This window comes from Stenotrophomonas maltophilia group sp. msm1 (assembly GCF_032025805.1).
In the GTDB taxonomy this organism is placed as follows: Bacteria; Pseudomonadota; Gammaproteobacteria; order Xanthomonadales; family Xanthomonadaceae; genus Stenotrophomonas; species Stenotrophomonas hibiscicola.
On record NZ_JAVSKH010000002.1, the window covers coordinates 1191587 to 1249257 of the forward strand.

Annotated in this window: 42 protein-coding genes and 1 pseudogene (2 of these 43 running past the window's edge); 26 read left to right on the forward strand and 17 right to left on the reverse strand. The window is 66.5% G+C overall.

Annotated elements, in window-relative coordinates:
• Together ROV95_RS13170 and ROV95_RS13175 are read right to left on the reverse strand one after the other, a co-directional pair.
• A protein-coding gene (locus ROV95_RS13170) for a DNA/RNA non-specific endonuclease (RefSeq protein WP_312544783.1) crosses the window boundary here: on the reverse strand, nt 1-729 show its 5' portion. The gene continues 12 nt to the left of window position 1, outside the view; only the first 729 of its 741 coding nucleotides appear in the window; its start codon is at nt 727-729; the stop codon falls past the left edge of the window.
• Nucleotides 730-1021: 292 nt separating this feature from the next.
• On the reverse strand, nt 1022-2293 hold the full coding sequence (locus ROV95_RS13175; protein ID WP_312544785.1) for a hypothetical protein: 1272 nt from the start codon (nt 2291-2293) through the stop codon (nt 1022-1024).
• A 186-nt stretch (nt 2294-2479) separates the two neighbouring features.
• On the opposite strand from ROV95_RS13175, the pseudogene ROV95_RS13180 reads away from it, so the two are divergent.
• Nucleotides 2480-4053, forward strand: a pseudogene (locus ROV95_RS13180) (alpha/beta fold hydrolase).
• A gap of 4 nt (nt 4054-4057) precedes the next feature.
• Here ROV95_RS13180 and ROV95_RS13185 read toward each other — a convergent pair.
• Genes ROV95_RS13185 through ROV95_RS13215 form a run of 7 tightly spaced genes read right to left on the reverse strand, consistent with a single transcriptional unit; the run spans nt 4058 to nt 13045 of the window.
• Nucleotides 4058-5005 (reverse strand): DUF6708 domain-containing protein, encoded by a 948-nt coding sequence (locus ROV95_RS13185; RefSeq protein WP_312544786.1) that lies wholly within the window; start codon nt 5003-5005, stop codon nt 4058-4060.
• Nucleotides 5006-5048: 43 nt separating this feature from the next.
• Nucleotides 5049-6068 (reverse strand): sugar kinase, encoded by a 1020-nt coding sequence (locus tag ROV95_RS13190; protein WP_312544787.1) that lies wholly within the window; start codon nt 6066-6068, stop codon nt 5049-5051.
• 10 nt (nt 6069-6078) lie between these two features.
• Nucleotides 6079-7266: a GDSL-type esterase/lipase family protein gene (locus tag ROV95_RS13195; protein ID WP_312544788.1), complete on the reverse strand. Its 1188-nt coding sequence runs from the start codon at nt 7264-7266 to the stop codon at nt 6079-6081.
• A 14-nt stretch (nt 7267-7280) separates the two neighbouring features.
• Nucleotides 7281-8033 carry a glucose 1-dehydrogenase gene (locus ROV95_RS13200; RefSeq protein ID WP_021202372.1) on the reverse strand — a complete coding sequence of 251 codons (753 nt, stop codon included), beginning with the start codon at nt 8031-8033 and terminating at the stop codon, nt 7281-7283.
• A gap of 46 nt (nt 8034-8079) precedes the next feature.
• Complete coding sequence (locus ROV95_RS13205) at nt 8080-9384, reverse strand: MFS transporter (protein WP_312544789.1); 1305 nt, start codon at nt 9382-9384, stop codon at nt 8080-8082.
• Entirely contained in the window at nt 9381-11609 is a 2229-nt protein-coding gene (locus ROV95_RS13210) for an oligoalginate lyase (RefSeq protein ID WP_312544791.1), read from the reverse strand. Before ROV95_RS13210 ends, ROV95_RS13205 begins: the two co-directional genes overlap by 4 nt.
• The gene (locus ROV95_RS13215) at nt 11606-13045 is read right to left on the reverse strand and encodes a polysaccharide lyase 6 family protein (RefSeq protein WP_312544792.1); all 1440 of its coding nucleotides are present in this window, start codon (nt 13043-13045) and stop codon (nt 11606-11608) included. The genes ROV95_RS13210 and ROV95_RS13215 overlap by 4 nt, the downstream gene beginning before the upstream one ends.
• Nucleotides 13046-13286: 241 nt before the next feature.
• Here ROV95_RS13215 and ROV95_RS13220 point away from each other — a divergent pair, with 241 nt between their 5' ends.
• Both ROV95_RS13220 and ROV95_RS13225 read left to right on the forward strand, forming a co-directional pair.
• Entirely contained in the window at nt 13287-16178 is a 2892-nt protein-coding gene (locus tag ROV95_RS13220; protein ID WP_312544793.1) for a TonB-dependent receptor, read from the forward strand.
• Nucleotides 16179-16285: 107 nt separating this feature from the next.
• Nucleotides 16286-17029, forward strand: coding sequence for a FadR/GntR family transcriptional regulator (locus ROV95_RS13225; protein ID WP_155029575.1), 744 nt, complete (start codon nt 16286-16288; stop codon nt 17027-17029).
• Between the two features lie 740 nt (nt 17030-17769).
• Here the strand turns inward: ROV95_RS13225 and ROV95_RS13230 are convergent.
• From ROV95_RS13230 to msuE, 3 genes are read right to left on the reverse strand one after another with little or no spacing between them, the layout of a single operon-like run.
• The gene (locus tag ROV95_RS13230; RefSeq protein ID WP_019659754.1) at nt 17770-18798 is read right to left on the reverse strand and encodes a methionine synthase; all 1029 of its coding nucleotides are present in this window, start codon (nt 18796-18798) and stop codon (nt 17770-17772) included.
• A gap of 42 nt (nt 18799-18840) precedes the next feature.
• Nucleotides 18841-19818: a DUF1852 domain-containing protein gene (locus ROV95_RS13235; RefSeq protein WP_312544794.1), complete on the reverse strand. Its 978-nt coding sequence runs from the start codon at nt 19816-19818 to the stop codon at nt 18841-18843.
• A gap of 57 nt (nt 19819-19875) precedes the next feature.
• On the reverse strand, nt 19876-20463 hold the full coding sequence (gene msuE / locus ROV95_RS13240; protein ID WP_155029573.1) for an FMN reductase: 588 nt from the start codon (nt 20461-20463) through the stop codon (nt 19876-19878).
• A 75-nt stretch (nt 20464-20538) separates the two neighbouring features.
• Between msuE and ROV95_RS13245 the strand changes: the two genes are divergently transcribed.
• Together ROV95_RS13245 and ROV95_RS13250 are read left to right on the forward strand one after the other, a co-directional pair.
• Nucleotides 20539-21453: a LysR family transcriptional regulator gene (locus ROV95_RS13245; RefSeq protein WP_053443057.1), complete on the forward strand. Its 915-nt coding sequence runs from the start codon at nt 20539-20541 to the stop codon at nt 21451-21453.
• On the forward strand, nt 21453-22325 hold the full coding sequence (locus ROV95_RS13250; RefSeq protein WP_312544795.1) for a methylenetetrahydrofolate reductase: 873 nt from the start codon (nt 21453-21455) through the stop codon (nt 22323-22325). The genes ROV95_RS13245 and ROV95_RS13250 overlap by 1 nt, the downstream gene beginning before the upstream one ends.
• A gap of 6 nt (nt 22326-22331) precedes the next feature.
• Here ROV95_RS13250 and ROV95_RS13255 read toward each other — a convergent pair whose 3' ends face one another.
• Nucleotides 22332-23483, reverse strand: a complete 1152-nt coding sequence (locus ROV95_RS13255) for a serine hydrolase domain-containing protein (protein WP_312544796.1) — start codon at nt 23481-23483, stop codon at nt 22332-22334.
• A gap of 234 nt (nt 23484-23717) precedes the next feature.
• On the opposite strand from ROV95_RS13255, the gene ROV95_RS13260 reads away from it, so the two are divergent.
• A complete protein-coding gene (locus tag ROV95_RS13260; protein WP_155029570.1) occupies nt 23718-24245 on the forward strand; it encodes a DUF6622 family protein in 528 nt (175 codons plus the stop codon).
• 108 nt (nt 24246-24353) lie between these two features.
• Nucleotides 24354-24734, forward strand: coding sequence for a hypothetical protein (locus ROV95_RS13265; protein ID WP_019337724.1), 381 nt, complete (start codon nt 24354-24356; stop codon nt 24732-24734).
• A gap of 61 nt (nt 24735-24795) precedes the next feature.
• Here ROV95_RS13265 and ROV95_RS13270 read toward each other — a convergent pair whose 3' ends face one another.
• Complete coding sequence (locus tag ROV95_RS13270) at nt 24796-25698, reverse strand: LysR family transcriptional regulator (RefSeq protein WP_010485668.1); 903 nt, start codon at nt 25696-25698, stop codon at nt 24796-24798.
• Between the two features lie 109 nt (nt 25699-25807).
• Here ROV95_RS13270 and ROV95_RS13275 point away from each other — a divergent pair, with 109 nt between their 5' ends.
• The 5 genes from ROV95_RS13275 to ROV95_RS13295 all read left to right on the forward strand — a co-directional run bounded on the left by ROV95_RS13275 (nt 25808) and on the right by ROV95_RS13295 (nt 31238).
• Nucleotides 25808-26929, forward strand: coding sequence for a 4-oxalomesaconate tautomerase (locus ROV95_RS13275; protein ID WP_019659747.1), 1122 nt, complete (start codon nt 25808-25810; stop codon nt 26927-26929).
• Between the two features lie 75 nt (nt 26930-27004).
• Nucleotides 27005-28063, forward strand: coding sequence for an ABC transporter substrate-binding protein (locus ROV95_RS13280; protein WP_111098466.1), 1059 nt, complete (start codon nt 27005-27007; stop codon nt 28061-28063).
• Nucleotides 28064-28076: 13 nt separating this feature from the next.
• Entirely contained in the window at nt 28077-28910 is an 834-nt protein-coding gene (locus tag ROV95_RS13285) for an ABC transporter ATP-binding protein (RefSeq protein ID WP_312544798.1), read from the forward strand.
• The gene (locus tag ROV95_RS13290) at nt 28894-29670 is read left to right on the forward strand and encodes an ABC transporter permease (protein ID WP_005409726.1); all 777 of its coding nucleotides are present in this window, start codon (nt 28894-28896) and stop codon (nt 29668-29670) included. Before ROV95_RS13285 ends, ROV95_RS13290 begins: the two co-directional genes overlap by 17 nt.
• A gap of 134 nt (nt 29671-29804) precedes the next feature.
• On the forward strand, nt 29805-31238 hold the full coding sequence (locus ROV95_RS13295; protein WP_312544800.1) for a porin: 1434 nt from the start codon (nt 29805-29807) through the stop codon (nt 31236-31238).
• Nucleotides 31239-31262: 24 nt separating this feature from the next.
• On the opposite strand, the gene ROV95_RS13300 is transcribed toward ROV95_RS13295, so the two are convergent.
• On the reverse strand, nt 31263-32510 hold the full coding sequence (locus ROV95_RS13300; protein WP_312544802.1) for an arsenic transporter: 1248 nt from the start codon (nt 32508-32510) through the stop codon (nt 31263-31265).
• Nucleotides 32511-32805: 295 nt separating this feature from the next.
• On the opposite strand from ROV95_RS13300, the gene ROV95_RS13305 reads away from it, so the two are divergent.
• Together ROV95_RS13305 and ROV95_RS13310 are read left to right on the forward strand one after the other, a co-directional pair.
• Complete coding sequence (locus ROV95_RS13305) at nt 32806-33987, forward strand: serine hydrolase domain-containing protein (RefSeq protein ID WP_312545135.1); 1182 nt, start codon at nt 32806-32808, stop codon at nt 33985-33987.
• 106 nt (nt 33988-34093) lie between these two features.
• The gene (locus tag ROV95_RS13310) at nt 34094-34306 is read left to right on the forward strand and encodes a hypothetical protein (RefSeq protein ID WP_021202391.1); all 213 of its coding nucleotides are present in this window, start codon (nt 34094-34096) and stop codon (nt 34304-34306) included.
• Nucleotides 34307-34405: 99 nt separating this feature from the next.
• Here the strand turns inward: ROV95_RS13310 and ROV95_RS13315 are convergent, their stop codons facing one another.
• The gene (locus tag ROV95_RS13315) at nt 34406-34963 is read right to left on the reverse strand and encodes a fasciclin domain-containing protein (RefSeq protein ID WP_021202392.1); all 558 of its coding nucleotides are present in this window, start codon (nt 34961-34963) and stop codon (nt 34406-34408) included.
• A gap of 421 nt (nt 34964-35384) precedes the next feature.
• Between ROV95_RS13315 and ROV95_RS13320 the strand changes: the two genes are divergently transcribed.
• The 8 genes from ROV95_RS13320 (at nt 35385) to ROV95_RS13355 (ending at nt 49001) form a co-directional block, all read left to right on the forward strand.
• A complete protein-coding gene (locus ROV95_RS13320; RefSeq protein ID WP_134734827.1) occupies nt 35385-38513 on the forward strand; it encodes a TonB-dependent receptor in 3129 nt (1042 codons plus the stop codon).
• A 129-nt stretch (nt 38514-38642) separates the two neighbouring features.
• Nucleotides 38643-39401: a SapC family protein gene (locus tag ROV95_RS13325; RefSeq protein ID WP_155029563.1), complete on the forward strand. Its 759-nt coding sequence runs from the start codon at nt 38643-38645 to the stop codon at nt 39399-39401.
• Between the two features lie 3 nt (nt 39402-39404).
• Nucleotides 39405-40427: a cupin-like domain-containing protein gene (locus tag ROV95_RS13330; RefSeq protein WP_312544805.1), complete on the forward strand. Its 1023-nt coding sequence runs from the start codon at nt 39405-39407 to the stop codon at nt 40425-40427.
• 14 nt (nt 40428-40441) lie between these two features.
• On the forward strand, nt 40442-41971 hold the full coding sequence (locus tag ROV95_RS13335) for a tryptophan halogenase family protein (protein WP_312545136.1): 1530 nt from the start codon (nt 40442-40444) through the stop codon (nt 41969-41971).
• Between the two features lie 165 nt (nt 41972-42136).
• Nucleotides 42137-43630, forward strand: coding sequence for a xylulokinase (gene xylB / locus ROV95_RS13340; RefSeq protein WP_312544806.1), 1494 nt, complete (start codon nt 42137-42139; stop codon nt 43628-43630).
• Nucleotides 43631-43670: 40 nt separating this feature from the next.
• On the forward strand, nt 43671-45005 hold the full coding sequence (gene xylA, locus ROV95_RS13345; protein WP_312544807.1) for a xylose isomerase: 1335 nt from the start codon (nt 43671-43673) through the stop codon (nt 45003-45005).
• Between the two features lie 31 nt (nt 45006-45036).
• Complete coding sequence (locus ROV95_RS13350) at nt 45037-46446, forward strand: sugar porter family MFS transporter (RefSeq protein WP_312544808.1); 1410 nt, start codon at nt 45037-45039, stop codon at nt 46444-46446.
• A complete protein-coding gene (locus ROV95_RS13355; RefSeq protein ID WP_312544809.1) occupies nt 46443-49001 on the forward strand; it encodes an exo 1,3/1,4-beta-D-glucan glucohydrolase in 2559 nt (852 codons plus the stop codon). The genes ROV95_RS13350 and ROV95_RS13355 overlap by 4 nt, the downstream gene beginning before the upstream one ends.
• Before the next feature lie 8 nt (nt 49002-49009).
• Here the strand turns inward: ROV95_RS13355 and ROV95_RS13360 are convergent, their stop codons facing one another.
• Complete coding sequence (locus ROV95_RS13360; protein ID WP_206621460.1) at nt 49010-50068, reverse strand: LacI family DNA-binding transcriptional regulator; 1059 nt, start codon at nt 50066-50068, stop codon at nt 49010-49012.
• Between the two features lie 92 nt (nt 50069-50160).
• Between ROV95_RS13360 and ROV95_RS13365 the strand changes: the two genes are divergently transcribed.
• The 4 genes in view from ROV95_RS13365 to ROV95_RS13380 are tightly spaced (at most 53 nt apart) and all read left to right on the forward strand, a layout consistent with a single transcriptional unit that may run on beyond the window.
• Complete coding sequence (locus tag ROV95_RS13365; protein WP_312544811.1) at nt 50161-52335, forward strand: alpha-glucuronidase family glycosyl hydrolase; 2175 nt, start codon at nt 50161-50163, stop codon at nt 52333-52335.
• A 32-nt stretch (nt 52336-52367) separates the two neighbouring features.
• Nucleotides 52368-54320 carry a sialate O-acetylesterase gene (locus ROV95_RS13370; protein ID WP_312545137.1) on the forward strand — a complete coding sequence of 651 codons (1953 nt, stop codon included), beginning with the start codon at nt 52368-52370 and terminating at the stop codon, nt 54318-54320.
• A 53-nt stretch (nt 54321-54373) separates the two neighbouring features.
• Complete coding sequence (locus ROV95_RS13375) at nt 54374-56068, forward strand: glycoside hydrolase family 43 protein (protein WP_312545138.1); 1695 nt, start codon at nt 54374-54376, stop codon at nt 56066-56068.
• On the forward strand, nt 56065-57671 hold the 5' portion of the coding sequence (locus ROV95_RS13380) for a glycoside hydrolase family 3 C-terminal domain-containing protein (RefSeq protein ID WP_312544813.1). Its footprint extends 1087 nt past the window's final position; only the first 1607 of its 2694 coding nucleotides appear in the window; it begins with the start codon at nt 56065-56067; its stop codon lies off the right edge, out of view. Before ROV95_RS13375 ends, ROV95_RS13380 begins: the two co-directional genes overlap by 4 nt.

Sequence of the window (57671 nt, forward strand, 5' to 3'; positions counted from 1 at the left end):
ACACCCCGCCGGCTGCGGCCAGGTGCTGGCCGGCAGCATGTTCTTCAGCGAGGCCGGTGCGTTGATTGCAACGTAGCTCGCACCCAACAGCTCCTCCAGATCGGCGATGGTCACCAGGTAGCTGTCGAGGCTGCCCAGATTGGCTTCGTTGGGAATGATCCAGCTGATCGCCTTGGCCGTGCCAGTGTTCGGATCACGGGTGATGATCGTCTTCCAGAAGAACTCCGGCGTTGGGATGCCGTGGCTGGAAAGGAAATAGTCGTTGGCGGCGTCGCCGTAGACCACGCCACCATAGACATCCACCGGTGCGATGTCACGGTAGCACTCGGCCACGTTCTCGGCCTTCACCCAGATGCCCTGGTTGAAGCTGGAGACCTGCGGAACGATGTTGGTCATGTAGTTGGCGCGGCGGATGTAGGTCGCGTTGTAGTCCATGTGATTGGACGTCACCAGATGACCCCGGTCATAGCCGGACGTGATGCTGGCGTAGGAGGCGGTGCTGGTCTGGCCGAGGCAGCCTGCCGGCAGGTCCGGATCCTTGTAGAAGCTGGACGGGCGCGCGGCCGAACCGGTGTCTGCGGTCAGGGTGTATTCGTAGCGGGTGGCGCTGTGGATGCTGCAGTCGTAGGTGAGCACGAAGCCGCCCTTGTTGAGAGTGACGACCTGGGCTTGGGCAGCGCTGGCGAAGGCACTGAGGACGAACGCGAAGAAGAAGCTTGCAAGGCGCATTGCGGTTCTCCAGCAGAAGTTCAGGGCGCAGCCGTCCGCCACGACCGTGCCGGAGCGAGGTCATGTGGAGACGTTGCGGAGTCGGGTGCTACGGATTGCGGTAGGACGTGACCGCACGGGTGGGGCCATGCAGGCCTTGCGGTGTCGTAAGCGTCACAAGCTGTCGCGTTTCGGTCAACGACGAAAAGACGAAGCTGTGACCGCCCGCAAGCACTGGAGAGGTGTCAGATCACACGGCGCGTGGGTGACATGCGCGCGTGCTAGGGCGGGGCGGTCCCCTTCGCCACCAGGCTCAGGGCTGTGCCCGCAACACGTAGTCGCCGCGGCGCGCTCCAGGTACCAGCGACCATCCGGGCGCCAGGCTCAGCGTCCATCCATGATCCTGCAGGGGCAGTTCGCCCGATGCAGGCGCCTGCACGAACACGGCCTTCCAGTCGTTCCGCATCAACGCTCCGTCGGTGACCGTCAACGTTCCCCATACGTCGCTCAGCCGCATCGTGGGATACACCGTGCCGCTGCCAGGCAACGGCTGCATGTTGCCTGGGTCGAACTGGATGCGCATGCTGCGAAGATCCAGCCGCAGTACCGGGCCGGTTACAAAGCGGGCCTGGTTGCGTTCAAGCTGCGCAAGGCGCTGCTGTTCCCGCTGCACTTCCGTTTCGCGCAGCGCAGGCCCGTCATAACGCGCTGCTGTGGTGAGCAGTGCAGCTTCGTCGGTGAGTGGAGTGGTGTGCGTGCGCTCTGCCAGAAGTGAACCGAGATCCCGGGCGGGGTGGACAAGATTGCGATGCCATCCGGGCGCAACCTGGTCCAGCAGCAGGCCATAGGCCGGGCCGGTCGCGTAGGCGAACGAACGGACGAAGCTGTGATCACCCACATGGGCGCGAAGGTCATGAAGTGCAGCTTCGATGCGCGCAGCGCGAGTTGGATTGCCGACGAGAACGCCGGTGTACTCGGCCAGGCCTTCATTCAACTCCAGCGCGGCCTCGTCCCGGGAGGCGGCTGGGAAGTGACGGTAACGCTTAGCACGGAACGCGAGCGCATCGTTCATCGCGTAGCGCTGTGCGCCGGGGTCGGTTGCGGACAGTGCGGCGGCAAGTGCACGCCATTCCAGCTGCAGCCAATAGCGACCTTCGAGCGTGTCGAGGTGCTCATTGCCGCCTTCTGCCGGCGTTTCTATCGACAATGCGGGTTGCAGGCGATGGAACATCTCGTGGGCCATCAGCGTGCGTCGCCGGCTTTCGTCCTGTGGCAGCGGCCAGAGCAGCTGCGTCCATCGGGTGCCGGACCATTCGACGGCGGTGTTGGCGATGATCGCGTCCGGCGGAAGCTGGCCGACGAAGACCTTTCCACGTACCTGCAGGCGGCCCTGTGCATCTGCATGGGATGCCGTGACCCGTCGACTGGTCCGGTCTACCAGCATCATCGGCCCACACAGCGACGCTCCCCAGAGTCGACCGTTGTCGGCCTGGCACAGCGCTTCCGCCTCTTCAAAAACTGCGCCGGCGGCGACGTCGGCCAGCGCGGGTCCTTCCGCAGACACGGGGCCGACTGCACCCAGCATCAGGGCGGCAAGTGAGAGTGGCCGGGGCCTCATGGTATCTGTCCATCCTTGGGAAGTACCCCGTCATAGCATCGATCCAAGCCTTCGACAATGCAGCAAACGCCATGCTGCGTCGCAAGGTGCCACCCACCATTCGCACTGGTACGGTCCGATCCGTTGCACCACCATCGACGGGGAGAGACCACGATGCGCAAGGTAGTGCTGCTGTTGATCCTGCTGACCGGGCTGGCGCCCACCGCCTGGGCGGCCACGGTCAAGACCACCCATCGCACCATTCCCAGCTGGGATGGAACGCCTCTCGGGGCTTTCGTCATCGAACCGCAGGACGCGGGCAGCGGGCTGTATCCCTTGCTGGTGATGCCCAGCAGCTGGGCGGTGCCCAGCGTGGAATACGTGGGCGTGGCGCAGTCACTGGCCCGGCGCGGCTATGTGGTCATCAGCTATAGTTCGCGTGGCTTCTGGGAGTCCGGCGGCAGCATCGACATCGCCGGGCCGGCCACGGTCGAGGACGTCAGTGCGCTGATTGACTGGGCGCTGGACAACACCCGCGCCGACCCGTCACGAATCGGCGTATCGGGCATCTCCTATGGGGCCGGCACCAGTCTGCTGGCGGCGGCACGCGATCCGCGCATCAAGGCAGTGGCTGCACTGAGCGGCTGGGCCGACCTGCAGGCCTCGCTGTACAGCAACGACACCCCCAGCGCGCAGGGCATCGCGCTGCTGGTTGCCGCGGGCCTGGCCACCGGTCGCCCGGGACCGGAGCTGTCCACCATCAATCGCAATGTGCTGGTCGGCAACTACCAGGGCGCGGTGGACTCGCTGTTGCCGGTAGCGGCGCAGCGCAGCCCCGGGTCCAGCATCGATGAGATCAACGCCAACCAGCCAGCGGTATTCCTGGCCAACGCCTTCAACGACAGCCTGTTCCCGCCGGGCCAGCTGGTGGACTTCTTCAACCGTTTGAAGGGTCCCAAGCAGCTGCAGCTGCGCCATGGCGACCACGCCCTCAACGAGGCCCTTGGCGCTTTCGGTATTCCCAATGAGGTGTATGCCGCCGCGGGCGACTGGTTCGACCACTACCTGAAGGGGGTGACCAATGGAATCGACCGCCAGGCGACGGTGCAGCTGAAGTCGCAGAAGGGCAGCTGGAGCTACTATCCGGACTGGCAGGCTACCCGGACGGGCGCGGTCAGCTACGGGCTGACCCGCCGAGCGGGCTGTTACAACCCACCGGTGGACTGGTGGCGAACGGTGGCGGCACCGGCTGGAGCTACCGCATCGGCAGCGGCCTGCTGACGGCCGCCAACTCCGGCGTGGTGATGGCGTCCGGCGCGCTGCAGATGATCAACCTGCCACCGGGCGCGTATGTGCCGTTCGTCGGACGCAACGCCGCGGGAGTCTGGCAAGGGCCGATCTACTGGAGTGCGCGCCGTCTGGATGGCGCGCCGGAAGTGCGGATGACGGTCACGACAAGCCGCGCCGACACCACGTTGTATGCCTATCTCTATGCCGAGGACGTGCTGGGCAATGGCCAGCTGATCAGTCACAAGCCCTATACGCTGCGGGGTGCCACGCCGGGGCAGGCGAAGACTATCGACCTGCGGCTGGAGGCCAGCAGCTGGGAGGTGCCGGCCGGCAGTCGCCTGACCCTGGTGGTGGACACGGTGGACCTGCGTTATGCGGGCATCAGCCAGTTGGGTGGCACGGTAACCTTCAGTTCACCTGCGAACGCGCCGTCGGTACTGAAGCTGCCTTTGCACTGATGGGTCATCGCAGGTCCGGTGGATTCATAGAAGCGTCGCGGACACAGGGATCACCGGCGTCCGGTGTCAGGCGCGCCTCGATGTCCGGTGGAAACCGCGGAATCCTGCTGGTCTGCATCACCACCCAGCGCATGATCGTGTGCAGGTAGTTGAGTGGCAGCATCGTGAGCCACATGAAACCCGGGAGCTGCGCGTCTTCGGCGAAGATGCGCTCCTTGCCGGACGCGAAGCTCTCGCGCTTGCCGTCCAGCGGCATGCAGTAGTGCACCGCGTCCACGACGGCTGCCGGTCCTTCTTCCATGTAGCGCCGCAGGAACTCCCAGTGGGCATGCGCGTTCTCGATGCGGGAGGTCGCGATGCAGAACGCGAACGTCTCCCGTACTGTCACGCCATCCGCGTCCAGGGTCAGTCCGCGGACATCCCAGTTGTACCATCCGAAGGTTCCGGTTCCGCGGCCAAGCGTGAAATGGACCCGGTCCCAGGGCACGCTGAGGGTGGTGCCATCCAGCCGGAACACGTGTATCTGCCGGTGCTTGCGATCGAGCGCGATCGGATAGTAGGTCCAGCGGAACAGCTCGAGGCAAGCCACCCAGATGCTCGCTGCAGTGAAGGCGGCCAGCATCGCCATGCCGATGAATATCGCCTCCCACAGGCCGTTTTCGTTGGGTAGCCTGTTCACGATCAGCAACCAGAGCAGCATCAGCATGCCGCCCAGCCCAAAGGCAATGCCGATCGCGCCCAGCAGGGCTGCAAAGCCATGCGCGGCGAACCAGCGATCCACCGAAACCAGGCCGTTCGAATTCATCTTCACCACGCACAGCTGCGCCAACGGCACGACATCCAGCCGCTTCTTCTGCAGCAGGCGGTGCTCGCGTTCAAACGCATTCAGCGGGCGGTTGTTGGGAAACTTGCGCGTGTATCCGGTGTAATCCATGGGCGATCCCTGCGCCATTCCAGCGCCCGTTGGATTCTAGCGGGATTCTCCTGGGGGAAGATCAGCGACGAACGTCGAACGGGTGGCTCTCCATCAGTGCCCCGACTTCAGCTTCGCGAGCAGGGCTGAAGTCGCCGTGAATGGCGTGCTTCAACGCGCCTGCGGCCAGTCCGAAGCGCACGGTGCTTTCTGCGTCCAGCCCGGACAGCAATCCGTGCAGGATGCCGGCGGCAAAGGCATCGCCACCGCCGATGCGATCAACGATGCCGGGCAGCGGCCTCGGAGCGGCCTGCGCGCGGGTTCCATCGCGTCCCAGCAGCAGCGCGCCGAGCACGTGATGGTCGGCGCTGATCACCTCGCGCTGGGTGCAGGCCAGCCACCGCAGGTGCGGGAACGCGGCAAAGGCAGCGGCCGCAGCGGCCCCGGTTCGGGCGACCGCATCGTCCTGCGCGAAGTGCAGCCCCAGCACCAGTTCGATGTCCCGATGATCGGCAAAGACAATGTCGGCCTCGGCGAAGACCTCGCGCAGGATCGCCGCTGCGTCGCCATCCCAGCGTCGCCACAGTGACGGACGATAATTGCCGTCGAAGGACACCTGCACACCGGCCGCGCGAGCCGCACGCACCGCACCCAGCACCGACTCGGCCACGTTGGCGCCCAGCGCCGGACTCACGCCCGAGACATGCAACAGGTGCGCGCCGGACAGCAGGGCGGGCCACGCATGGTCACTGGCATTGCTGTTTGCGAATGCAGAACCGGCCCGGTCATACACCACTTCACTGGCGCGCTGCACCGCACCGGTCGCCAGGAAGTACAGGCCCATGCGGTCACCCGCCACTTCACGCACGGCGGCCACGCCCACGCCATGCCGCCGCAGCTCGGCCACGGCATGCCGGCCCAGCGCGTTGCCGGGTACCGTGCTGACCATCTGCACATCGTGGCCGAGGCATGCCAGCGAGACCGCTACGTTGGCCTCGGCGCCCCCCACGTGAACCTGCAGCTGCGGCGTCTGCAGCAGCAGTTCACGACCGGGTGCGCCCAGGCGCAGCAGCAACTCACCGAAACAAACGACGTGGCTCATCGGTTCTCTCTCACTCGGGGGCAGTGCAGCCCAGCATGCGCAGATCGATGGCATCGGCCATGCGCCGGTAGCCTTCGTCGTTGGGGTGCAGATGGTCGCGGGTGATCTCGTCGGGCAGCGATTCGGCTGCCTTCGGGTCACGCAGCGCGGCATCGAAATCGATGATGCCGTCGAAGCCGCTGTTGCCGCTGCGTGCCCACTGGTTGATCGTGGTGCGGGTGGCGGCGGACACGGGCTCGTAGCGCTCGGAACCGCCGAACGGGGTCAACGTACCCAGCCAAGCGCGGATGCCGTGCGCATGCAGCCGCGCCGCAACCTGTTGATAGCCCAGCAGCATGTCCGCCGCACTGCGTCCAGGCAGCGGCTGCGCGCCACCGCCGTAGCGGATGTCATTGATGCCTTCGAACAGGATCACCTGATCGGCATCGGCCACGGCGATCACATCGCGATCCAATCGAGACAGCGCACTGTGGCTGCGGCCATGGTCAAGCAGTTTGTTGCCGCTGATGCCCTGGTTGAGTACCACGAACCGGTTCGGGCAGGCCTGCTGCAGGCGCTGCGCCAACCGCTCCGGCCACTGGTTGAAGGTGCCGCGACGTGCGGTGGCGCCTTCCGTGATGGAATCGCCCAGCGCCACGATTACCTGGGGACGATCATCACGCTGCACCATCACTGCCGAGAACACGTTCTGCTGGTAGCTCAGCCGCACGCTGTCGGCGACGGCTGTCTGCCTGCCATCTGCGACCCGCAGCTCGGTGCGGCGCACGGCGGGGCGGGTGGGCTGCGGGAAATAGGCACTCACGCTGATCTCCTGCAGCGCCGCCACCGGCATCCGCACCGGGTCGCTCAGCAGCGCGGCTCCGACCGGCACCTCGATGACCGCGCGGCCATCCACCGTTACCGGCAGCGGTGCGGCCTTGCCGTTCTTCACTCCCACGCGCAGGTCCTCGACCCGCAGCGGCGCCGTGCCGAGCTCGTTGCTGATGCGCAGCCGCAGCGCATCGCCACGGCTGCTGACACGCATGTCCTGGCGCACGGTCTGCGCGGCGAACTGAACCGGCGCATCGGACGTTCCGTCCTTGCGGTCGGGCGCGGGCGCGGCCGTCCAGGCAGTGACCCACACGGGTGCGGCCCACGCAGCGGGCGCCGTCATGGCGGAGCAGAGCGTCAATGAAAACAGAAGTGTCCAGCGCTGCATGGGCAGGATTCCAGTCAGGAGAAGTAGGTGCCGCCGTTGACGTCCAGATTCGCACCGGTAATGAACGCCGCCGCATCCGAGGCCAGGAATACAGCGGCGTCAGCGGCTTCGTCCGGTGCTCCCTGGCGGCGCAACGGGGTGGCGCCGGCAACGGCCGTGCGTACTTCCGGCTTGGTGAATTCATCGTGGAAGCGGGTGGCGATCATGCCGCAGCACAGTGCGTTCACCCGGATACCCTTCGGCCCCAGCTCCTTGGCCATGGCGCGGGTGAAGGTCATCACCGCCGCCTTGGCGGTGGCGTAGATCGATGCGCCCGGGCCGCCACCATCACGACCGGCCTGCGAGGCGAAGTTGACGATGGCCGCGCCTTCGCGCATGTGCGGCACCACCGCGTGCGTGGTCAGGTAGGTCGAGGTGAGGTTCAGGTCCATCACGGTGTGGAAGAACGCCGGGTCGATGTCGGCCAGCGGCCGGCGCTGCACCATGCCACCGGCCACGTTCACCAGCAGGTCGATGCGCTCGCCGAACGCGGCCTGTGCCGCAGCGACCAGGCCGGCGACGGCCGTGGCGTCGGTGACGTCGGCACGGTGCACGATGGCCTGGCCACCGGCCGCACGGATCTGTGCCAGCGTTTCCTGGGCACTGGCTTCATCATTGGCGTAGTTGATGCAGACGCGTGCACCGGCGGCAGCCAGCTTGATCGAAACAGCGCGACCGATATCGCGGCCACCGCCGGTGACAATGGCCACCTTGTCCTGGAACGACATGCGGAAAACTCCTTGGTTTGCGGGGGAATTGAAGAGAGATGCAGGCTCAGCCGGCGCGGCGGTCGAGCTTGTGGATCGGGCCGGTCCACCACCACAGCGCGGCCAGCGACAGCGGCACCAGGGCGGCGACGAGGATGAAGATCGGCGCATAGGAGTGGCGGGTCAGCACCGGCACCAGCCAGGTGGTGATCAAGGTGCCGGCCACGGCGGCCAGGCCACCCAGGCCTGCCAGCGTGCCCACCGAGCGGCCGTCGAACAGGTCGCCCGGCAGGGTCTGGATGTTGCCGATGGCCACCTGGAAGCCGAACAGCACCGCAGCGATTGCCAGCACCGCCAGCAGCGGCTGGTTGGCCAGCACGGCACCCAGCAGGGCAGGAGCCATGACCACGCAGCCCAGCGTTATGGACAGCTTGCGGGCGCGGTCCACGCTGTGCCCGGCGCGGATCATCCGCCCGGACAGCCAACCACCGCTGAGGCTGCCCAGCATCGCGCCGACAAACGGCACCCAGGCGAACAGGCCGATCTGCTTGATGTCGAAGCCGAAGGTTTCAGCCAGATAGATCGGCAGCCAGGACACGAACAGCCACCAGATCGGGTCGAGCAGGAAGCGGCAGGCCAGCATGCCCCAGCTCTGCCGATGGGCCAGCAGCGAACGTACGCTGGCCTTCGGCGCCACCACCGCCTGTTGCCCGGCCTGGTCTTCCTGGATCAGCCGGTGCTCGGCATCGCTCACCCATGGGTGTTTGTCCGGCCCGGCGCGGTAGACAAACAGCCAAGGCAGCAGCCACAGGAAGCCGATCGCACCGACCAGCACGAAGGTGCCGCGCCAGCCAAGCCACAGGTACAGGCCGGCGATGGCCGGCGCGGAGACGATCGCGCCGATCGACGCGCCGGCGTTGAACACGCCTTGCGCCAATGCGCGCTCGCGCGCCGGGAACCACTCGGCATTGGCCTTGACCGCGCCCGGCCACGCCCCGGCTTCGCTGATGCCGAGCATCGCCCGCACCAGGCTGAAGGAGAGCATCGAATGGGTGATCGCGTGCAGGGCGATGGAGATCGACCACACGCTGATCGACAGGGCGAAACCCAGGCGCGTGCCGATCATGTCGAACAGGCGCCCGAACAGGAACTGGCCAGCGGCGTAGAACAGCATGAACACCGTCACCAGCAGGGCGTAGTCATCCTTGGTCGCGCCCACTTCCCTGGCGATTTCCGGCCACATTACCGCCAGTGCGTTGCGGTCGATGTAGTTGATCACCGTGGCCACGGCGATCAGGCCCACGATCAGCCAGCGCACGGCCGACCGTACCGGCACCTTGCGCAGGTTGGCCACCACCGCAGGGCCGTTCATTTGCCGTCAACCTTGCTGCGGTCCATGCGTGCATGGCTGCCGCTCCAGCGGTAGGCATGGCCGTCCACGCTCACGCTGTGCTCGCCCTTGGCGCTGCTGTCGTCGGCCACGCCGAGGGCGATTCGTGCACCGCTGGCCAGGCGCAGCTCGATCACCTCGGCATCGTTGCCCCGGCTGCGCACGATGTCCTTGATGCGGCTGTCCGCGCCGTGCACGTATTCGGCGGTGCCGTTGTACTCGCCGTGCGGCTCCAGCACGCTGAAGAAGGTCACGTCCTTCTGTCCGTCCACGCGCTGCAGCAGGGCCGGTTCGCGGCGCAGGTTGAATTCCGGATCGTTTGCGCCGCTTTCCACCAGCAGCGCCTGTGCCGGCGCACTGCTGCCGAAGCGGTAGGTGTAGAAGCGCCCGTCCAGCAGCCATGCCAGCGACCGCGGCTCGCTGCCGGGTTTGCTGCGTGCATCCAGCCAAAGGTGCTGGTAGCCGTTGTCCTTGCCCAGCACCGGGCGCTGGGCGGGGAAGTGTTCGGCTTCGAAGCCGGTGGTGACGATGTGGCCGTTGAAGTGCAGCGGCAGGTCGTAGCGCGCGGCCTTGCCGCCGTGCACCTGCAGCAGGTCCAGCGCGACCGGCAGGCCCAGGTCGGGATGGCGCAGCAGCGCCTGGGTGCGGGTGAACACCACGCCGGGGTAGGCGTCGCGCATCGTTGCCGAGGCAATCTGGGTATCGGCATCGGCCTGGAAGAAGCGCACCTGCGGCGCGTGTTCCTCGCCGCGTTTCCAGTCGCCCTTGAAGTGGCTCTGCTCGTCCACCACCAGGGTGTTGTGCGCCACGGTCTGCTTGGCCCAGCTGCGGTTCTCGGCCAGGTAGATGCCGCCGCGCTTGGCTTCCACGTTGAGGAAGCGGGCCGCGCCGTAGTCGGTCACCACTGGATTGCCGTTGTCGTAGAACAGCCAGTTGAGCTTGTCGAAGTGGCCATGGCCCATGCCCTGCATCGTGTCCTTCTGCACCAGCGCCTGGCCGCGTTCGCCGTTCATGCGCAGGATCGCCAGGCCGCCGCGATCGCCGTCGGGGCCATCGCGCAGCAGCATCGGCCGATAGTCGAAGGGCCTGGTCTTGTTCGCCGCCACCGCCTGCGCCACCTCCAGCCCTTCGGGTGACAACAGCAGGCGCTTCTGCTGCTGGGCCACGGACAGCAGGCGGTCATCACCGGTACGCGCATAGGCGATGCCGATGCCGGCCACCAGCTCTTCGGTGTCGATGCCCTTGTCCAGGATGGCGTCGTTGATCGGGAAGAACAAGCCGTTGTAGCTGGACTGCACCAGCACATCCACGGCCTTCAACAGCACGCCGTCGCGGCGCGCGAAGATCTTCCGCTGCGGTTCGTTGCGTTCGATGGCATTGGCGAACAGCAGGAACGGCGCCAGTGCATAGCGCTGGTAGTAGGGGCCTTCCTCGTAGTAACCATCGGGCGAGAACAGCAGGTCGATCTGCCGAAGAAAGCCGAATTGATCGTCCTTCCGACTGCCGCGCAGGGATTTCTCCACCAGCTCAGGGTCGCGCAGCACGTAGCCGGTCATGCCGGTGGCGGCCACCGCCCAGGTGGCGTGGTTGTGGATCTGGTCATAGTTCTTCGGCTCGCTGACGAGGAACTCGGCCATTGGCCGGAACACCTTCGATTCGATGGTGTCGCGGTCCTCGGCGGACAGCGCGTCGCGGATCGCGTCGTAGCCCTGGATGGCGTTGACCAGCCATACCGAATCGTTGAGCACCTGCCAGAACACGCGCCCGGGGATCTGCCCACGGCCTTCCGGGTGCGGGCCCAGCGTAGGGTAGAGCTGGGCATACTGCAGCAGCATGTCGCGCGCATAGTCCACGTAGGCCCTGTCGCCGGTCAGCCGGTACAGCGTGCCCGCCGCCAGCAGCGCCTGGTAGTTGCGCTTGTGCTGTTCATGGGTGCGCCCGCCGCCCTTGTCCTTGGGCACCGGCACGTCGATACCGGCCTTCATCATCTTCTTCAGCGTTGCCTCGGTGCGTGCCTGCTCTTTGGCAAACCACGGGTAGCGGCGGCCTTCGCTGGCCATCTGCTGCCATTGTGCGGCGGTGACCAGCACCGGCGCGGCTTCGGCCTGTCGCACGGCAGCAGTGGGGGCTGCGAACAGCGATGCGCTCGGCAGCAGGGCGAAGGGGGCGGCCAAAGCCAGGGAAACGAACAGCGGCTGCAACCTCATCGATCAACTCCAGTGCGGGTGCGTGACAGGGCAACTTCGCCCACCTTGGGATACCAGGCGACGCCGGTCGCCTCGCGCGCGGTCATCGCCAAGGCAGGATCGGCGCCCACGGCGGGCAGGGCAGACGTGGCCACCCACAGTCCGCTGGCAGCCTGCTGCAGGCTGACGCCACGGCCCTCTATGCCCCCCGGGAACACGGCGCTGGCTGCCGGCGACTGCACGTTGCCGCTGAAGTCGATGCCGGCCAGCGAACTGGCGGCAGTGGGCGGATTCCGGTTGTCGCGGTTGACGATCAGGTTGCCGGTGAAGCGGCTGTTGCTGGCGGCCACCACGATGCCCTTCGCCTCATCATGGCCGACGCCGAAACTGATCTTCGCCACGTCCACGAAGGTGTTGCGGCTGATCGCGGCATTCACCACCGGCGCATAGCCGGACAGCGGCGGATTGGCCTGCGCATCCATCACCGCCAGTGCCGAACGGTTGCTGGACCCGGCCAGCCGTTCAAAGTAGTTGTTGCTGACGGTCTGGTCGGCGTCGATGATGCGTACGCCGCCGGTGCCGGCCTTGTCATCGCCGAGGAAGACATTGTCGATCACCCGGTTGCCGTTGCCATGGCGCAGGGTGAGTGCTCCGGCGGAACGATAGAACACGTTGCCGCGGTAGGTGTTGCCGCCGGACTTATTGCTGATGATCTCGGTCTCGCCGTCGCAGCCTTCGAACCAGTTGTTCTCCACCGTGCTGTTGGAATCGCTCAGTGAGCTGTCGCTGGTGCCGACGCGGAGGGTTTCGCCGCCATTGACGCCCAGCGCCGGGCGCGGCCCGAACCAGTTGTGGTCGATGCGGTGCTGGTTGTCCAGACCCTGGGTTGCATCGCGCACCACCACGACTGTGGGTCCCGCATTGGTCTTGCCGCGCAGCTGGCTGTGGTCCAACCGATTGTGGCTGCCATACAGCGACACCCAGTAGTCCTGGTCGCTGGCATCGGGGTTGGTGTAGTCGTCGATCACCAGGCCAGTCACCCGGCTGTGGCTGGCCACCGCCTTGCTGGATTCGCGGAACGCCACCACCGCATCACCCGGCGCATAGCCGCTGCGGAACACCAGGTTGGACACCTGCAGGTAGCTCCCCGCCAGGCGCAGGTCCGAGCGCCCGCTGAAGATGACCTTGCCGGCGGTCTGCGCGCGCAGCACGATCGGGGCATCCGCCGTGCCCTGGCCCTTCAGCAGCAGCCGGGCGTCGGTCCAGGTGCCGTCAGCCAGCAAGATCTCATCGCCGGGCTGCAGTGCCGAGGCGGCGGTAGCGAACTCCGCGACATCGTGGACGAGCCAGCTGGCTGCACTTGCTGCTGGAGTGGTCAGGCACATTGCCAGACCAGTGGTCAGGCAAAACAGCCATGAACCATTGGATCGGTGACGCGCCAGCGAATGAATGCGCATGAAATCCTTCCAGGGACGGCCGGGCCGTCGTTTCAGGGTGGGCCTGCATACCACTTTCAGGTCTGTTGTAAGCCAGCTTTCGCGCAAAGTCATGCTGCATGAGCACATTAAATTGCGATCACCTGGTATGGATAAAAGGCATTTGAACAATCGCATACCAATTGGTTGACATTTTCATGTCGCCGTGCCGAAGCTGCGTCCCACGCCTGGCATGCAGGCGATCCTTTGGGAGGAGGAAACCATGCGGCGACCCGCCTTAGCAGTGCACAGCATCTCGTTGTCCCCTACACCCCTGATCGTGGCGCTGCTTGCCGCATTTGCTGGCCTGCCCGCTGCCCACGCGCAATCCGGCAAGGACGCGGCAGGGCAGGATCCCACCACGCTGGACCAGGTGCAGGTCACCGGCATCCGCGAATCGATGCAGAGTTCGATCAACAAGAAGCGCGACGACACCGTCATTGCCGACGTGCTCTCGGCCGATGACATCGGCGACCTGCCGGCGCCCTCGCTGGCCGACGCGATCGAGACCCTGGCCGGCGCCGCCTCGACCCGCGACAAGACCGGGGCCTCGGAAATCTCCATCCGTGGCCTGGGCGCCTTCCTCAGCAGCACCAACTTCAATGGCCGCGAGATCACCAACGGCAGTGGCGACCGCTCGGTGAACTTCAACATGTTCCCCGCCGAGCTGATCAATACGGTGGCCATCTACAAGACCCAGCGCGCCGACATCATCGAAGGCGGCGTGGCCGGCACCATCGGCCTGGAAACAGTGCGCCCACTGGAGTACGGCAAGCGGGCGGCGCAGATCGATCTGCGTGGCAGCTGGGCCGAGTATGACAAGAAGTACCGCGACGACGACGGCATCGGCTATCGCGGCACCGCCAGCTACATCGACCAGTTCGAGTTCGGCAACGGGCAGAAGCTGGGCATCTCGCTGGGCTTCCAGCGCCTGGATGGCACCGACCCGGAAGAGAGCATCACCAGCGGTTCCACCTGGTATGCCTGCGATGGAACGCAGAACGTGAGCAATGCCAACTGCAATGAAGTGTCCGCGCAGGTCATCGCCAACGGCGCACCTTATTACCTGGTGCCCAGCAGCCGCATCTACCGGCTCAAGCAGGAGCGCAACGACCGGCAGAGCGAGTTCGCCGCATTGCAGTGGCGGCCCAGTGACGTGGTTGAAGTGAACCTCGACTTCGAACACACCGAGCGCAACTGGTACGAGAACCGCAGCGACCTGAGCCTGTCCAACGCCCGCCGTGGCATCACCCGGCGCGAGGTGGACGAGGACGGCATCGTGCGCCACCTGCATGGCAGCACCTCGATTGATTCCACCTCAAACCGCTACTGGCGTGGCGAGGAATACACCGGGGGTGGCCTGAACCTGATCCTGCGACCGACCCCGGCCTGGGAACTGTCCACCGATCTTTCGTACTCGCACACCAATCGCCTCGACAGCGAGCGCATGACCCGCCTGCGCGCCAACCAGCGCGACGTCAACAATGCCATCGTGCCGGGCATCAGCAGTGGTGCCACCGGCTACGTAGACTATGACTGGGACTGGCGCGGCGAAGTGCCCAGTGTTGCACTGGCGCCGAACTTCGACCCCAACAACTGGGACGCCTACACCGGCGCGGCGCGCGTCACGTCCAGCGCAACGGAGAACGACCACAGGATCAAGGCCGGCCGCTTCGATGCCAGCTTCATGCCCGAGTCCGGTTTCTTCACCCGCATCAAGGGTGGCGTGCGTGCCAGCCAGGCCGACTACCGCCTGCGCGACAACACCCTGGTAACCGACTACGACCAGCGCGTGGCGGCCGACAAGGCGAAGATCATCGCCGCCAACCAGGCCTGCCGTGCGCCGTTCCCGCAGGATGACTTCATGGATGCCGCCAGCGGCAACACGATCTCCTCGTGGGCGTACTTCGATCCGGACTGCCTGTACCAGTCGTTCCGTGGCAGCCTCGACAGCGGGTTGGATCCGGGTTTCCAGGATCCGAACAATGTCGATATCACCGAGAAGACACGCGCGCTCTATCTGATGGGTGAGTTCAGCAGCAGCCTGTTCGGCTTGCCGGTGACCGGCAACCTGGGCCTGCGCTGGGTCAAGACCGACGTTCGCTCCGAAGGCGTGCGTACGGGGCTGCGTATCGAGGACAACGGTGACGGCACGATCCGCCTGCAACCCACCGGTGCGTACAGCACGCAGGTGTTCAAGGCGGGCAACGACAAGCTGCTGCCCAGCCTCAACGCGGCCTTCGAACTGCGCCCGGACGTACTGCTGCGGGTCGGTGCATACCGCGCTATGTCACGGCCGGACATCGCCGCGCTGGGCGCCGGGCGCACCATCAACGTCAGTAGTGATGCCACCTACGGCAATCTGGCCGACGCGCTGGATGACATCAGTGCCAGCGGCAACCCCGCTGCGCAGCCGCTGATGTCCTGGAACGGTGACCTCTCCCTGGAGTGGTACCCGAACCCGGACACGATGCTGGCCGGCGCGGTGTACTGGAAGCAGTTCAACGGCGGCACCGCCACCGCGCTGGTGCCTGAGACCTACACCATCGACGGCCAGAGCGTGACCGTGCCGGTGCGGCAGCAGGTAACCACCGACGAGGACAGCACGCTGACCGGCCTCGAGCTGACCGCCACCCATCGACTGTCTTACCTGCCCAAGCCGTTCGACGGGCTGGGCTTCAAGGTCAGCTACAACTATGCCGATGCCGACTACCAGACCCAGGATTCACGGCTGGGTGAGCAGTTGGCCGGTGATGGCACGATCATTCCGGCGATCGTGCCGCCGGCCGGTCTCAGCGGCTTCTCGCGGCACGTCCTGTCCGGCTCGATCTACTGGGACGTCGGGCGCTTCAACATCCAGGCCATCGGCAAGTTCCGCTCGCACTACTACCAGGACTTCACGGGCAACACCGCGCAGCAGAACCGCTACTACGATGACAACACCAGCGTGGACCTGCGCCTGCGCTACCGGGTGAACAAGCAGTTGTCGCTGTCGCTGGAGTTGATGAACCTGACCAACGAGCCGCGCGTGGCCTACCAGCCGCTTTATGGGAACTTCCGCGAAGTGGTGACCTACGGGCGGCGTGCGTATTTCGGTGTACGATACAAGTTCTGAACAGGGCGGCGCGGCCAGTGGTCGCGCCGTCGCTCCAACCGGACCCTTGCCGGCCGCGGTGGCAGGGCAGGGACCCGGAAGGAATTGAATTGCCAAGGGTCAGCCGCATGTCCGCCAACCGCCTTTACCAGACCATCGCTGCCAAGCTCCGCAAGCTGATCGAGGACGGCGAATTCCCGCCGGGCTCGCGGCTGCCGGGCGAGCGCGAGCTGGCCGAACGGTTTGGCGTCAGCCGGGTCACCATCCGCGAAGCGGAGATTGCACTGGAGGCACAGGGCTGGATTGCAATCCGTATCGGTTCGGGCGTGCACGTGAAGCCGCGCCCGACGCAGGCGTCCGGCGGGCTGCCGGATGTCAGCGCCTTCGACCTCACCGCTGCCCGCGCGGTATTCGAAGCCGAGGCTGCCGCGCTGGCTGCCAGCAATCTGGATGATGCCGGCATTGCCGAATTGCAGGCGTTGGCCGAAGCGCTGTGCCGTCGCGACCTGAGCGACGCAGAAGCCGGCGAGTACGACCGCCGGTTCCACCTGGCCATCGCACGGCTTTCCGGCAATCCGGTGGTGGAATTTTTCGTGCAGCAGATCTGGCGCATGCGCAGCGAACTGCCGCGGGTGACCGAGGTCTATGCCCGGGTCTGCCACGATGATGGCGCCAGCCGTGCCGACGAGCACATGGCCATCTTCGAAGCCCTGCGTGCGCGTGATCCGGTGGCCGCACGCAATGCGATGCGCCATCACTTCCAGCGCCTGTTCGAGGCCATGCTGCAGGCGACCGAAAGCCAGGCGCTGGAGGAGATCCGCCGGCGCACGCAGCAGGATCGTGAACGGTTCCTGGCCACGACGCGGATCTGAACGACGGAGCGGACACCGGCCGAGCGTCTGCGTGCCGCGACCTGGCCAGCGCCGGGGGTAATGGCTGTTGCATCGTTGAGCATGGCGGCGGGTGATCGCCGGTGATGTGTCATGCCAATGATGCATGCCGGTGCCGAGAGGGCAGCGATCATACTGCACCGTTGCGTTTCCATTGAACGATTCACGGCCGCGGCTACGTGCCCATTCGAATCTCATCCCCTGCGACGGCAGCCCGTATCCTTCCTGCATGCATTCCTTCTCCGATCTTCGCGGTCTCCCGGCAGTCCCCGCGTCCTCCGGCTGGGTGCAACGCGGTGAGCGCTGGGATCTATGGTGGAGCGGCCGCATCGTGGCCAGCATCGTCCCGCACGCAGTGCTCGGCTTCCAGGTGTACCTGGATGCACGCAGGATGTCCCCGGCCAAGGTGGTGCACGCGGTGAATGCGCGGCAAGCCCGGCGCTATGCCGAGCGCTGGTGCGCGGCTCGGCTTTGCCCCCGGTTGCGGCTGCGCGACGCGGTCGCCTGTCTTGTGGGCGCCGCGCCTTCGGCAGGCGCGGCGTGGCCGCCGCCGCTCACACGGGAGCAGCGCCAGCAGGCGCGCCGCCTGGCCGAGGCCGGGACAGGGGAGGTGGCACGCATCAAGCAGGCGCTCGCACCGCGGCAGCCTGCCAGGCCCTTGGGGCAGTTAACGTGTCAGGCGTGGTCGGTACCCGGCAGGACGCCCACAGCCCTGGCAAGCGCTACGCCGAAAGCTCCTCACGCACGATCCTGGCCCCTTCGCTGAGCGCGCGCAGCTTGCCCCTGGCCACGGTGCGGGCCAGCGGCGCCATGCCGCAGTTGGTGCTGGGGTAAAGCTTGTCGGCATCCACGAACTGCAGCGCCCTGCGCAGGGTGTCGGCCACTTCTTCCGGTGTTTCCACCGCGCTCGAGGCCACGTCGATCGCGCCTACCATCACCTTCTTGCCACGGACCAGCTCGATCAGGTCGATCGGCACGTGCGAGTTATGGCATTCCAGCGAAATGATGTCGAGGCTGGAGGCCTGCAGTTTCGGGAACGATTCCTCGTACTGGCGCCATTCCGATCCCAGCGTCTGCTTCCAGTCGGTGTTGGCCTTGATCCCGTAACCGTAGCAGATGTGCACGGCTGTCTCGCACGTCAGCCCTTCGATCGCGCGCTCCAGGGCGGCCACGCCCCAGTCGTTCACTTCGTCGAAGAACACATTGAAGGCCGGCTCATCGAACTGGATGATGTCCACGCCGGCCGCTTCCAGCTCCTTCGCTTCCTCGTTGAGGATCTTCGCGAACTCCCAGGCCAGCTTCTCCCGGCTCCTGTAGTGGGCGTCGTACAGCGTGTCGATCATCGTCATCGGGCCGGGCAGCGCCCACTTGATCGGCTGCGCAGTCTGGCGGCGCAGGAACTTCGCATCCTCCACGAACACCGGCTTCGGACGGCTCACGGCGCCGACCACGGTGGGCACGCTGGCATCGTAGCGGTTACGGATGCGCACGGTTTCGCGCTTTTCGAAGTCAACGCCGCTGAGATGCTCGATGAAGGTAGTGACGAAGTGTTGCCGGGTCTGCTCACCGTCGCTGACGATGTCGATGCCCGCGTGTTGCTGTTCCTGCAGCGACAGGCGCAGCGCATCCTGCTTGCCTTCAGCCAGGCCTTCGTCCTGCAGCTTCCAGGGCGACCAGAGCTTTTCGGGTTCTGCCAGCCAGGACGGCTTGGGCAGGCTGCCGGCGGTGGAGGTGGGGAGCAGTTTCTTCATCGGTGTCGGGTTGTCCTGGTATGCGAAGGGGAAATTGATGGATCAGCGCGCAGCCCACTGCTCAAGCACGGCGCGGTACGGCTTGATGAAGTGTTCTTCGGTGAACCGGCCCTGCTTGACCGCCAGCTGGCTGCGCTCTTCGCGGTCGTAGACGATGCGGGTGGACGAGTAATCCTGGTGCTTCAGGCTGGGCTGGTAGACCTTGCCGGCCACGGAATTGGCGTTGTAGATCTCCGGGCGGTAGATCTTCTGGAACGCTTCCATCGTGCTGATGGTGCCGATCAGCTCCAGGTTCGAGTAGTCGCCCAGCAGGTCGCCCTGGAAGTAGAACGCCAGCGGCGCGACGCTGCCCGGCGGCATGAAGTAACGTACCTGCAGGCCCATCTTGTTGAAGTAGTGGTCGGTGGCGGAGAACTCGCCCTGCCGGTACTCCACGCCCAGGATGGGGTGATGATTCTCGGTGCGGTAGTAGGTCCTGCTGCTGGAGACGCTGATGCAGATCACCGGCCCCTTGCGGAAGCTGGCGCGGTAGGCGTCCGATCCCACGAAGTGCTTGAACAGCTTGCCATGCAGGTCGCCAAAGCCTTCCGGAAGACCGAAGGTGGTCTTGCCCTCGTTGCTGGCCGGCAGCACCACGCTGAAATCATAGTCACGCACGTAGGACGAGAAATTGTTGCCGACGATGCCTTCGGTACGCGCGCCGGTCCGCGTGTCGACGATGGCCGGTTGCAGCACCTCGATCAACGGAAACGGATCGTTGCCGTCGGCGCCGTCGATGTGCATCTCCACCGAGATGATGTCCAGCTCGACGGCATAACGATCGGCGCTCGGGTTGTCCCAGTGCGCCAGGTCGTTGAAGCGGTTGTTGATCATGCTGAGGGTGTTGCGCAGGTTTTCCCGCCGGGAAGCGCCGCGCGCCAGATTGGCGAAATTGGTGGTGATGCGCGTGCCCTCGGCGGGCTGGTAGTCCTCGTTGAATGGGATGCGCGTGATGCTGAAGGTGAAGGTGTCGTTCGTCATGGGCGGCGTTCCGTGATGCGGGGTGACATCCGGATGCGGGGCGAGCGCATCCGGCATTCAGGGTGCTGCGGCAGCCTCGAGGGCGGCGACGGGATGGCGGGCCAGGGCCAGCAGTGGCATGGCTCGGTGGACCGCCAGTCGAGCGCGCTCGATCAGCGGTTCGTTGTGCACGCGGCCGTCGGCGAAATCGCGGTCGGTGGCATAGACGCCCAGCGGCAGGGTGCGGGCCTGGAAGAAGCTGAAGAGCGGCCGCAGCTGGTGATCGATCACCAGCGCATGGCGCTCGCTGCCGCCGGTCGCGGCCAGCAGGATGGGGGTGTCGACCAGCGCATCCTGGTGGATGAAGTCGAAGAAATGCTTGAACAGCCCGGTGTACGAGCCGCGATAGACCGGCGTGCTCACCACGAGGACATCGGCCTGCTCGACGGCAAGCAGCTGGCGCTCGACAGCCTCGGGCAATTGTGAGCGCCACAGGGCGCCGGCCAGCTGCGGGGCGAGCTCGCCGAGCTCGATCAGATGGTGTTCGCAATGGACGTCGTTGCCGATCACGCCCAGCAGATGCTCGGCCAGGAGGGTGGCCCGCGAGGGGCGCTGCAGTCCGCCGGACACGGCGACGATACGGAGAGGGCGGTGGGATGAAGGCATGACCCGATCCTAGTCATGCCTTTCCATGACGTAAAATGGTATTACTTCACCTATCCATGAGTGAGATTCATCGTCATGCTGGAGCGCATCCACCTCAGCATCGTGCAGCAGGTCGAGCAGCAGGGCTCGCTCACCGCCGCCGCCGGCGTGCTCAACCTGACCCAGTCGGCGCTCAGCCACAGCATGAAGAAGCTGGAGCAGCAGCTGGGTACCGAGGTCTGGCTGCGTGAGGGTCGCAGCCTGCGGCTGACCCAGGCCGGGCAGTACCTGCTGGCAGTGGCCAACCGGGTGCTTCCGCAGCTGGACCTGGCCGAGGAGCGCCTGCGCCAGTTCGCGCAGGGCGAGCGTGGCGCGCTGCGCATCGGCATGGAGTGCCATCCCTGCTACCAGTGGCTTCTGAAGATTGTCTCGCCCTACCTGGCGGCATGGCCGGACGTGGATGTGGACGTCAAGCAGAAGTTCCAGTTCGGCGGTATCGGCGCATTGTTCGGCTACGAGATCGACCTGCTGGTTACCCCCGACCCGCTGCTGAAGCCGGGCCTGAAGTTCATTCCCGTGTTCGACTACGAACAGGTGCTGGTGGTGGCCGGGAACCATGCCCTCGCCAAGGTGGACTACGTAAAACCGCGCCAGCTCGGCCAGGAAGTGCTGATCAGTTATCCGGTGCCGTTCGAGCGCCTGGACATCTACAACCAGTTCCTGCTGCCGGCCGGCATCACCCCGCGGCGCCACAAGGCCATCGAAACCACCGACATCATGATGCAGATGGTGGCCAGCGGCCGCGGCGTGGCTGCCATGCCGCGCTGGCTGGTGGAGGAGTACGCCACGCGCATGGACGTGGTGCCCGTGCGCCTGGGCGCCAAGGGCATCCCCAAGCAGATCTACCTGGGCGCGCGCGAGGCCGATACCGGCATCGACTACCTGCAGGCCTTCATCGAACTGGCCCGCAACAGCTCGCCGCTTGCCGGCAATGCACGCGAGGCGCGCTGATGCCGGTCGGTACCTCAGCGCACGCGGAAGCCTTCATCAACGCCTTTTCACTGGAAGTCAGCGCGAAGGCCATGCCTGCGCTGCGCGCCGAGGCGGATCGGATCCCGCGCGGTACGGTCATCTCCATTCCCTGGCTGGCCAGCGAGGATGACGACGCCCGCCTGGCCGCCGTGCGCACCGTGCGCGCGCTCGGATTCGAGCCGATGCCGCATCTCTCCGCGCGGCGCATCGGGTCACGCACAGCGCTTGAACGCTTCCTGGAGCGCGCCACCAGCGAAGCCGGGGTGGAGCGCTGCCTGCTGATCGCCGGTGACCTCGCGACGCCTGCCGGGCCGTTTGCCGACAGTGCTTCGATCATCGAGACCGGGCGTCTTGAGCGTTTCGGCATCAAGGTCGTAGGTATCGGCGGGCATCCGGAAGGCCATCCGGCGATGAGCTGCGACGCTCGCTGGCAGGTACTCGAACGCAAGTGCCAGGCCATCGAAGCGCGCCGCATGGCGCCTGTGATCGTCACCCAGTTCGCCTTCGATGCCGGTGCCGTGCTGGCCTGGCTGGATGCACTGCGCGCGCGCGGCATCAGCGTTCCGGTGCTGGTCGGCGTGCCGGGCCCGGCCAGCGTCTCTCGCCTGCTGCGCTACGCCGCGATGTGCGGCGTAGGCGCCAGTGCATCGATGCTCGCCCGGTACGGCATCTCGATCGGCCGCCTGCTCGGCACGGCAGGGCCGGAGGTGTTCGTCGATCGCCTGGTGAAGGGGCTGACCAGCGCGCATGGCCAGGTCAGTCCGCATTTCTTCCCGTTCGGCGGTGTTGCGCCGTCGCTGGAGTGGGTGGCGCAGTACCGGCGGCGCATTTCCATCAGCCAGCGCCGATGATCTGCGTCATGGCATGGATCGCGTTGTCCGGGTGCCGGGTTGATCCAGCGAAGGCGCCGGCCTGGAAAGCCTCCCATTGCAGCGACGCATGCCCAGGTCGAGGCGCTCTGCAATGCCCTGCGGGTTGATGTCTCCGGCGCGATTGATCAGTACGACGAGCGTTCTTCGATCGGTGGGACGGTGCCGGAGATACCCGGTAAAGCCTGCGGTCCCGCCGCCATGGCCGACTACCTTTCCGCCATCGGAAACTTCCCAGCCGGCCCCCCAGCCCGCCTTGCTGCCATTGGCGAGGAGTGTGTCGCACCACATCCGCTTCAGGGCCGCCTCGGGCAACAGTCGATGCTGGTCCAGCGCCACAGCAAAGCGCGCCATGTCGTCGATGCTGGCGAGCAGGCCGCCGGCGGCCCATGCCGAGCCCGGAGCAGTGGGCGGTGGTGCGCGCCAGTGGCCATCCTGGAACAGATGCCCCTGGGCAATCCGGCGCCGATCGTCTGCACGACGCGGTCCCGCATCGCGCATGCCCAGCGGCGACAGTATCTCCTCCTGCAGAACCCGCCAGTAGTCCATGCCGGTTGCATGCTCTATGGCCAGGCCGAGCAGGATGTAGTTCGTATTGGAATAGGCGTGCCGCGCACCGGGCGCAAACGCCAGCGGCCGCTCGGCCACCTCTGCGAGCAATTCACGGGGGGCTGGATTCGTCGGCATCAACCGCAGGAAATTTTCTTCATTCAGATAGTTGGGAATGCCTGAGGTATGGCTCAGCAGCTGCAGCAGCGAAGTGGATGCCCATGCGGAAGGCAACCCTTCCACGTACTGGCCGATGGGCGCGGTGACGTCGAGCAGATGCCGCTGCTGGAGCCGGAAAATCAGCAGGGCCGTGAACAGCTTGGTGATCGACCCCAGTTCGAACACGGTATGGCGATCAATCGGTGCAGGTCGGGTGTCATCGAGCCGCCCGGTCGTGCACAGCGCGGCAATGCGCCCGTGATCGACCAGAACGGCCGCCATGCCAGGCTGCCGTTCGGCCTGCAGCAATGCGGTCAGCGAACCGCACCCCGCCAACGTCGCCCGGCTCGCCAGCGCCGACGGTGCTGACAGGCCGAAGCCAGTGGCCAGCACCGCCGCACACAGGCGACGTCGAACAGGGTCGTGGTACATGCACGTGGCTCGCAGCGGCGTCGTGGTGATGGTAGCGCGGACTGAGGGCCGGCCCGCGCAGGGTGCACCGGGTGAATCCACCCCGACAGCTGCCGGGGACGCGCAGCATGCCGGCGGGTCATCCGCGATGGCTGACAGCTGTCACTGGCTGCAACCCGGGCGGAAGCGAATAGTGAGCGCCAATGCGAGGGCACCTCGCCACCACTCAGCCACCACTCATCAAGGGGACCGCTCATGAACATGCTCCAGCAACTCGCCTCGCAGACGCCGATCTGGGTCTGGCTGCTCCTGGCCTTCCTGGTCACCCGTGGCATCGCCGCCATGAAGCCTGCAGAAACCTCGCTGCACAAACTGGCGATCGTGCCCGCGCTGTTCGCCGTCTGGGGCGCGTGGTCGATCAGTCATCGCTTCGGCGCGTCGCTGGCCGCCTGGAGCGAGTGGCTTGCCGGCATAGCCACGGGCGCGGCACTTGCCTGGCTGCTGCTGAATCGATTGAAGCTGACGCTGGACCGCAGCACCGGCAAGCTCTGGCGCAGCGCGGACTTCAGCCTGCTGCCGCTGCTGCTGGTCACCTTCCTGGTGAAGTACGGCTTCGAAGTCGCGTTTGCGGTGTCGCCGTCGCTGTCCGCCAGTGCCGGCTTCAGTGCCGCCTACCTGCTGCTGACGGGCGGGTTCACTGGCATCTTCGTCGGCAAGTACGGCCGGTACCTGGCCTCGCTGCGGATGGATGCGGCAGGCAAGGGGCTGGAAACCGCAGGCTGATTGACCTGGTAGTGCCGGCCGCTGGCCGGCTTCCCCATGCAGCGTTGCGCGGGGCTGGCGCAGGCGTCACGATGCCCGCCACTGGCCAACACCGGAAACGCTGACGTCATGAAGACCACATCCTGGTTCTGGATCAACGTGGCCAGTCACTTCGGCATTGTCGCAGCCCTGGCTTGGCTGCCCGCACGGTGGACGGGGCAACTTGTGGAAGCCCTGGCCGGGACTCAGCCGGCTATCGGCGACACCCGCCATTTGGCCTTCATAGGCTCCATGTTCGGCTTCTGCGTGACCGCACTGATCCTGATGGGGGTGTTGACTGTCACCGGCGAACTGCTGGGTTTCTCCAGGCCCTATGCGCGACGGTCGGAGGCCCAGAACGAAGCGCAGGCCGTCCACCGGAAGGTACTGCTGACTGCATTCGCCACGCTCTCATGGGTGGCCGTGGGATCGCTTGCAGGTATTGCGTCGATCTTCGCGGCCTCGTCATGAAGGGCGACCCTGTCAGCGCCCAGTGTGCCGGAACGGATGGGTGCGTGAACTGCGGGACTGCTCACGCCTCCCCACGCCACTGGCTCATCAGCATCTGCAGGAATCGCTCCGCCGTGGGCGAGAGCAGGGCGCCGCGGCGGCGGACGATGCCGATCGTGCGCGACACCACCGGGTTGCCGATCGCGCGTGTCACCAGGGTGGGGTGATCCCCATCTGGCGTGGCCATCTTCGGTAGCACCGACACGCCGATGCCCGCCTCGACCATGCCCAGTGACGTCGACAGGTGGGTCACTTCGTAGTGCCAGCTCAACTTGAGGTTCTCGCGCGCCAGCGCGCCGTCCAGCAGCGTGCGGTTGCCGCTGGTGCGATGCACGGTGATCAGCTGGTGCTCGGCCAGATCAGCCCATTCCACTTTGCGCTTGCGGGCCAACGGATGATCGCGCCGGCAGGCGAGGACGAAGGGGTCCTCAGCCAGCACGTCGAAGTCGAGATTCGGATCGTTGGCGCCCATGAAGTTGATGCCGAACTCGACTTCGCCACGTTCCACTGCCTGCAGACCCTCCGTGGCCGGGATATCCAGAATGCGGAAGCGAACGTTCGGGTGCGCTTCGTGGAAACGCGCCATCACGCTGGGCAGGAAGTAGAACGCCGCCGTCGGCAGGCAGGCGATGGTCACTGTCGCGCCGCGGGTGTCTTCGCGGCCGCGCAGCGAGAACAGTGATCCATCGAATTCCTCCAGCATGCGGCGCACCAGCGGCAGCAGGTTCTCGCCGACAGCGGTGGTACTGACGCTGCGCGTGGTGCGCTCCAGCAGCGGCGAGCCCACCGCCTGCTCCAGTTTCTGGATCCGGCGGCTGAGTGCGGGCTGGGAGACGTGAAGGATTTCCGCGGCCCGATGAAAGCTGCGTGTCTCCGACACCAGCAGGAACGCACGCAGATCGAGGATTTCGCAATTGATGCTCATCAGGTATCAATCATCCAAAAATCAGCAATTCACAGATCAATTGGGGTCATGCCAGTATCGAATCACAGAGGGGTCATTCATCCCCTATACGCATCAATCTAGCACACGTATGTCCAACGATCTGCTCAGCATTCCCTGCGTGCTCATGCGCGGCGGCACCTCCAAGGGCCCGTTCTTCCTGGCCAGCGACCTGCCGGCGGACACCGCCGAACGCGATCGCCTGCTGCTGGAAGTGATGGGCTCGGGACATCCGCTGCAGATCGACGGCATCGGCGGTGGCAACGCGCTGACCAGCAAGGTGGCGATCATCGACCGCTCCAGCCGCCCGGACGCCGATGTCGACTACCTGTTCGCCCAGGTACGGGTCGAGCAGCAAGTGGTGGATACCTCGCCCAACTGCGGCAACATGCTGGCGGCCGTAGGCCCGTATGCCATCGAGCGTGGGCTGGTGCAGGCGCAGGATCCGCAGACCGAAGTGCGCATCCACAACGTCAACACCGGCAAGTTGATCATCGCCACGGTGGAAACGCCGGGCGGCAATGTGGCCTACCGCGGTGATACGCGCATTGCCGGCGCGCCGGGCTCAGCCGCGCCGGTCAGGCTGTCCTTCCTTGATGCGGCAGGCGCCCGCACCGGCAAGCTGCTGCCCAGCGGGCATGCGCAGGAAACCATCAATGGCGTGCCGGCCAGCCTGGTGGACTGCGCCATGCCGATGATGCTGGTGCGTGCCGAAGACCTGGGCGTGCGTGGTGATGCCTCGCCCGCCGAACTGAACGCGGACGCGGCGTTCATGCGCCGGCTGGAAGCGCTGCGCATCGAGGCGGGCGCCCGCATGGGCATCGCCGACGCCGGCAACAAGGTCATTCCCAAGCCGGTGCTGCTGTCGGCGCCGCAACAGGGCGGCGATCTGCAGGTGCGCTATTTCATGCCGCACCAATGCCACACCGCACTGGCCATTACCGGCGCGGTCGGCCTGGCCACCGCCGCCGTCACGCCGGGCACGCTGGCCCACACTTTGGTCGGATGCCGGTCCGTTCCCGGCAGCATTACCCTCGAACATCCGAGTGGGGCCCTGGAGGTGGGCCTCAGTCGCAGCTCGGGCGATTCGCCGGTGATTGCCAGCGTGGTCCGCACCGCACGCCGCTTGTTCGAGGGGCGCGTGTACGCGACTTCGCCCGCGCCCGCCACGGCCAGTGCCACCCAAGCCCGCCAATGGACGTCAGCGGCATGATCTGAACCCGGACGGGCCTGCGTAGACGCGCATGCCCGCCATTACAACGTAGATGCTTCACTCCTGGGAGGGATGATGTACAAGCAGTTCTTGATGGCCGCGCTGTGCGTGGCCGGGCTGGCCGCAGCCGGATGCAGCAACAGCGGGCGCGTGGAAGGCGCGGCCGCCGGCAGCAGCGACAACGCACCGGTGCGCATCAGCGTCGGCTCCTACAACCTCAACAACCTGCCGTTCTTCATTGCCGACGCCAAGGGCTACTTCAAGGACGTCGGCCTGCAGGTGAAGACCGAGAACTTCGCCCAGGGCGGCTCCAAGGTGCTGCAGGCGCTGGTGGCCAATTCCACCGACGTAGCCGTCGGCTTCTACGACCACACCATCCAGATGCAGGCCAAGGGCAAGGACGTGGTGGCCTTCGTACTGCTCTCGCGCAACTCCGGCCTGGTGATGGCCGGCCGCGAGGATGCCACGTTCGATCCGGCGCGCCCGGAGACCATCAAGGGCCAGAAGGTCGGGATCACCGCACCGGGCTCCTCGTCCGACTTCTTCGTCCGTCACTTCCTCGCCCAGCACGACATTCCGGCCGACAGCATCTCGTTGATCGGGGTCGGCTCGGGCGCCGCAGCAGTGGCCGCGCTGGAGCAGGGCAAGATCGACCTGCTGGTCAACTATGATCCCGCCGCCACCCTGATCACCGAGCGCAAGGTCGGCAGGATCCTCCTCGACGCGCGCAGCGACGACGGCGCCCGCCAGGTCTATGGCGGCCTGTACCCGACCTCGGTGATGTACGCCAACCAGAGCTTCCTGGACAAGCGCCCCGAAGCGGCCGAGAAGATCGCCCGCGCCGAGCAGATGGCCTTGAAGTTCATCGCCGACAACAGTGCTGAAGACATCGTCGCTGCGCTGCCGGACAGCTACGTCTCCGGTGACCGCGCCACCTATGCCCGCGCGGTGGAGAACGCGCGCGCGATCTTCACCCGGGACGGTCACTTCACGCCTGCCGATCTGGAAACACCGCTGAAGGTGCTGCGTGAGTTCAACACGGATGTCGCCAAGGCCGATATCGATCTGTCCCGGACCTACACCAATGCCTTCGTCGAGCGTGCCAACGCTGCGGCGCCGGCTGCCCAACCGTAAGCGGAGGTAACCCATGGCCCTCAATGCCACCGTGCGCCAGTTCAATGGCGCGCCGCAGCTGGAGCCTGCACAGACCATGGTCGCCATCAACAAGGTGACCATGTCCTTCGGCGAATTCACCGCCGTACGCGATGTCGACATCCAGGTGGGGGACGGCGAGTTCCTTGCCATCGTCGGGCCGACCGGCTGCCGCAAGAGCACCATCCTCAATTCCGTGGCGGGCCTGCTGAAGCCGTCGTCGGGCCAGGTCAGCATCGATGGCCGTGCCGTCAGCGGCGTGCAGGAGTCGGTCGGCTACCTGTTCCAGCAGGACGCGCTGCTGCCGTGGAAGACCGCGTACCAGAATGTTGAACTCGGCCTGCGCTTCCGTGGTGTGCCCGAGGCCGAACGCAAGGCCAAGGCCAACGCTTGGCTGGCCAAGGTCGGCCTGGCCGGCTTCGAGCATCGCTACCCGCACCAGCTGTCCGGTGGCCAGCGCAAGCGCGTGCAGATGGCCCAGGCGCTGATCGTCGAGCCGAAGGTGATCCTGATGGATGAACCCTTCTCGGCGCTGGACATCCACACCCGCCATCTGATGCAGAACGAGCTGCTGCGGTTGTGGCAGGAGGATCGCCGCTCGGTGATCCTGATCACCCACGACCTGGAAGAAGCCATCGCCCTGGGCGACCGCGTGGTGGTGCTGTCCTCCGGCCCGGCCAGCCGCGTGGTGCGCAGTTTCGATGTGGGCCTGGAACGGCCGAGGAACGTGGCCGAAATCAAGCTGGATGACCGTTTCACCGACCTGTACCGCGATATCTGGGCCTGCCTGCGCGGCGAAGTGGAGAAGAGCTATGCACGCCAAGACTGACAAATTCATCCAGCTCGCGCTGGTGGTCGCCGTTTTCGGCGGCTGGGAAGGCGGCATCGCGCTGGGCGTGATCGATCCGTTCTTCTTCCCTTCGCCAACAGCGATCGTTCAGCAGGCCTGGACCTGGCTGTCCGATACCTCGTTCTACCAGCACGTCTACATCACCCTTACCGAAACCGCGCTGGGCTACATCATCGGCACCGGCCTGGGTGTGGCTGGCGGCGTGTGGCTGGGCCTGAGCCGACGCTCGGCGCGCATCCTCGATCCCTTCATCAAGGGCTTCAACGCGATTCCGCGCGTGGTGCTGGCGCCGATTTTCGTGTTGTGGCTGGGACTCGGCCTGTGGTCGAAAGTGGCGCTGGCGGTCACGCTGGTGTTCTTCACCACGTTCTTCAATGCCATGCAGGGCGTGCGCGAGGTGAATCCGGTGGTGCTGGCCAATGCCCGCATCCTGGGGGCGAGCCGCAGTGACCTGCTGCGCCATGTCTACTTCCCCGCAGCGGCGAGCTGGATCCTGTCTTCGCTGCGTACTTCGGTCGGCTTTGCCGTGGTCGGTGCGATCATCGGTGAGTACCTCGGGGCCTCGGCGGGCCTGGGTTACCTGATCGCGCAGGCCGAGGGCAACTTCAATGCCGTGGGTGTGTTCGCCGGCATCATCATCCTGGCCGCCTTCGTGCTGGTCATCGACGCGCTGCTGGACGTGGTCGAGAACAAGCTGATCACCTGGCGTCCCAACGCGCAGGCACAGGCCACCAGCTGACCGGGCCGGGCTGAGCCCGCCTGCCGCGCCGCCGGGCCGCCCCGGCGGCGCGCGCTTCCTCCCCCGATCTTCCCCCGCACCACCGCAACAGGCCAGCGCCGGGCCAGGCGGCCGGCTGGCCGGAGAGAGAGCCCATGAACCATTCCACCGTGCTGCCGCTGGCAGCGCTGTCGGTCGCGCTCGGCCTGCTGTTGACCAGTGGCCATGCCGACGCACAGTCCACGTCCTCGCTGCCCGCGCCGCTGAGCCAGGCTGAGCTGTCACGCCTGGTGCAGCAGCAGGCACTGCAGATCCAGCAATTGGAGGCGCGCCTGCGTGCCGTGGAGGGCGGGCAGGGCAGTGCGGGCGCACCGTCAACGCCGCCCCCGCCTGCGCTGGAAACGCGGGTGGCCGCACTGGAAACCAGCCAGTCCAGACTGCCGAAGGTCTCCTGGGCCAAGGGTGCGCCGGAGTTCAGCAGTGCCGATGGCGCCGTGGCGTTCCGTCCGCGCGGACGCCTGTTCGTCGACGCATCCAGCACCGACGGATCCTCAGTGAGTGACCGCAATATCTCCGGTACCGAGATCCGCTCGGTGCGGCTGGGCGCCGAAGGCCGCTACGGTATCCTCGGCTGGGCAGTGGAAGGTGACTTCGCGGACAACGCGGTGGCGTGGAAGTCGGTCTACGCCACCGTGGAACACCGCCTGTTCGGGCTGCCGGCCGACCTGACCGTGGGCAACCGCCTCAACGACCGGGGTATCGACGGCTCCAGCAGCACGTCCAACACGCCTTTCCAGGACCGCAACGTGGTCGGCACGCTGATGCTGCCGCAGCGCGGCCTGTTCGGTGTCGGGCTCACCGAGCGGGTGTATGGAAAGGGCTGGCATGCCAGCCTGTCGGTAGCCGGCAACGACCTCAACAACGCCGGCACCGACAACGACAGCCAGACCTGGGCCACCCGCGTCCACTGGAATCCGCTGGACACTGCCGACGCCACGGTGCATCTGGGCGCATGGGCCTTCCACGAGAAGATTCCCGCCGGGGCCACCGGCGTGGTGCGCAGTTCGGCCATCGCGGGGCATTTCAACGATCTGGTCAGGATCACACCGGGCACGCTGGTGGGCGCCGAGCGCAGCACCGCCTACGGTGCGGAACTGGCCGGCTTCTTCGGCCCGGCGTGGGCAACCGGCGAGTGGGGTACGCGAAGCCTGCGCGGGGCCGATGCCGGCGGGCGCTATGATCGCGACCACGAGGCGTGGGCGATCTCCGCTGGCTGGTTCCTGGTGGGCGCGCTGCCGTCCTACTCGGGCAAGGCCGGCACGTGGGGCAAGGTAAAGGTGGCCGATCCGGTGACGCGCGGCGGCAGTGGCGCGTGGGAGCTGAAGGGCCGCTATGAGGACGTGGACTATGCCGAACTGCCCAGTGGTGGTACCGGCCACGCGTGGACACTGGGCGCGAACTGGTACCTCAACGATTTCAGCCGGGTGATGTTCGAAGCCGTGCGCTGGCAGACCCGCCACCGCAGCGGCACCGGCCAGGGCAGGGATGAAGGCACCACCTTCAACACCCGCCTGCAGGTGGCCTTCTAGCAGCGCATGCCGCTTGCGCGCCGATCAGAGCAGCAGCAGTGCTCCGATCAACGCCGGCGGCATCACCAGCGCGCCGACGCGCAGGAAGTCGAGCGCGCTGACATGCTCGCCTTCGCGACGCAGCGCCACCAGCCACAGCATCGTGGCCAGCGAGCCGGTCACCGACAGGTTCGGGCCCAGGTCCACGCCGATCAGCAGTGCGGCACGGGTCTGTGCGGGCAGTTCAGCCATCTGGCCCAGCGAACCGGCGGCCAGGCCGATCGGCAGATTGTTGGCCACGTTGCTCAGCAGCGCGGCCGCGCCACCAGCCAGCCAGCTGGCCTGGCGGGGAGATGCCTGCGCCACGGCCTGCAGTGCGCTGGCCGCGCTCTGGATGATACCGGTCTGCGCCACCGCTTCCACCAGCACGAACAGTCCCGCCACCAGCGGCAGCACGCCCCAGGACACGTGGCGCAGCAGTGGCAGCGGGCTGCGCCGCTGGCGGATCGCCACCACTGCCACACTCAGCGTGCCCGCGCAGAACGTGGTCAGGCCCAATGGCCCGTTCAAGGCGGACGTGACCAGCAACACGGTGCCGGTGAACAGCACGCCCAGTGCGCTCAGCCGGCCGCCGTCGGTCAACGGGCGATGCGCCGGCGCGGCCACCAGCGGCTGGGCGATCTCGCGCCGGTGCACCCAGCGCAGGACCAGATAGGTGGCACCGATCGCCGCCGCCGACGGCAGCGCGAACTGCGCCAGCCACTGCAGCAGCGGCGGCATGTGCTGGCCGTACACCACCAGGTTGGCCGGATTGGAAATGGGCAGCACGAAGCTGGCCGCATTGGCGATGAAGGCACAGACGAACAGGTAGGGCAGGGGATTGGCGCGCGCCGCCTTGCAGGCGGCGTAGACCGCCGGCGTCAGCACTACGGCCGTTGCATCGTTGGACAGGAACACCGTCACCAGCGTGCCGACCAGGAACACCAGGTCGAACAGGCGTCGCCCGGATCCGCCCGCATGCCGCACCGCGTACAACGCCAGCCAATCGAACAGGCCTTCGCGCCGCGCCAGTTCGGCCAGCACCATCATGCCGACCAGGAACAGGTAGACGTCGTGGCCTTCGGCCACCGCGCCCCATGCGGTGTGCAGCGACACCGCGCCCAGCAACGGCAAGAGGGCGGCAGCGCACAACGCCCACACATATTCGGGGATGCGGAAAGGACGGAAGAGCAGGCCGATGGTGGCAACGGCGACCGCTGCCCAGATCACGAGGGGGGCTTGGGGGGCGAGCATGGAGTGGGGCTTCAGCGGCACCTGCAGCGACCCCGGCGCAGGGGGGGCCTGGCGCGCGCGATCAGCGGATGGGCGGCCGCTGCAAATCATCGCAGGTTCCGGGTCGCCGCATCATACCGTGCGGCGCGGCATGGCGACCGCTGCAGTCGACCGCGCTGCAGGTGGGCCGGGGCGGCGCCAGCCCACGTTCAGCACTCAAGCACGGCATGACTTCAGGCACTGCAGCTTGACTACACATGTAGTCAAACTGCACACACACTCATTGGACGAGATTGCGATGCCAAGATCCTGCTGGTTGTCCTGCGCCCTGGCCCTGGTGTTCGGCATCGCCGGGCCCACCCAAGCGGCGATGCGTGCCGAAGCCCTTGCCGCGATCGAGCGCAATGCACGCGCCGCGCATTCCGATGCGGTCCTGGTGATGCATGAGCGGGAGACGCTGCTTGAGCTGAAGCCCGCCGCCGGGCAGGAATCCGTTCACCTGATGTCGGCCACCAAGTCGGTCGTCGCGCTGGCCATTGCATTGCTGCTGGACGAAGGAAAGCTGGCTTCGATCGATACGCCGGTCAGCCGGATCTATCCCGAATGGAAGCAGGGCAGGAAGAGCGCCATTACCGTGCGCATGCTGCTGGACCATACCTCGGGCCTGCAGAACGTGGCGAACGCGGGCGAAGAGCTGGAAGGGGCCCCGGACCTGGTCAAGCTGGCACTGGCTGCCGAGCTGAGCGATGACCCGGGTGCCGTGTTCTCCTACAACAACAAGGCCACCAACCTGCTGCCCGGTATTGTCGAGCGCCTGGCAGGCGAGCCGCTGGATGCCTATGTGGACGCGCGCCTGTTCAAGCCCCTGGGCATTGCCCACTACACCTGGATGAAGGATGAGGCAGGCACCCCGCTGGGCATGGCCGGGCTGTCCCTGCGCGCGGCCGATCTTGCCGCCATCGGGCAACTGTTGCTGGACGGAGGCGTGGCGCCGGATGGCAAACGTCTCCTGAGTGAGCAGTCGGTCGCGTTGATGACGACCGAAAGCGCCCGTGCGCCAGATGTTGGGCTGCTGTGGTGGCGGATACCGGCCTGGGAACGCTACCAGCTCAAGCCCCGGCTACGGGATCTGCTGGTGAAAAGGGGCGTGGACGACGACGTACAGCGCGCACTGCAGGCCAGCGCAGGGCGAGTATTCGAAAGCCGCAGCACGCTGGTCGCCTTCCTCGCCGATCAACTGGGCGCGGACTGGTCCCAGCGCTACGGCAGCCAGATCTCCGCGCGCGGCCTGAAGCTCGCCGATCTCTACGACATCTCACGGGGGCCGGTCGTCGGCTTTGCCGCCAACGGCTACCTGGGCCAATACCTGATGATCGTTCCGGAACAGCGTGTCGTCGCAGTGCGCCTGATCCACCGGCGCCAGACCCACAACGCTCCTCAGGACGACTATCCCTCCTTCTTCGCCGATGTCCTGCAGTTGGCGCGGGCACTGCAATAGGCCCTGTCGCCATCATGTCCACGCGCGCTGAACATCTTCCTGGAGCGTTCTTCACTGGCATGCCGCCTAAAGTGGGATGACATCTTGGCCGCACACGTACTGAAGCATGTTTGATTATCAGGACTGGACCTTCCACGCCAATGGCCGAACGGTAGTGGCGCGCGTAGCGCTGGACGGTGAAGGTGGCGGCACCATCAACCGCTACCAGCTGGTGCCGGGACCGGCACAGTCGGGGTTGTGCATCAAGGTCGCCTCCCAGGACGAGGCCGCGCAGAAACTGGAGGCCGAAGTGATGAAGCTGCTGGGACCGGTGTGGTAGCCACTACGCCATGCCGGCCGCGCATCCGCATGTTGACGGCGGCATGACCGGCCCGGGCAACGGGCATCGCGCCGGATGCCCGTTGCATGAGGCCGCATACTAGGGCATCAGCACGGTGTCGACCACGTGGATGACGCCGTTGGACTGGCTGACATCTGCAGTGCTGATGCCTGCCTTGCCACCCTTTGCGTCGATGATCCAGAGCTTGCCATCGTGGAGCGCCACGGTGAGAGGCTCACCCTGCACGGTCTTGAGGGTGGCCTTGCCGCCGTGCTTGCGGGCATCGGCCAGAAGCTGCGCCGAACTGTAGCTGCCCGGGACGACGTGGTAGGTCAGGATCCGGGTCAGCTGTGCCTTGTTTTCCGGCTTCACCAGCGTATCGACAGTGCCTGCAGGCAATTTTTCGAAGGCCGCATTGGTGGGCGCGAAAACAGTGAAGGGCCCGGCGCCGTTGAGGGTGTCGACCAGGCCGGCTGCTTTGACCGCTGCAACGAGGGTGGTGTGATCCTTGGAATTGACGGCGTTCTCGACGATGGTCCTGGTGGGGTACATCTCTGCCCCGCCCACGATGACGGCGTTGGCGGCGAAAACTGAGGAGCCGGACGAAACGAGTAGGGCGAAGCCGACTGCGGCGGCGATGCGCTGAAGAGCGTTCACGGTGCGTTCCTTTCTCGATGACCCGCAAGTGCGGGCATCCTTCCTACGTCGGGTGCGCCTGACCGGATGCAGCAGCAGCCGGGTCATGAGCTGTGCCGCGCGCTGCTGGTTTGCTGCGCTGCATGGTGACAAGCGCGAACCGGGGTGATTACTCTCCGCTGCAACGCGATGGTAGCGCTACCAGTCGGACGGGGATCCAAGGTCCAGGGGCTGCCTTCTTTGCCGCGTGTTTGTCCTGGCAGGCTTGAAAAGCAAGTGTAAGTCGCGGCGTGCCCGAGCACCCGTGCTGTTCGGTTTGGAATGCGGGCCACGCCCGTGCGTGCCCCTGGGAGGGGGCGGTACATCCATTCGATCGTATGTCAGAGGGGACTTTCATGAGCACTTGCAGTTTCCGCGGCACCCTGGCCCCGAGGTCCGGTTCATGAGCCGCGCATTGGCGAAGTTCCGGTCACGGGCCATGTTCACCTTCGTGGGTGGCGCCCTGGTCATCAATCCTGCCTTTGCGCAGGACGCAGCACCGGCGACCGGGCAGCAGCCGCAGAGCCAGTCGCAGCCCACCCAGCTCGATGCAGTGCAGGTCACGGGCATACGCAACAGCCTGAGCCAGGCCATGGACATCAAGCGCGACTCGGCGGGCGTGGTCGACGCGATCAGCGCCGAGGACATCGGCAAGTTCCCCGATACCAATCTTGCCGAATCGTTGCAGCGCATCACCGGCATCTCCATCGAGCGCCGTGACGGCGAGGGCGCGCAGGTGACCGCGCGTGGCTTCGGCCCCCAGTTCAACATGGTCACGCTAAACGGTCGGCAGATGCCGGGTGCCGATGCATTCGGTGCCTCTGGACAGGTCGCCATCGGCGGTGTCGACGGCGGCACCCGCGCCTTCAATTTCGCGCAGCTGGCCGCCGAGGCCATCAATGGCATCGAGGTCTACAAGACCAGCCAGGCACAGGTGCCCAGCGGTGGCATCGGTGCGACGATCAACATCCTGACCTCGCGCCCGCTCGATCACGCCGGCATCGTGGCCAACGCCGGGGCGAAGCTGGTCTCCGACCAGAGCCAGCCGTTCGACAATGACCTGACACCGGAGCTGTCGGGCATTTTCAGCTACAGCAATCCGGAAAAGACCTTTGGCGTCAGCCTCAGCGCGAGCCAGCAGAAGCGCAAGGGTGGCTCGGTGCAGGCCACGGAGAACTACTGGAACGTGCAGCCGTGGACAGGGTCGATGCCGGGCAACCCGACCGTGGTCAATGCCCCGGCCGTCGGCCAGCTTTACGCGCGGCCCAACGACCTGCGCTACGCGTTCTCCGAATTCGAACGCGAACGCGTCAACGGCCAGGCCGTGCTGCAGTTCGCACCGACGGACAGCCTGACCCTGACCGTGGATTACACCTACTCGACCAACGAAATCACCGAGAATCGCGGCGAGCAGGGCATGTGGCTGCAGAACAGCAACTACACCAACGTCGAGTTCGACACCAGTGGCGCCGTCGCGACGCCGGTATACATCCGTGAAATCGCCGGCACCAAGGATTTCGGCCTGGAACAGCAGCGCAGCATGCAGGAGTACAAGCTGGGCTCGCTGGGCTTCAACGCCGTCTGGAATGTCAGCGACCGCTTCAAGCTCAGCTTCGATGCGCACAACTCGAAGAACGAGAGCCGCCCGAATGATCCGCTGACCGGCGGTGGTTCGATCTTCATGAGCATCGCCGGCACCAACAACTGCACCCGTGGCCCGCATTGTGGCGGCTCCTGGGTGCAGGAATTGAACTTCAACAATGGCCTGCCGGTTGGCACCCAGGTCTGGTATCCCAGCACCGCCGATGCGGTCGCCGGGACCAATGGCGTGGTCAATCCGGGCTTCCAGGAAGGCGAGGTTGGCACGCAGGTGCTGCGCGTCAACGCGCAGACCCAGATCAGCGAGATCAAGCAGGCGCGCGTCGATGGCGAATGGAACTTCGACCACGGCCGCTTCCAGTTCGGCGTGGACACCAACAAGTCCACCACCCACCGCATCCAGGCCGCCGAGGCCTACTCCACCCTGGGTGACTGGGGCGTGGCCAACGTGGACCGGGATACCGCCGCGGGCCTGATGGACCTGCTGCAGCCGGTCAGCATCGTCGGCCTGTTCGACGACTACAGTGCCAACAGCTGGCCGGCCTGGCGCGGCAATGCCGGACAGCTCGCGCAATGGGCATCGGGCGAGTACGGCGTCGGCCTGGGTGTGAACCCGCAACGCGCAGCCGACAACTTCGTGGAAGAGAAGACCAAGGCGGCGTACTTCCAGGTGGAGCTGGACGGGGAGCTGGGTGGCATGCGCACCAACACCCGCCTGGGCGTGCGCTATGAAACCACTGACGTGGTGTCGACCTCGGTCATTGCCGTCCCCGAGTCCATCGAGTGGCAGGCCAACAACGATTTCCGCATCGTGCTGTCCGACGAGCAGCAGCCCTTCACGGAGAAGGCGCGGTACAGCTACATCCTGCCCAACCTTGATTTCAGCATCGACTTCACCGAGGAGCTGAAGGGCCGCGTTTCGTTCGGCAAGAGCATCGCCCGCGCGCCGTACGGCAATCTCTATGCGGGACCCGGGGCCCAGCAGCCGTTCGGCTCGGTGCTGATCGATCCCTCCTCGCGCGCCAGCGGCAATTCCCAGAACCCGAGCCTGAAGCCGCTGGAATCGGACAACCTCGACCTGGGGCTGGAGTGGTACTTCGCCGATGCCAGCTATGTGTCATTGACCTACTGGAACAAGTCGGTCAGCAACTTCATCGGCAACACCGTCGTCCAGGAAAGCCTGTACGGCCTCACCGACCCCACCTCCGGGCCGGATGCACGGGCGGCGTTGGACTTCCTGACCAGCGGCGCCTGCGTCGCCCAGGTCGGGCCGGCCAACGCGGCCGCCTGCTCGGCCAACGACACCTCGCTGTTCACCGCACTGGCGTTGCTGCGCAACAATCCCGCTGGCCTGGGCGCCTACAACGGAACCGATGCGCAGGTTCTGGCTACCGAAGCGGCCTACGATCTGTATGGGCAGGCCAACGATCCGCTGTACCAGTTCAACGTCAATCGCCCGATCAACCAGAACAAGTCCAAGCTGCACGGCTGGGAGCTGGGCGGGCAGTACTTCTTCGGTGACACCGGGTTCGGCGTACTGGCCAACTACACGGTGGTGAAAGGTGATGTCGGCTACAACAACGGCGGCGATCCGGGTATCGACCAGTTCTCGCTCACCGGCCTGAGCGACACCGCCAACGCCATGCTGATGTACGAGAAGTACGGGTGGTCGGTGCGACTGGCATGGAACTGGCGCGATCAGTACCTGATCCTGGCCAACCAGGGCTCCAGCCGCAATCCGTACTATGTGGAGCCGTACGAGCAGTGGGATCTCAGCGTCAACTACGCGCTCGATGACCACTGGTCCTTCAGCCTGGAGGCGATCAACCTGACCGGTGAGGATGTGCGGTGGCGCTCGCGCACGTCGCAGATGATCGTCAAGCTGGCAGACCAGAGCCCGCGCTACATGCTGGGCGTCCGCTACAAGTTCTGAACCTGGTTGCCGATGCGTCCGCCACGGCACCGCTGCCCGCCAGCGGTGCCGTGCCGGGACGGTGTCGCCGCACCTGTCGCGCCTGCGCTACCCTGCCGGCCAGCAACCCGCATTGGACTGGATACCCTGATGGCCCGCTACGAAATGCTCAACAACATCGCGCATCGGGACCTGAAGGTCGCCACCGGATTCGGGCCGCAGTTCGGCGATGCGGTGGGCATGGTGCCGGCCTATCCCAGCGAGTTCGCTGAACTGCAGCGTGAGTATCCAATCTTCCTGCGCAGGGAAACCGGGTCAGAAGCGTGGCAGTCCGTGGCCCTGCTGGGTTTCGAGCAACACGAGAACCTGTTCCTGCAGGACGGGCGCTGGAATGCCTCCTATCTGCCTGGTGCGGCCGCCAAAGGGCCGTTCCTGATCGGGTTCCAGGAGCACTACGTGGATGGCCTGCTCACCCAGGATGCGGTGATGCACGTGGACCTGGACCATCCGCGCGTCACCGCCGGCGCCGGTGAGCCGGTGTTCCTGCCGCAGGGCGGCAACACGCCCTACCTGGACCACATCGCCGGCGTGTTGCGCGGCATCCACGAGGGCAGCGCGTACGCGGCCGCAATGTTCGCGATGCTCGACGACTGCGGCCTCATCCAGCCGGTCACGCTCGACGTGCAGATCGCGCCGCACCACCGGGTGAGCGTGAGCGGATTGCACGGCATTGACCGCGAGCGCCTCGCGGCGCTGGACAGTTCACGCCTGGCTGCGTTGAACCGCGCCGGTTACCTGGAAGGTGCGTACCTGATGCTTGCCTCGCTGCATAACATGCGCCGCCTGATCGCCGAGAAGCAGCGCCGTCTCCGCGTCCAGGACGGCACCGCGCAGGCGGCCAGGAACTGACCGGTGCAGGCCACCCTGCCGATGCGGATCCTGGAAGGCATCGATCCTGCCGCGTTGCCATTGGCTGACCTGGTGGATGCCGGTGAGCCGGTCGTACTGCGCGGCATCGCCAGCGGTTGGCCACTGGTCCAGGCCGGACTGGGCGGCGTGCACGACGCGATGGTGTACCTTTGCAGCGTCGATGCGGGTGCGCCCATCCAGTACTCGTTCGGCGGCCCCGAGATCGCAGGCCGCCCGTTCTACAGCGCGGACTTCACCCGGCTGAACTTCGAAGTGCGGCGTGGCGGTCTGGCCCAGGTGCTGGAAGAGATCGCCACGACGCTGCATGCGCCTCGGCCGCCAACCTATTACGTGGCCTCGCTGCCGATCGAGCGGGCACTGCTGCCGGCATTCGCGCAGGCCAACGACGCCGGGCTGGCGAAGCAGGGCATCGACGCCACCGCCAGCATCTGGATCGGCAACCGGGTGACGGCCTCATGCCATTTCGACACACCCGACAACCTCGCCTGCTGCGCGGTGGGGCGGCGTGAGTTCACCCTGTTCCCGCCCGCCCAGATCGACAACCTCTATCCGGGCCCGCTCGATCCCACGCCGGGCGGACAGGTCGTCAGCGTGGTGGACTTCGAGCGCCCCGACTTCGATCAGCATCCACGTTTCCGCGAGGCGCTGGCGCATGCACGCAGCGCGGTACTTGGACCCGGCGATGCGATCTTCATTCCCAGCATGTGGTGGCACCATGTACGCAGCCTGGAGCCGTTCAACGTGCTGGTGAACTACTGGTGGCGAAGCTCGCCGGCCTGGCTGGGGTCGCCGCTGGCGGCGCTGCAGCACGCGATGTGGTCCGTGCGCGACCTGCCAGCGCGTGAGAAGCAGGCCTGGGAAGGGCTCTTCCGTTACTACGTATTCGGCCCCGGCGAGCGCGCGGGGCAGCACCTGCCTGACGCCGCGCGCGGGGATCTGGCACCGTTCGAGGAGCAGCGCGCCCGCCGCATGCGCGCGATGCTGCTGGGCAGGCTCAACCGTTGAGAGAGGGCAACGCGTTGGATACCGAAAGCACGCCTGCAGGGCGCATCCGCAAGGTGGTCATTGCCGGTGGCGGTACAGCGGGATGGCTGGCCGGCTGCGCGCTGGCGCATCAGTTCCGTGACCAGCTGCAGATCACGCTGGTCGAGTCCGAGCAGATCGGCACGGTCGGCGTCGGTGAGTCCACCGTGCCGCCGATCCGCACCTTTCATCGCTTCCTGCAGATTGACGAGCAGGAGTTCCTGCGCGCGGTGGCCGGCACCTTCAAGCTGTCGATCTCGTTCGAGAACTGGCGGCTGCCGGGGGATCGCTTCTTCCATCCGTTCGGCACCATCGGCCATGGCACCTGGGCGGCTCCCTTCCATCACTTCTGGCTGGACAGCCTACGCCGCGGCATGCCCTCGGACCTGGGCGACTTCTGCCTGGAGAGCATCGCGTCGCGCGGCGACCGCTTCTCGCTGCACACCCAGCCGCAGGCCAGCTATGCGTATCACTTCGATGCCAGCCTGTATGCGCGGTTCCTGCGCGGCAGGGCCGAGGCCAACGGCCTGCGCCGGATCGAAGGCAGGATCGCCCAGGTCAGGCAGCACGCGCACGACGGCTCGGTTCAGGCGCTGGTACTGGACGACGGCCAGGTGATCGAGGGCGATCTGTTCATCGACTGCACGGGGTTCCGTGGCCTGCTGATCGAGCAGGCGCTGGGCACCGGCTACGAGGACTGGCACGAATGGCTTCCGTGCGACCGGGCCGTGGCGGTGCAGACCGAAGCGGTGGCGCCGCCGGTGCCCTATACCCGGGCGATCGCCCACGAGGCGGGGTGGCGCTGGCACATCGCGCTGCAGCACCGCGTTGGCTGTGGGCTGGTGTATGACAGCCGCCATCTGTCTGATGACGAGGCCGCCGCGAAACTGCTGCGCGATGCAGGGGCTCCACCTTTGCGCGACCCATGGAACGTGCCGTTCCGCAGCGGGCGCCGGCTGAAGGCCTGGAACAGCAACGTGGTGTCGCTCGGGCTGGCCAGCGGTTTCATCGAACCGCTGGAGTCGACCAGCATCCATCTGACGATCAGCACGGTGGTGCGCCTGATCCAGTTGTTCCCGTTCGACGGCATCAGTGCGTCGCTGGTGCAGTTGTACAACGATGTCAGCCGCCAGGAAATGGAGCATGTGCGCGACTTCATCATCCTGCACTATCACGCAACGCAGCGCACCGAACCGATGTGGAAGGCGTGTCGCGAGATGAGCGTGCCCGGATCGCTGCAGCAGCGGTTGCAGGCGTGGCGCGAGCGTGCGCACGCCTGGCAGGACCCCGGCGAGCTGTTCCGCGTGGAATCGTGGACCAGCGTGCTGCTCGGGCAGGGCATCGCGCCCGGTCCTGCCCACCCGCTGGCGCGGGCAGTGAGCGACGCCGATCTGCGCACCCTGTTGAAGGGCATTCAGCAGCCGGTGCAGCAGGCCGCCGCGCAGATGCCGACCCAGGCGGAGTTCATCGCGCAGTACTGCAGGTCCGGCGTTGACGTGTGGCGTTCGACGGCAGCAAACGCATAGCAGGGTTTTGCGTTGCAGCACGCTTTTTCCGCTGCAGCTGGTTACAGTGCGGGAACACCGCAGGCGATGACGCATGCGGTGGCAACGAGGGGGCCGGACAGCACGCCCCCTTTTTGAGTCCACGGAATGTTAGCGCTACCTTTTTGTTGATCGGAGGCGGTTTCGATGGGTCTGGTTGCAGGGATCGATGCAGGGACGCAGAGCCTGAAGGTGCTGGTCTACGACCCGCAGGCGCAAGCGGTGGCCGCCGTCACCAGCGCGCCGCTCACGCTGGACAGCGGTGCCGACGGCAGCCGTGAACAGGCGCCTGCCGACTGGGTGTCGGCCCTGCGCGACTGCTTTGCCAGGATCCACCCCTCGCTGCGCGCTCGCATCGTCGCACTGGCGGTATCGGGGCAGCAGCATGGGTTCGTGCCGGTTGATGATGCTGGCGAGGTACTGGCGCCAGCCAAGCTGTGGTGCGACACCAGCACCTCGGCCGAATGCATCCAGATCATGGACGCCGTGGGCGGATTCCAACGGACCATTGCGCTGGCGGGCAACCCGATCCTGGCCGGCTACACAGCGTCCAAGCTGCCTTGGACCCGGATCCACCGTGCCGACGCCTATGCGCGGCTGGCGACCATCCTGCTGCCACACGACTACCTGAATTTCGTGTTGACCGGGCAGCGGTTCTGCGAGCTTGGCGATGCGTCCGGAACCGGCTGGCTGGACGTGCGCACACGCACCTGGTCGCAGGAACTGCTGCGCGCCACCGATCCTGATCGTGATCTTGCCGCCTGCCTGCCGCCGATCGCCGCACCCGACGCCCTGTTTGATATCGCGCCGAAGGCCGCGGCCGCGCTCGGGCTTGCAGCGGCGGTGAAGGTGGCCGTTGGCGGCGGCGACAACATGATGGCCGCGATCGGCACTGGCTGCGTCACCGAAGGACGCCTGGCGATGAGCCTGGGAACGTCTGGAACGCTGTTCGCCTATTCCAGCGCGCCGGTGATCGACGCGGACGGCGCCTGGGCCGCGTTCTGCTCGTCCACGGGAGGATGGCTGCCGCTGATCTGCACCATGAACTGCACCGTGGCGACCGAACAGGTGGCCCGTGCCTTCGGCTTCAGCACTCGCGACGGCGATGCGCACCTGCGCGCGACGCCACCGGGAGCAGGCGGGCTGGTGATGCTGCCCTTCCTCAATGGCGAGCGTACGCCGGACCTGCCGCTCGGCAAGGGTGTGCTGGCCGGCCTGGACACCGCCAACTTCACTCCGGCGCACCTCTACCGCGCCGCCATGGAGGGCGCGACCTACAGCCTGAGGTACGGCTACGACGCCTTCGTCCGCGCGGGCATGCAGTTTGATCGCATCGTACTCACCGGCGGTGGCAGCAACAGCGCTGCCTGGCGTCAACTGGTGGCCGATGTGTTCGGCCTGCCCGTGGAGGTCCCGGTGCAGGCCGAAGGCGCGGCGTTTGGAGCGGCGCTACAGGCGCTGTGGTCGCTCGCCCGATCGCAGGGCAACGCCACTTCGATCAGCGACATCACCGCACGGCACGTCACCGTCGATCCCACGCTCTCCGCGCGCCCGGATCCGGACCGCAGCGATGCCTATGCACGGGCCTACGCACGCTTCCTCAGTCATCTTGATGCCATCACGCCGCTGCAGCGCGGCTGATACTCCTCCACCACACCGTACAACGACAGGAGCACGCACCATGAGCACGCAGCCCTTCATCGGCGCCAAGGAATACTTCCCCGGCATCGGCCGCATTCCGTTCGAGGGCAAGGGCTCGGACAATCCGCTTGCCTTCAATGTCTACGATGCAAACCGGGTCATCGGTGGCAAGACCATGCAGGAGCATCTGCGCTTTGCCGTGTGCTACTGGCATACCTTCTGCAATGCCGGGCACGATCCGTTCGGCCCGGGTACCCGGCAGTTCCCGTGGGAGGCGGGCTCGCCGCTGGCCACGGCCGAAGCGAAAGTGGACGCGGCGTTCGAGTTCTTCACCAAGCTGGGCGTGCCGTACTGGTGCTTCCACGATATCGACCTGGCGCCGGATGCCGATGATATCGGCCAGTACCAGAAGAACCTCACGCACATGGTGGGCCTGGCCAAGGCGCGCCAGGAGGCCACCGGCGTCAAGCTGCTGTGGGGCACGGCCAACCTGTTCTCGCACCCGCGCTACATGAACGGTGCATCGACCAATCCCGATTTCGCCGTGGTGGCCCGCGCCGCGGTGCAGGTCAAGGCCGCCCTGGAGGCCACGGTCGAACTCGGTGGCGAGCACTACGTGTTCTGGGGCGGGCGCGAGGGCTATGCGTCGCTGGCCAATACGCAGATGAAGCGCGAGATCGAGCACTTCGCACGCTTCCTGACCATGGCCCGCGACTATGGCCGCAGCATCGGCCTGAAGGGCAACTTCCTGATCGAGCCCAAGCCGATGGAGCCGATGAAGCACCAGTACGACTTCGACAGTGCCACGGTGGTGGGCTTCCTGAAGGAACACGGGCTGGACAAGGACTTCAAGCTCAACATCGAGGCCAACCACGCCACGTTGTCCGGCCATACCTTCGAGCACGACCTGCAGGTCGCGTCCGATCATGGCCTGCTCGGCAGCATCGATGCCAACCGCGGCAACGCGCAGAACGGCTGGGACACCGACCAGTTCCCCAGCGATCTGTACGACACCGTGGGCGCGATGCTGGTCGTGCTGCGCCAGGGTGGGCTGGAGGGCGGGTTGAACTTCGATGCGAAGGTGCGCCGTGAGTCGACCGACCTGGAGGATCTGTTCATTGCCCATATCGGCGGCATGGATGCGTTCGCACGCGGGCTGGAGGTTGCCCATGCACTGCTGACCGAGTCGCCGTGGGAGCAATGGCGTGCGCAGCGCTACGCCAGCTTCGATTCCGGCGCCGGCCAGGATTTCGAGCGTGGCACGCTCAGCCTGCCGGACCTGGCGGCACTGGCCGCCCGCCTCGGCGAACCGCGCCAGGCCAGCGGCAAGCAGGAGCGTTACGAAAACCTGCTCAACCAGTACCTGCTGCGCTGAGCGCGGCAACGGCGCACTCAAGGGGACGGGGATGAACCAGGCAGCAGGCAGCGGTGAGAACACGCGGCTGATCGTACTGATCAGCGTGGTGGCGACGATTGGCGGTTTTCTGTTCGGCTTCGACAGCGGCGTGATCAACGGTACCCAGGATGGCCTGCACCAGGCGTTCCGGTCCGGTGAGTGGATGCAGGGGTTCGAGATCGCGTCGATGCTGCTGGGCTGTGCGGTGGGCGCGTTCAGTGCAGGCCGGCTGGCCGACCGCTTGGGCCGTCGCAACGTGCTGATCCTGTCGGCAGTGATGTTCCTGCTGTCGGCACTCGGTGCCGGGGCGGCGGTGTCGTCGGGCTGGTTCATTGTCGCGCGGGTGGTGGGTGGATTCGCGGTCGGCGCGGCCAGCGTGATCTCGCCGGCCTACATTGCCGAGGTCGCTCCGGCCCGCTATCGCGGCCGCCTGGCTACCGTGCAGCAGATCGCGATCATCACCGGCCTCACCGCTGCCTTCCTGTCCAACTACCTGCTGGCGGCCGCAGCGGGCGCGTCGACCGAACCGCTGTGGGGCGGGCAGGCCGCCTGGCGCTGGATGTTCTGGATGCAGGCCGCGCCATCGCTGCTGTTCCTGCTGCTGTTGCTGACCATTCCTGAGAGCCCGCGCTACCTGGTGGTGAAGCGGCGCAAGGACGATGCACTGCGGGTGCTGACCCGGCTGCTGGGCAGCGACAAGGCCCGCGCCACGCTCGAGGAGATCGATGCCTCGTTGTCCAACGACCATCATCGCCCTCGACTGTCCGACCTGAAGAGCCGGGCGACCGGGCGGATCCGCCCGATTGTCTGGGTCGGCGTCGGGCTGGCCTGCTTCCAGCAGCTGGTCGGCATCAACGTGGTGTTCTATTACGGCGCCGTGCTGTGGCAGGCGGTCGGCTTTTCCGAAAACGACGCGCTGCTGATCAACGTGCTGTCCGGCGCGCTGAGCATCGGTGCCTGCGTTGTCACGGTACTGCTGATTGACCGGATCGGCCGCAAGCCCCTGCTGTGGTTCGGCTCGGCAGGGATGTCGCTGTCGCTTGCACTGGTGGTGGTGGCCTTTGCCAGCGGTTCGCTGGCGGACGGGCACCTGCAGCTGCCCGGTCGCATGGGCACGCTGGCGCTGGTGGCGGCCAATGCCTACGTCGTGTTCTTCAATCTGTCCTGGGGGCCGGTGATGTGGGTGATGCTGGGCGAGATGTTCCCGAACCAGATCCGCGGTTCGGCACTGGCAGTCGCCGGCGCGGCGCAGTGGACCTCCAACTTCGTGGTCACGGTGACGTTCCCGATGCTGCTGGCCGCGGCAGGGCTGGCGGCCACCTACGGCATCTACCTGATGGCTGCCGTGATCTCGGTGATCTTCGTCGTCCGACATGTGCACGAGACCAAGGGCAAGGAACTGGAGCAGATGGAAGGATGAGCACCATGACATCGCAGGCCTTCGTAATCCGCAGCGGCGCGCTGGTCGCCGCACTGATGCTGGGATTGCTCGGCTGCCGCGGCCAGGACCGGGCTGCCGCCGCCGCAGCCACCGACAAGGATCCCTGGCCGGAGGTCATCTGGCCCCTGGCTGCGGACCCGGCGCTGGAGAAGCGCATCACCGACCTGATGGCCGGAATGACGGTGGAGGACAAGGTCGGCCAGCTGGTGCAGGGCGACATCGCCAGCGTCACTCCAGATGATGTGCGCCGCTACCGGCTCGGCTCGATCCTGGCCGGGGGCAACTCCGATCCCGGTGGCCGCTATGACGCGTCGCCGGCCGAATGGCTGGCGCTGGCCGACGCCTTCTACGACGCCTCGATGGACACCTCGAAAGGCGGCAAGGCCATTCCGCTGCTGTTCGGCATCGATGCCGTGCACGGGCAGAGCAACATCATTGGCGCCACGTTGTTCCCGCACAACATCGGGCTGGGCGCCACGCGCAATCCGGAGCTGCTGCGGCAGATCGGTGGCATCACCGCGCTGGAGACCCGTGTCACCGGCATGGAATGGACGTTCGCGCCGACCGTTGCCGTACCCCAGGATGATCGCTGGGGACGCACCTACGAAGGCTACTCCGAATCGCCGGACGTGGTGGCCAGCTATGCCGCCGCCATGGTGGAGGGATTGCAGGGCAGGGTGGGAACACCGGAGTTCCTCGATGGCCGCCATGTAATCGCCTCGGTGAAGCACTTCCTGGGCGATGGGGGCACCACTGACGGCAAGGATCAGGGCGACACCCGTATCAGCGAGTCAGATCTGGTGCGCATCCACGCGGCCGGATACCCGCCGGCAATCGCCGCCGGCGCGCAGACCGCAATGGCGTCGTTCAACAGTGTCAACGGTGAAAAGATGCATGGGCACCGGCATTACCTCACCGATGTGCTCAAGGGCCGCATGAACTTCGGTGGCTTCGTGGTGGGTGACTGGAATGGTCATGGACAGGTCAAGGGCTGCACCACCACAGACTGCCCGGCCACCATCATCGCGGGCCTGGACATGGCGATGGCTTCGGACAGCTGGAAGGGCTTCTACGAGACGACGCTGGCTGCGGTCAAGGACGGCCGGATCACGACGCAACGCCTGGACGATGCGGTGCGCCGGATCCTGCGGGTCAAGTTCCGCCTTGGGCTGTTCGAGGCCGGCAGGCCATCCACGCGGGCCGTCGGCGGGCAGTTCGCACTGATCGGCGCGCCGGAACATCGCGCGGTCGCCCGGCAGGCCGTGCGCGAATCGCTGGTCCTGTTGAAAAACCAGGACCACGTCCTGCCGCTGTCTCCGAAGCAGCGGATCCTCGTGGCCGGCGACGGTGCCGACGATGTCGGCAAGCAGGCCGGCGGCTGGACGCTCAACTGGCAGGGCACCGGCACCAGCCGCAGGGACTTCCCCAATGCGGACACGATCTACGAGGGCATCGCGCGCCAGGCCAGCGCGGCCGGTGGTGAAGCCGTGCTTGCCGTTGACGGTCGCTATGCAGTGAAGCCCGATGTGGCGGTGGTGGTGTTTGGCGAAGACCCCTATGCCGAGTTCCAGGGAGACCGGCCGACGCTGGCCTACAAGCCCGGCAACGAAACGGACCTGGCGCTGCTCAAGCGGCTCAAGGCCGACGGCATACCGGTTGTTGCGGTTTTCCTGAGCGGGCGGCCGCTCTGGGTGAACCGGGAAATCAATGCCGCCGATGCTTTCGTGGCTGCGTGGCTGCCGGGTTCGGAAGGCGCCGGGATTGCCGATGTGCTGCTGCGCGGAAGCGATGGCCGCGTGCAGTACGATTTCAAGGGCAAGCTCAGTTTCAGCTGGCCGCGCACTGCCACCCAGTACGCCAACAACGTGGGCCAGAAGGACTACGATCCATTGTTTGCGTTCGGCTTCGGCCTGACCTACGCCGACAACGGCGACCTGGCCGCGCTGCCGGAGGCATCGGGCGTGACCGGCAACGAGGGCGCGACGGGCGTGTTCTTCGCGCGCGGTGACGCGGGTCCTGGCATGGCGCTGCGGATCGAGGATGCTGCTGGCCAGGGCCTGACCGTGACCCGCGTGCCGGACGCATTGCCCGATGATCGGCTGAAGATCACCGGCGTGGATCATCTGGCGCAGGAGGATGGGCGACGCCTGGCCTGGTCGGGCAATGGCGAAGCCGCCGCGGCACTGCAGTCGCACACGGCGTTGGACCTGCGGCGTGAATCGAACGGCGACCTGATGCTGCTGACCACGCTGCGGGTGGACGCAGCCCCGAAGGGTGAGGCGTGGCTGTCGGTGGGCTGCAGTGCGGGCTGCTCGGCGCGCGTCGCCATCGGGCCGGCGTTGGCGGCGCTTCCACAAGGCCAGTGGAAGCGTGTTGGCGTGCCGCTGAAGTGCCTGGCCAAGGCGGGCGCCAAGCTGGACGCGATCGACCGACCGTGGTCGGTGGTGACGGGCGATGCGATGACGATCTCCGTGTCACGCGTCGCGCTGGGTGCGCTGAACGAAGCCGAGGTCACCCTCGGATGCGGAGCATGATGCCTGCGCTACCGCCGCCGGGGCGGCGCGGCGACCGAATCGCGTGCGATCAGCCGATGCGGCATCACATGATCGCGCAGCACCGTTGCGTCCGCCGCCGGACGGCGGATGGTGCGCAGCAGGATGTCGACGGCCGCGTTGGCCATCGAGGCGATGGGCTGGTGGATCGTGGTCAGTTCCGGCCACACGGTGGTGGCGGCCGAGGTGTCATCGAAACCCACGACCGACAGGTCGCGCGGCACTTCCAGCCCGCGCCGGTGCGCGACGGAGATGGCGGCAGCGCCCATGTCGTCGTTGCTCGCGAAAATCGCGGTCGGTGGGCGGCGTTGGGACAACAGCTTTTCGGCGGCAGCCAGGCCGGACCGGTAGGTGTAGTCACCGTGCTGGACCAGGCCAGGCTCCACCGCCAGCCCGGCCTCGCGCAGGGCGGTGACGAAGCCGTCGTAGCGGAGCGCACTTGCGCTCAGGTCATCGCGCCCTCGGATGAAGCCGATGCGGGTGTGTCCCTGCCGGAGCAGGTGCTCGGTCATTTCCCTGCCCGCACTGAAATCGTCGATGCGGACGCAGGACAGGGCCTCGCTCAGGCGCCCCGATGCGATGGCCACCACTGGAATGCCAGCCTTGACCAGTTCGCTTACGGCGGCCTGCGATTCGCAGAGCGGCGGCGGCAGGATCACCCCGTCGACGCGTCCGGCGAGCGCGCGCGCCGCCCTGCGTTCGGATTCGGCATCCAGGTTGTCCCAATAGTCGATGACCAGCTGGATGGCGGAACTGGAGGCGACGCGCAGCAGGCCCACCAGCAGTTCGCGCAGGTAGGCGCCGCTGGGGTTGGTGTAGATCAGCGCAATGCGCGTGTGCTGTGCGGCGGCCAGCGAACTGGCGGCAAGATTGGGCGTATAGCCCAGCTCACGCACGGCGCGCAGCACGCGCTCGCGGGTGACGTCGCGCACCTTGCCCTGGTTGATCACCCGCGACACGGTCATCGGCGAAACGCCGGCAAGGGCCGCAACCTCGTCGATCGTCACGCCTGCGGTTCTGCGGCGAACCGATTTCTTCGGCTTGTCCAATGCACGATCCCTTTGTTCTTGGTGGCGCTGCCGCGGGGGTGCGAAGGACGATGATGCGCTGCCCCGGGCCCGGACGTAGTCTACAAAGGCGCATGTTAACGCCCTTGTTGCGTGCTGTCGGCACGCGCCTGTGGGCCGTGGTCGTGCTGCTGGCCTGTGCTGGCGTGGCGCGGGCGGAGGATGGCTACGGGCTGTGGATGCGCTACCAGCCGGTTGCCGCAACGGTCGCTGCCGATTACCGGCGGCAATTGGCCGAAGTGGTGGCCCCGGATTGCACGCCGATGCAGCGCGCTACCCGCGACGAGCTTGCGCGCAGCCTCCCTGGATTGCTGGGAACGGCGCCGCCAATGCGAACGGCAATCAGTACTGACCATGCCATGGTGCTGGGTACGCCGCAGTCTTCGGCGCTGGTCGCCGCGCTCGGCAACGAGGTTGCCACGCTGGGCGACGAGGGCTTCCTGATCCGGCGGGTCCGGATCGAGGGGCGCGATGTACTGCTGGTGGCGGCACGCCGGGATGTCGGCGTGCTGTATGGCACGTTCCATCTGCTGCGCCTGTTGCAGCGTGGCATGCCCCTGCAGGGGCTGGACGTGCGGGAGTCGCCGCGGGTCGCACTGCGTGTGCTCGACCATTGGGACAACCTGGATCGTTACGTCGAGCGTGGCTATGCAGGCAGCTCCCTCTGGGACTGGCAGACGTTGCCGCAGTGGCGTGACCCGCGCTACACCGACTACGCCCGTGCCAACGCCTCGCTCGGCATCAACGGCACCGTCCTCAACAACGTCAACGCCAGTGCGCTGAGCCTGTCGCCGGCCTATCTGGCCAAAGCCGCCGCGCTGGCCGACCTGTTCCGCCCCTATGGCATCCGGGTCTACCTGAGCGCACGCTTCAGTGCGCCCATCGAGCTCGGCGGCCTGGCGACGGCTGACCCGTTGGATCCCGGCGTGCGGCGCTGGTGGCGCGACAAGGTCGATGAGATCCATGCGCGCATTCCGGATTTCGGCGGCTTCCTGGTCAAGGCGAACTCGGAGGGGCAACCCGGCCCGCAGGATTACGGTCGTTCCCATGCCGACGGCGCCAACCTGCTGGCCGACGCGCTGGCACCCTACAACGGCGTGGTGATGTGGCGGGCCTTCGTGTATTCGCACGAGGTTCCCGAAGATCGCGCCAAGCAGGCGTACAGCGAGTTTGTCGGGCTGGACGGTACCTTCCGCCCCAACGTGATCGTGCAGGTGAAGAACGGCCCAATCGACTTCCAGCCGCGCGAGCCGTTCCATCCGCTGTTCGGCGCGATGCCACGCACGCCGCTGATGATGGAACTGCAGATCACCAAGGAATACCTGGGTTTTGCGACGCACCTGGTCTACCTGGGAACGCTCTACGAGGAAGTGCTGCAGGCCGACACCCATGCCCGTGGCGAGGGCTCCACGGTTGCCCGCGTGGTCGATGGCTCGCTGGAGGGTCATGCGCTGACCGGTATCGCCGGCGTCGCCAACATCGGCGTGGACCGCACCTGGAGTGGCTCGCACTTCGATCAGGCCAACTGGTACGCCTTCGGCCGACTGGCCTGGAACCCGCAGGAATCCGCGCGCGCGATTGCCGAAGACTGGGCAGCGCTGACCTTCTCGCCCGACCCGCAGGTGACCGGCCCGATCGTGCGAATGATGATGGACTCGCGCGAGGCGGCAGTGGATTACATGACGCCGCTGGGCCTGCACCACCTGATGGCACGCGGCCATCACTACGGCCCCGGCCCCTGGGTGGACGGCGGCCCACGTGCGGACTGGACGTCGGTGTACTACCACCGCGCAGACAGCCAGGGCATCGGCTTTGACCGCAGCGCCAGCGGAAGCAACGCCGTGGGCCAGTACGCGCCGCAGGTGGCCGAGGTCTATGGCGACCCCGAGCGGGTGCCCGAGTCGCTGCTGCTGTGGTTCCATCATGTGCCGTGGGATCACCGCATGCGCTCGGGCAGGACGCTCTGGGATGAACTGGTCGGGCGCTATTCGCGCGGCGTGCGCCAGGTGCAGTCGATGCAGGCGACCTGGGCCGGCCTGAGCGACCGGATCGATCCGCAGCGGCATCGGCACGTTGCTGCGTTCCTGCAGATCCAGCACGACGAAGCCCAATGGTGGCGTGACGCCAGCGTGGCGTACCTCCAGTCACTCAGCGGACGGTCGCTGCCCGCCGGCGAACGGCCACCGCCGCAACCATTGTCGTACTACCAGGCGTTGCAGTTTCCGTTCGCACCGGGGGATGGGCGATGAGCAGGTTCGGAGCGGTCGGGTGTGTGCTGTTGATGATGGCTGCGGCAGTAGTGGCGATGCCGGCCGCGGCGCGGGAGACGACGGGACTGCTGCATCCGCTGTTCAGGGATCACGCCGTCCTGCAGCGTGACCGGCCCATTGCGGTCTGGGGGCACGCAAGCCCTGGGCAGCCGGTTTCCGTGACGTTTGCGGGGCAGGCGGTGAGCAGCCGGGCGGACGCCGCAGGCCGCTGGCAGGCGATGCTGTACCCGGTCGCCGCTGGCGGTCCCTACACGCTGGAGGTAAACGACGGAACGCGCCGGCAAACGGCGCGCGACGTGCTGGTCGGCGACGTGTGGCTGTGCTCGGGCCAGTCGAACATGGAGCTGCCGGTGTGGCGCTCGCTCAACGCTGCCAGCGAGATCGCCTCGGCCACGATGCCACGGATCCGGCTGTTCACCGTGCCGCAGCACGCCGCCGTGCAGGCACAGGAGACCCTCAGCGACAGCACTGCCTGGACATCGGCAACGCCTGATGCGGTGCGCGATTTCTCCGCCACCTGCTTCTACTTCGCGCGCGAACTGCAGCGCACGGTCGACGTGCCGATGGGGCTGATCGAGGCGGCGTGGGGTGGCTCGCGGATCGAGGCCTGGACCAGCGTTGGTGCACTGCGCGGGCAGGGCGGCCTGGATGAGGCCCTCGATATCCTCGCGCGGTCTGCGCGTGATCCGCTGGAGGCACGCGCGGCCTGGGGCCGCTACTGGCAGCACTGGTGGGCCACACGCGAGGGCACGCTGCCCGGCGACGCCCCATGGCGGGCGGATGCCGATGACCGCGGATGGTCGCGCGCACCGGCCACACTGGGCGCATGGGAGCGGTGGAACGAGCCCGCACTTTCCGACTACAACGGCATGGTCTGGTATCGCACGCAGGTGATGCTGAGCGCTGAACAGGCTGCACGCGGCGCGACCCTGGAGCTGGCATCGGCCGACGAGGTGGACGTGACCTGGGTGAACGGGGTCGCCGTCGGCAGCCAGTACGGCGCCGGCAAGAGGCGCTACCCGTTGCCACATGGACTGCTGAAGGCAGGATCCAACGTCATTGCGGTCAACGTGCTGGACACCTACGGCGAAGGCGGCCTGGCCGGTCCTTCAACGGCACACGGCCTGCAGTTCGATTCCGGCGAGCGGGTGCCACTGCAGGAACCGTGGATGTATCGGGTTGCGCCGGGCCAACAGGCGCCGCCATTTGCCCCTTGGCAGGCGGCCACCGGGCTGTCGACGCTGTACAACGGAATGATCGCACCGCTCGGCGGTTTCGGGCTGCGCGGCATGCTGTGGTACCAGGGCGAATCGAACACCGGTGATGGCGCTGCATACGCGGCGCGGTTGCGTGCGCTGCGCGAGGACTGGCGGCGGCAGTTCGGTGCGCGCACGCCACTGCTGCTGGTACAACTGGCCGGCTACGGCCAGCCGCCGGCTGCGCCCGCCGCCAGCGGCTGGGCGCAGGTGCGTGAGGCGCAGCGGCGCGTCGCGGCCGAGGATGCGCAGAGCGGTCTTGCCATTGCCATCGACATCGGCGACGCCTACGACATCCATCCGCCGAACAAGCAGGAGCTCGGGCGCCGCCTGGCGCGCGTGGCGCGCCATGTGGTGTACGGCGAGCAGGATCTGGCACCGTCAGGTCCGCGGGCGGTCACGGCCGTGCGGACGCCCGCGGGCGTGGCCATCGCGTTCGAGGATGTCGAAGGCGCGCTCACCGCAACCGGCGCACTGCGTCCGATCGGCTTTGAACTGTGCGAGGCCAGGGGCCATACGCGCCACTGCGAGTACGCCGATGCCGGACTGGATGCGCGCCGGATCCTGCTGCGCGGCCCGCTGTCCACGCGCGCAACGCATGTGCGCTACTGCTGGGCCGATGGCCCGGTGTGCACGCTGCGCGACCGCAGCGGGGCGCCGGCCGGCCCGTTCGAACTTCCCATTGCCGAAGCCGAGGCCCGACGATGATGACGTTGTCCAAGCAGTCCCCTCTGGCCCGCGACAGGGCCGGCCTGAGGTCGATGGCGCGCCACCTGCTGGGGGCGTTGTGCCTGCTGTCGGCCGCAACCACCCGGGCCAGCGCGCCGCCGGATGCTCCGCCGGTGTACTTCGACTGGTTCGAGTACCGCGGCAATGACCAGGCGTTTGAAGTCCCGCTGCCGGCCGGCCACTACCGCAATCCTGTCCTGGCCGGCTTCCATGCCGATCCCAGCGTCGTGCGCGCGAACGGCCGGTTCTATCTGGTCAATTCCAGCTTCACCTACTTCCCGGGCATTCCGGTGTTTGAAAGTGCCGACCTGGTGCACTGGAAGCAGATCGGCAATGTGATTGACCGCCCCACGCAGCTGGATTTCGACGGACTGAGCGTCTCGCGCGGCATCTTCGCGCCCACCATCGAATACCATGACGGCACCTTCTACGTCGTCACCACCGCTACCGACAGTGGTGGCAACTTCATCGCCACCGCGCGCGATCCGGCCGGTCCGTGGTCCGATCCGCACTGGCTGCCCGGCATCGATGGCATCGATCCATCACTGTTTTTTGATGACGACGGCAAGGTGTACCTGATCAACAACGATGCACCGCCCGGCCCGCCGCGCTATGACGGGCACCGCGCCATCTGGATGCAGCAGATCGATCTGGCGGCGTTCAAGCCGGTCGGGTCCCGCCGGGTACTGGTTGATGGAGGCGTGGAGCCGGCGAAGAATCCGATCTGGATCGAGGGACCGCACATCTACAAGCGGGAGGGCTGGTATTACCTGTCCGACGCTGAAGGAGGTACCGGGCCGCAGCACTCGCAGGTGGTGCTGCGCAGCCGCGCGGTGTGGGGGCCCTACGTTCCCTATGCGGGCAATCCGATCCTGACCCAGCGCGAACTGCCGGACGGCCGTCCGCTTCCGATCACCAATGCCGGCCACGCCGACCTGGTCGAAGGCCCGGATGGCTCGTGGTGGGCGGTGTTCCTGGCCAGCCGCAACTATCAGAAGCGCCACTACAACACCGGGCGCGAGACCTACCTGTTGCCGGTGCGCTGGGAGGATGGCTGGCCGCAGATCCTGCCGACCGACCAGGCCATTCCCTACGTGGCCAAGGCGCCGTCATGGATGCAGGGCGAGGCATCCCAGGCCCCGTCGACCGGCAATTTCGTAGCGCGCGACAATTTTGATGGCCCGACGCTCGATCGCCAGTGGCTGCGCGTGCGCGTGCCCAGGCATGCCTGGGCAGACCTGCACAAGCGCCCCGGCATGCTGGCCGTGCACCCGCTCGCCGAGGATCTGGACACGCTGCGCAATCCGGCGTTTCTCGGCCGGCGCCAGCAGCATCTGCGCTTCGAGGCGAGCACCGCGATGACCCCGCCAGCTTCCGGAGTTGCCGCCGGTCTGGCGGCGTTCCAGAGCGAGGCGTACTGGTACTTCCTTGGCGTTCGGGACCTTGGCGGGGGGCGCCTCTCGCTCTTCCTCGAAGCGCGCGACGGTGGCCGCAGCACGCGGACGCTGGCCAGCCGTGAAGTACCTGTGCCTGCAGCACTGCGCCTGAAGATTGCCGGCAACGAGGGCGACTATGCGTTCTCGTTCGACACTGGCGATGGGCAGGGCTGGCAACTGCTCGCAGGCGAGGTGGACGGCACCGTCCTGAGTACGGACCGGGCAGGCGGCTTCGTGGGCGCACTGCTGGGTCCTTTCGCGCGCGACGAGCGCAACGGGAGAAGCAAATGAGGCTGTCGATTTCGTCCAAGGCCCGCCGCCGTACCTGGCGCGGTGGGATCGCCCTGTTCGTACTGACCTGTGTGGCGGCCGCCGAATCCGCAGCCGCGCCGCGGCCCTGGCTCGATGTTTCGGCCAGCTTCGAGCAACGGGCTGCGGCACTCGTCGCGCAGATGACGCTGGAAGAGAAGGCCGCGCAGATGCAGAACGCCGCGCCGGCGATCGAACGGCTGGGGGTACCCGCCTACGACTGGTGGAACGAGGGACTGCACGGCGTCGCACGGGCAGGGCAGGCCACGGTGTTTCCGCAGGCAATCGGCCTGGCCGCGACCTTCGATGTACCGTTGATGGGGCAGGTGGCCACGACCATCAGCGACGAGGCCCGCGCAAAGCACCACCAGTTCCTCCGCGAAGGCGCGCATGGCCGTTACCAGGGCCTGACCTTCTGGTCGCCGAACGTCAACATCTTCCGCGACCCGCGCTGGGGGCGCGGACAGGAGACCTACGGCGAGGATCCCTACCTCACCGCGCGCATGGGCGTGGCCTTCGTACGCGGCCTGCAGGGCGACGACCCCGTCTACCGCAAGCTGGACGCCACCGCCAAGCATCTGGCCGTGCACAGCGGACCGGAGGCCGACCGCCATCACTTCGATGCACGGCCCAGCCGGCGCGACCTGTATGACACCTACCTGCCGGCGTTCGAGGCGCTGGTGAAGGAGGGCGAAGTGGATGCGGTCATGGGCGCCTACAACCGCGTGTACGGCGAGTCCGCCAGTGCCAGCCGTTTCCTGCTGCACGATGTGCTTCGACGCGACTGGGGTTTCAAGGGCTACGTGGTCTCGGACTGCTGGGCCATCGTCGATATCTGGAAGCACCACCGTATCGTCACCACGCGCGAAGCCGCTGCGGCGCTGGCGGTGAGGAACGGCACCGAGCTGGAATGCGGCCAGGAGTACGCAACGTTGCCTGCCGCAGTGCGCCAAGGGCTGATCAGCGAGGCGGAGATCGACGATGCGGTGACCCGCCTGTTCACCGCACGGATGCGCCTGGGCATGTTCGATCCGCCGGAGCGGGTGCGCTGGGCGCGCATTCCGGCCTCGGTGAACCAGGCGCCGGCCCATGATGCGCTGGCCCTCAAGGCCGCGCAGGCATCGCTCGTGCTGCTGAAGAACGACGGCATCCTTCCACTGTCGCGCGACATCAAGCGCATTGCCGTGGTCGGACCCACTGCCGACGACACCATGGCACTGCTCGGCAACTACTTCGGCACACCGGCGGCGCCGGTGACGATCCTGCAGGGCATACGCGAGGCGGCCAAGGGCGTTGAAGTGCGTTATGCCCGCGGCGTCGACCTGGTGGAGGGCCGCGACGATCCCGGCGCCACACCGCTGATCGAGCCGACCTACCTGCGGCCCTCGGCGGAGTCGCCCGAGCGCGGCCTGCGCGGTGAGTACTTCCGCACGCCCGACCTGTCCGGCACTCCGGCCCTGGTGCGTACCGACGCGCAGATCGGCTTCCGCTGGGACCGCGGCTCGCCGACCGACAACCTGCTGGCACGCGGCGAAGCGGCACCGGGGCAGGGGATTCCCAACGACCGCTTCAGCATCCGCTGGAG

Excerpts from the sequence above, each read along its gene's own strand:
- ROV95_RS13175 (WP_312544785.1), bottom strand. The coding sequence starts at position 2,293 with ATGCTGGGTGCAGTCGGCCCCGTGTCTGCGGAAGGACCCGCGCTGGCC.
- ROV95_RS13185 (WP_312544786.1), bottom strand. The coding sequence starts at position 5,005 with ATGGCGCAGGGATCGCCCATGGATTACACCGGATACACGCGCAAGTTT.
- ROV95_RS13190 (WP_312544787.1), bottom strand. The coding sequence starts at position 6,068 with ATGAGCCACGTCGTTTGTTTCGGTGAGTTGCTGCTGCGCCTGGGCGCA.
- ROV95_RS13195 (WP_312544788.1), bottom strand. The coding sequence starts at position 7,266 with ATGCAGCGCTGGACACTTCTGTTTTCATTGACGCTCTGCTCCGCCATG.
- ROV95_RS13200 (WP_021202372.1), bottom strand. The coding sequence starts at position 8,033 with ATGTCGTTCCAGGACAAGGTGGCCATTGTCACCGGCGGTGGCCGCGAT.
- ROV95_RS13205 (WP_312544789.1), bottom strand. The coding sequence starts at position 9,384 with ATGAACGGCCCTGCGGTGGTGGCCAACCTGCGCAAGGTGCCGGTACGG.
- ROV95_RS13210 (WP_312544791.1), bottom strand. The coding sequence starts at position 11,609 with ATGAGGTTGCAGCCGCTGTTCGTTTCCCTGGCTTTGGCCGCCCCCTTC.
- ROV95_RS13215 (WP_312544792.1), bottom strand. The coding sequence starts at position 13,045 with ATGCGCATTCATTCGCTGGCGCGTCACCGATCCAATGGTTCATGGCTG.
- ROV95_RS13220 (WP_312544793.1), top strand. The coding sequence starts at position 13,287 with ATGCGGCGACCCGCCTTAGCAGTGCACAGCATCTCGTTGTCCCCTACA.
- ROV95_RS13225 (WP_155029575.1), top strand. The coding sequence starts at position 16,286 with ATGTCCGCCAACCGCCTTTACCAGACCATCGCTGCCAAGCTCCGCAAG.
- ROV95_RS13230 (WP_019659754.1), bottom strand. The coding sequence starts at position 18,798 with ATGAAGAAACTGCTCCCCACCTCCACCGCCGGCAGCCTGCCCAAGCCG.
- ROV95_RS13235 (WP_312544794.1), bottom strand. The coding sequence starts at position 19,818 with ATGACGAACGACACCTTCACCTTCAGCATCACGCGCATCCCATTCAAC.
- msuE (WP_155029573.1), bottom strand. The coding sequence starts at position 20,463 with ATGCCTTCATCCCACCGCCCTCTCCGTATCGTCGCCGTGTCCGGCGGA.
- ROV95_RS13245 (WP_053443057.1), top strand. The coding sequence starts at position 20,539 with ATGCTGGAGCGCATCCACCTCAGCATCGTGCAGCAGGTCGAGCAGCAG.
- ROV95_RS13250 (WP_312544795.1), top strand. The coding sequence starts at position 21,453 with ATGCCGGTCGGTACCTCAGCGCACGCGGAAGCCTTCATCAACGCCTTT.
- ROV95_RS13255 (WP_312544796.1), bottom strand. The coding sequence starts at position 23,483 with ATGTACCACGACCCTGTTCGACGTCGCCTGTGTGCGGCGGTGCTGGCC.
- ROV95_RS13260 (WP_155029570.1), top strand. The coding sequence starts at position 23,718 with ATGAACATGCTCCAGCAACTCGCCTCGCAGACGCCGATCTGGGTCTGG.
- ROV95_RS13265 (WP_019337724.1), top strand. The coding sequence starts at position 24,354 with ATGAAGACCACATCCTGGTTCTGGATCAACGTGGCCAGTCACTTCGGC.
- ROV95_RS13270 (WP_010485668.1), bottom strand. The coding sequence starts at position 25,698 with ATGAGCATCAATTGCGAAATCCTCGATCTGCGTGCGTTCCTGCTGGTG.
- ROV95_RS13275 (WP_019659747.1), top strand. The coding sequence starts at position 25,808 with ATGTCCAACGATCTGCTCAGCATTCCCTGCGTGCTCATGCGCGGCGGC.
- ROV95_RS13280 (WP_111098466.1), top strand. The coding sequence starts at position 27,005 with ATGTACAAGCAGTTCTTGATGGCCGCGCTGTGCGTGGCCGGGCTGGCC.
- ROV95_RS13285 (WP_312544798.1), top strand. The coding sequence starts at position 28,077 with ATGGCCCTCAATGCCACCGTGCGCCAGTTCAATGGCGCGCCGCAGCTG.
- ROV95_RS13290 (WP_005409726.1), top strand. The coding sequence starts at position 28,894 with ATGCACGCCAAGACTGACAAATTCATCCAGCTCGCGCTGGTGGTCGCC.
- ROV95_RS13295 (WP_312544800.1), top strand. The coding sequence starts at position 29,805 with ATGAACCATTCCACCGTGCTGCCGCTGGCAGCGCTGTCGGTCGCGCTC.
- ROV95_RS13300 (WP_312544802.1), bottom strand. The coding sequence starts at position 32,510 with ATGCTCGCCCCCCAAGCCCCCCTCGTGATCTGGGCAGCGGTCGCCGTT.
- ROV95_RS13310 (WP_021202391.1), top strand. The coding sequence starts at position 34,094 with ATGTTTGATTATCAGGACTGGACCTTCCACGCCAATGGCCGAACGGTA.
- ROV95_RS13320 (WP_134734827.1), top strand. The coding sequence starts at position 35,385 with ATGAGCCGCGCATTGGCGAAGTTCCGGTCACGGGCCATGTTCACCTTC.
- ROV95_RS13325 (WP_155029563.1), top strand. The coding sequence starts at position 38,643 with ATGGCCCGCTACGAAATGCTCAACAACATCGCGCATCGGGACCTGAAG.
- xylB (WP_312544806.1), top strand. The coding sequence starts at position 42,137 with ATGGGTCTGGTTGCAGGGATCGATGCAGGGACGCAGAGCCTGAAGGTG.
- xylA (WP_312544807.1), top strand. The coding sequence starts at position 43,671 with ATGAGCACGCAGCCCTTCATCGGCGCCAAGGAATACTTCCCCGGCATC.
- ROV95_RS13350 (WP_312544808.1), top strand. The coding sequence starts at position 45,037 with ATGAACCAGGCAGCAGGCAGCGGTGAGAACACGCGGCTGATCGTACTG.
- ROV95_RS13355 (WP_312544809.1), top strand. The coding sequence starts at position 46,443 with ATGAGCACCATGACATCGCAGGCCTTCGTAATCCGCAGCGGCGCGCTG.
- ROV95_RS13365 (WP_312544811.1), top strand. The coding sequence starts at position 50,161 with ATGTTAACGCCCTTGTTGCGTGCTGTCGGCACGCGCCTGTGGGCCGTG.
- ROV95_RS13370 (WP_312545137.1), top strand. The coding sequence starts at position 52,368 with ATGATGGCTGCGGCAGTAGTGGCGATGCCGGCCGCGGCGCGGGAGACG.
- ROV95_RS13375 (WP_312545138.1), top strand. The coding sequence starts at position 54,374 with ATGGCGCGCCACCTGCTGGGGGCGTTGTGCCTGCTGTCGGCCGCAACC.